Here is a 57407-nt window from a genome sequence, read left to right as displayed (position 1 = left end):
CAAGTTGGAAAAATGGGAGGGTGTTGGTAAAGAGAGAATGACTTTGCAGAATACCGACTGACTTTTGAGAAGCAAAATACTCACAAGATTCAATAAAAAACGGGCCTTTTGAGGCCCGTTTTGTTTTCGATTGATGATGTAGTTGTTTTTTGATTGGATGCGTAAACCCCTGTTCTAGTAGCTATTAATGTCTCCGGAACCAGAACTTTTTGTGTCTATTTTCTTGGGATTCCCCTTATAGCTAATATCTCCGGAACCAGAAACCCTTGCACTGATACTTTCATTGGCAGTCACCTCTACATCTGCAGAGCCAGATACCTGTACCTTAACGTAATCCGCCTCTAAGCCGTATGCGTTGATATCCCCAGAGCCTGAAACTTGAACCTCTAAGTCAGAAGCTTTTCCATTCAATTTCATATCTCCAGAACCAGACATTGATGCCTCCACACTATTGGCCTCAACATCCAAAACAATGTCACCAGAACCAGAAATCCTAGTTTCAAACGTGTCTGATTTAAGGGTGGTTCTACCGATAATATCTCCAGAACCGGATAGACTTACCGCATCTACGGATTCTACTGGGACTACAACCAAAATTCCAGATTTCCAGCTGGATGGTTTCAAATTGACACCTTTTTGGGCCTTTATCACCAACTTACCGTCTTTTACCTCGGTTTTGATATAATCAAGTAGATTTGATTCTCCTTTAAGGGTAATTTCCCCTTCGTTTCCTGCGATTAGTTCTAAATCGAACCAGCCTGCTAATGCTATGGCATCATAATCGCCAACCGATCTTTCAATGGTCACTACATTTCCGTTTCCTTTGATTCTTTTCCATTGCGCATTTGTTATTCCAACAAAGCTAAGGGCTAAACATAAGGTTATAAGCTTTTTCATGATAGTCTTTTGTTTTTTGAAATTGTATTTAGTTTTTATAAAAAGTTACTCCACCGTATTCGCTATTAATATAAACTACGTTGCCGGAATTGTCATCTCCATAGTATCCATTATAGTACTTCTCACTGGATTTCTCCTTTCTTACTTGCAGCTCAAAATCGCTTAGACCACTTACCCCAGCATATTCTGTGGAAATCTCGAAATCAAAGTAATATTCGGGATGATATCCAATTTTTATGCCTGTGTAGTCCGATCTGATATTGATATCTCCAGCTTCTGGCGCCATTTTGTTGATTTTGATGGAACCGTAGTCAGAAGTGATTGCAACATCACCGGAAACCGTACCCAGTTTTACCCCGATATAATCGCCATTTCCTTTTACACTTTTCACCTCATTCACTTCAATGGAACCATAATCACTGGTATATTCCAAGTTCCCCATTTCCTTGATTACCGCATTGGTGTAATCGGCATTTATTCTTAAGTCTCCCGCCTTTTCGATGGTAAAGCCTGAGTAGTCTGCTATAATTTCACCACTATTGATAAACTCAAAGGTAGAACGGGATGTATAATCAAATCGAAGTTCGTTGTTACGGCCTCTAAGCTCGCCAATATCCATTTTTCCGTAATCACAGCTTATCTTAGCATGACCATCAATTCTATCCAAGTAAATATTTCCATAATCATTGCTAAGGCCAACACTATTTTTTACAGGAAGCTTCACTGTATAGTTCACTTGAACATTTACGTTCCTTTTCTTGTTCCATTTCCAGCCCCAATTGTTATTTCTGTCCCCAAATCGTGTTCTGGCGGAAACTAGATTGGAACTACTGTCAAAATCGACATCTATTTCATCCAAACGTTCTTGTACGCGTTCTTCATTGTTTCCATTGGTTTTGATTTGAACCTCAATAACCACGCGATTTTCATTCCAAGAGGTAAGGCTGAGGTTACCGTAACTATTGGTAATCTTCAAGAGTGCATTTGCGTTTACCTCATACTCTTTTTTAATGGTCTTTTCCTTGGTGTATTTTCCACCCAGCTTACCCTTTTTAGCTGACGAAGTGAGTGGAACAAGTAGTAAGAGGCAAAAAATGCTTTTATATAGTAAAGTTTTCATCATTGTATGATTTTAAATTTTTAATATTTTCTATGCTATTAAGCACTTCTTTTAAAAGGTCTATTCTGGTTTGGAAGTTGGTAATCATGGCGTTCAATATAATTTTACTGTCACCGCCTTTGATGAGTTCTTGCTCAAGATTGGCATAGTCTCTTTCCAATTTATCCAGCTGTAAAAGTGTATCATCTACCAATCTGGCCGTTTCAGGAGACTTCGCATTTTTTAATTCCTGTACCTGTTGTTCTATTAGGCTCCCGAAGTAGAACTCGGTTTTTGAAACCTCGGGAGCAATCTCCACCACCTGTTCCTTAATGGAAGGTTCGGAAGTAAAGAGTTGCAATCCTAAAAGGCACAAAACTGTCACCGAGGCCGCTATGGAAAGAGGTTTCCAAAGCTTATTTTTTCTTCTGTGGAGTGAAACTACACCCTTCGATTGGTTCAATTTATCTAAAAAACGCTCTTGGTGACCGCTTCGGGGTTCTTCAACATCGAATTCTCCCTGAAGTCTTTCAAATAAATCGTCTAAATTCTCTTTCTTCATAACTAAGCATTTACCGTCAATTTCTTTCTCAGACTTTCCTTGGCTCTAGAAATAGTCGTTCTGCAATTCGCATAACTAATGTTCATAATCTCACTGATTTCTTCGTAATCATAGCCTTCGATTAAATGTAAGGTCAAAGAAACTCTGTAATTGTCTTTTAAACTTTTCATGGTCTCCATCACTTTTTGAGCCTTCAGTTCAGTATAACCATTGTCATTCAAAGCAACTTCATCATAATCTTCGACCTTGTACATTACCTCATCCAAATTTGTGGATCTTGCTTTCTGTTGTTTTTTGTAATGATAGATACTGTTGTTAATCACAATTCGCTTCAACCAAGCTCCGAAGGTGACATCCCCTTTAAAGGTGTGCAGTTTTGTAAATGCGTTTAAAAACGATTCCTGCATAACGTCTTCGGCTTCTGCGGTGTCCTTTACAATTCTAAAAGCTGTGTTGTACATGGCCTTGTAATATCTATTGTAAATTTCCATTTGTGCACTTTGCTTGCCTTTTAAGCATGCTTGAAGCAATGCATCAGTATGTTCATTTTGGTGGCTCAAAAAATGATTGATTTGTCTTAAAGAGTGGTGAAGGTATGGATTGTTACACTTTTTTAATTTTTTTTGAAATTCATGGCACAGGAATTGCCCTTTTGGTTGTGAAAAGGTACTTCGTAATGCCTATATATTTAGGAAAGCGAGGATTAACATGAAGAGAAGTACCTAATTATAGAGATACATTTTGTTTAAAATGACAAAATGTCCGAAAAAGAAACTATGGGAGAAATTAAAATATCAACTTTTGACAGTTTGGCCATGCAGGGATTGGATGATGAAGCAGAATTGATTCCCCTGCTCACTCCAGAGGATGAAGAGGAAATGAATAGGGAAGAGCTGCCAGAAACCCTACCTGTGCTACCGCTTAGGAACACAGTGCTGTTTCCTGGGGTCGTAATTCCTATAACCGCCGGAAGGGATAAATCCATAAACCTTATCAAAGATGCCAACAATGGAAGCAAGACGATTGGAGTGGTTTCCCAAAAGGATGAGCAAGTGGAGAATCCAGGCGTTCAGGACATCAATAGATTGGGGACTGTAGCTAGAATTTTACGCGTGCTACAGATGCCGGATGGAAATACTACGGTAATAATACAGGGAAAGAAGCGATTTGAGATAGACCAAGTAGTCAAGGAAACGCCCTATCTGACAGCAACGGTGAAAGAAGCGGTGGAAGTAAGACCCAACGAGAAGAGTGACGAATTTGGTGCTATCATCGATTCAATCAAAGAACTGGCTTTCAAAATAATCAAGGACAACCCAAATATCCCCACCGAGGCCACTTTTGCCATACGCAACATTCAGAGCAACTCATTCCTAATCAATTTTGTGTCATCCAATCTGAACCTTTCTGTTGAGGACAAGCAAAAATTGCTAGAGATTCCAAATCTTCAGGAAAGGGCCATGGCTACTTTGAAGTTCATGAATACTGAACTTCAAAAATTGGAGCTAAAGAATGACATCCAGTCCAAGGTAAGGACCGATATGGACCAACAGCAACGGGAATACTTCTTGCACCAACAGATGAAGACCATTCAAGAAGAGCTTGGAGGGATTTCCTATGAAGAAGAGGTGGATGAAATGCGTGCCAAGGCCAAAAAGAAAAAATGGGGCAAGAAAATTAAGGAGCATTTTGAGAAGGAATTGGCCAAGATGCAGCGGATGAACCCTCAAGTGGCGGAATACTCCATTCAAAGGAACTACTTGGACCTCTTTTTGGATTTGCCATGGGATGAGTTTTCAAAGGATAAGTTCGATTTGAAACGTGCTCAACAGATATTGGATAGAGATCATTACGGACTTGAGGATGTAAAGCGCAGAATTATTGAATATTTGGCGGTCTTAAAACTTAGAAACGACATGAAATCGCCCATACTTTGTTTGTATGGTCCTCCAGGGGTTGGTAAAACTTCTTTGGGGAAATCAGTTGCTGAAGCCCTGGGTAGGGAGTATGTACGTATTTCTTTGGGAGGCCTTCGCGATGAGGCTGAGATTCGAGGGCATAGAAAAACCTACATAGGTGCCATGCCAGGGCGAATTATTCAAAGCCTCAAGAAAGCGGGTACTTCAAATCCTGTATTTATTTTGGATGAAATTGACAAGCTCTCCAGCAGTCATCAAGGAGATCCTTCCTCTGCGATGTTGGAAGTATTGGATCCTGAACAGAACAGCGAATTCTACGACAATTTCTTGGAAATGGGGTACGACCTGTCCAAGGTAATGTTTATAGCAACAGCGAATAATTTGGCTACCATCCAACCTGCTTTGCGTGATAGAATGGAAATCATCAACGTAACGGGTTACACCATTGAAGAAAAGGTAGAAATTGCGAAACGCCACTTGTTGCCCAAACAGCTAAAAGAACACGGTCTTTCCACCAAGGATTTACGCATTGGTAAGCCACAATTGGAGAAAATAGTTGAAGGCTATACTCGAGAATCTGGGGTTCGTAGTTTGGAAAAGCAATTGGCCAAAATGGTTCGTTACGCCGCTAAGTCCATCGCTATTGAAGAGGAATATAGCGTAAAAGTGACCAATGAAGATGTAGAAAAGATTTTGGGTCCCGCGCGTTTGGAGCGTGATAAATACGAAAATAATGACGTAGCAGGAGTAGTCACAGGTTTGGCTTGGACTAGCGTGGGAGGAGATATACTTTTTATTGAATCCATACTTTCCAAAGGAAAAGGAAGTCTTAATATTACCGGAAATTTGGGTAAAGTGATGAAGGAGTCATCAACTATTGCTATGGAGTATATCAAATCTAATGCCGATACTTTTGGGATTGATTCAGAGGTTTTTGACAAATACAACGTGCATATCCACGTGCCAGAAGGAGCTACACCCAAAGATGGTCCTAGCGCGGGAATTACCATGTTGACCTCTTTGGTCTCTCTGTTTACACAGAAAAAGGTAAAAAAGAGCTTGGCTATGACTGGGGAAATCACACTGCGTGGCAAAGTATTACCTGTAGGGGGAATCAAAGAAAAGATTTTGGCCGCCAAACGGGCTCGCATCAAGGAAATCATCCTATCTGAGGAAAACCGAAAGGACATCAACGAAATCAAGGAGGATTATCTAAAAGGGCTTACCTTCCACTATGTGGCGGAAATGAGCGAAGTAATAGACATTGCCATTACCGATAAGAAAGTAAAGAATGCCAAGAAGCTCTAGGTTAAGAAGTTTCTTGTCTCTTTTGCGTTACCTGATTTCTTTCCATTATTTTTAGGCAATGAAAAAAATCATCATTGCAATTGATGGCTATTCCTCTACCGGAAAGAGCACCATAGCCAAACGCCTGGCAAAAGCTTTGGATTATGTGTACGTGGACACTGGGGCTATGTATAGGGCGGTTACCCTTTTTGCTTTGAAAGAGGGGTTTTTTGGCGAAAAAGTGGATGATGCATCATCACTGATTGAACATTTGCCCAATATTCAATTGAAATTCGTAAGGGATGCTAAACTAGGGACCTGTGATATGTACTTGAACGATGAAAATGTAGAAAAAGACATTCGTACGTTGACCGTTGCACGAAAAGTAAGTCAAGTTGCAGCTATAAAGGAAGTACGGGAAAAATTAGTGCATCTACAGCAACAAATGGGCATTGAAAAGGGTATTGTGATGGACGGTAGGGATATTGGTACCGTGGTCTTTCCAGATGCCGAATTGAAGATTTTTATGACCGCATCCCCTGAAACACGAGCTACGCGAAGGTATAAGGAATTGCTGGACAGAGGCGATAAGGTCACTTATGAAGAAGTGCTAAAGAACATAGAAAAACGCGATTTAATCGACTCTACCCGTTCAGTTTCTCCGCTACGAAGAGCTAATGACGCGATTGAATTTGACAATAGCGATATGGGATTGGAAGAGCAGTTTGAGCGGATTTTTAGTTTTGCCCAGCGGGTTATTGATAAAAGCAAATAAAAAAGCGCCCATGCAGAGCGCTTTTCTTCTAAATAAGAACTTTTTGCCTAGATATTTGGAATCACCAAAACCTGGTCTGGGTGAATCACATCTGGATTGCTCAAAATGTTAGTGTTGGCATCAAAGATTTTGGGATACTTCATGGCATCACCATAATAATGCTTAGCAATCAAGCTTAAAGATTCACCACTTTTTACAGTATGTCTGTGGTATACGGAATCGTCTGCAACAGTAATGTTCGCTTTAATGTCAGAAGGACTTTCTCCGCCTATTTCCTTTATTTTATCCCAGATGGCATTTTTCTCATAAGGGGTATTGGCTACTCCTTTTATTTTTAAAACTCCTCCATCTTCAGAAACGTCACCATCTTGTATACCTAATTCTTGTCCTAGGTCCAAAACAGCTTGATATTTTGCTTTTGCACTCATAATGTTTTGTGTTTAATTATAGTTGATAATATGAAACAAGATATGCATAAAAGTCACATTTTTCCTTAATTTTTCGTCAATTCTCCTGTAGATGGTCGAAGTCTTTAATAAGGGTTTGTAAAACAAGGAATTAATTGTATTTTTGCGCTCCTTTTTGTGACAGTTGACAAGAGACAAAAGGGGATGTAAAAAACAAAATCTATAACAACTTTCGCGACTACTGTCTAAACCCTTGTAAGCTTGCGGAATACAAATTTAAATCAGCAATATGGCTGAAGAAAAAACAAAAGCAGAAGCGGTAGAAACCGCAGAAGCAGTTCAAGAAGTAAAAAAAGCAGAGCCAAAACAAGACCCTCAAGAGTATTTGGACAATTTTGATTGGGATAAGTACGAAGAAGGTATTGAGCGTGTTGAAGATTCCAAACTAAAGGAATTTGAAACCTTGGTCGAAGAAAATTTTGTGGACACTGCAGATGAAGAAGTAGTGGAAGGAAAAGTGGTTCACATGACCGACCGCGAGGCTATTATCGATATCAACGCAAAATCTGAAGGGGTTATCTCTTTAAATGAGTTCCGCTACAACCCAGACCTTAAGGTTGGGGATAAAGTAGAGGTACTTATCGATATCCGTGAAGATAAAACGGGACAGTTGGTACTTTCTCACAGAAAGGCCAGAACTATCAAAGCTTGGGATAGAGTAAATGATGCCCACGATAAGGAAGAAATTGTAACCGGTTTTGTAAAGTGCAGAACCAAAGGAGGTATGATTGTTGACGTATTCGGAATTGAGGCTTTCTTACCTGGTTCACAGATTGATGTGAAGCCTATCCGTGACTACGACCAATATGTTGGTAAGACCATGGAATTCAAAGTGGTTAAAATTAACCACGAGTTCAAAAACGTCGTTGTTTCCCATAAAGCACTTATCGAAGCTGATATTGAAGAGCAGAAGAAAGAAATCATTGGCCAATTGGAAAAAGGTCAAGTATTGGAAGGTGTTGTCAAGAACGTTACTTCCTACGGGGTATTTATCGACCTTGGAGGTGTTGATGGACTTATCCACATTACCGACCTTTCTTGGAGCAGAATCAATCACCCGAATGAAGTGGTTGAACTAGACCAGAAATTGAATGTGGTTATCTTGGATTTTGATGACAACAAGTCTAGAATCCAATTAGGATTGAAGCAATTGGAGAAACATCCTTGGGATGCTCTTGGCGATGAAATCAAGATTGGTGACAAAGTAAAAGGAAAAGTAGTGGTTATTGCTGACTACGGTGCCTTTATAGAAGTTGCTGAAGGTGTTGAAGGATTGATTCACGTTTCTGAAATGTCTTGGTCTACACACTTAAGGTCTGCTCAAGACTTTGTAAGCGTAGGTGATGAGGTTGAAGCGGTTGTATTGACCTTGGATAGAGAAGAAAGAAAAATGTCACTAGGTATCAAGCAATTGACTCCAGACCCATGGACTGATATCACTACGAAATATCCTGTTGGTTCCAGACATGAAGGAATCGTTAGAAACTTCACCAACTTCGGTGTATTCGTTGAGATGGAAGAAGGAATTGACGGTTTGATTTACATCTCTGATTTGTCTTGGACTAGAAAAATCAAGCACCCATCTGAATTTGTTACTGTTGGTGACAAATTGGAAGTTGAGGTATTGGAATTGGATGTTGAAGGACGTAAGCTGAGCTTAGGTCACAAACAGACTACAGAAAATCCTTGGGACAAATATGCTACCGAGTTCGCTGAAGGTTCAGTGCACAAAGCAGCAGTTTCTGAAATCGTTGATAAAGGAGCTACCGTAACTTTCAATGACGATATTGTAGCCTTTATTCCTTCCCGTCATATGGAGAAAGAAGATGGTAAGAAATTGACCAAAGGAGAAGAAGTGGAATTCAAAATCATTGAGTTCAATAAAGATTTCAAACGAGTAGTGGCTAGCCACACTGCAATCTTTAGAGAGCAAGAGGAGCGTAATATGAGAACAGCCAGAAAGAAAATGGCTGCTTCGCAAGAAGACGCACCAACTCTTGGAGATGCCAATGCACAACTGCAAGCATTGAAAGAGAAAATGGAAGCAGATTCCAAAAAGAAGTAAATTGAATAACTTCAAATAAGAAAGCCCCGACCTCTGGTTGGGGCTTTTTGTTTCCCAAAACTTTTAAAGTTTTGTTTACTTTTGCATACAATTGAGCGGGGAAAACAGCAAATGAGTCAAAAAGTACTTCTTACTGCAAAGGAAATTAACATCATACTTCATCGTTTAGCCTGCCAACTTTTAGAAAACCACCTTGATTTTTCAGAAACCGTACTTATTGGCCTTCAGCCAAGAGGTATTTTTTTAGCTGAAAGATTGACCAAAATCTTGAAGGAAGATTACAAAGTGAAGGATATAAACCTGGGTTCATTGGACATCACCTTTTATCGAGATGATTTTAGAAGAGGTGAAAAAACACTTCAAGCCAATGCGACTAAAATCAATTTTTTGGTGGAGAACAAAAATGTGGTGTTTATTGATGATGTGCTGTACACTGGCCGTAGCATTCGAGCAGCTTTAACGGCCATCCAATCTTTTGGTCGCCCTTCAAATATTGAGTTGTTGACCTTAATAGACAGAAGGTTTAGTCGTCATCTCCCAATTCAGCCAAATTACCGAGGGAGACAAGTGGATGCGATTAACGAAGAGAAAGTAAAGGTAATGTGGGAAGAAAATGATGGAAAGGATATTGTGTATTTGATTAATAAGTAAAGAATAATGAGTGAATTAAGTGTCAATCACTTACTGGGCATAAAATATCTGAACAAAAAGGATATCGAACTCATTTTCGAAACAGCAGATCATTTTAAGGAAGTAATCAATAGGTCGATAAAGAAAGTCCCTACCCTTCGGGATACCACCATTGCGAATATATTCTTTGAAAACAGCACCCGAACCAAACTTTCATTTGAGTTGGCGGAGAAACGACTTTCTGCGGATGTTATCAATTTTTCGGCTTCCCAATCCTCCGTTAAAAAAGGGGAGACCTTAATTGATACCGTGAATAATATTCTGTCCATGAAAGTGGATATGGTCATTATGAGGCATCCCAATCCTGGAGCTGGAATCTTTCTGTCCAAACATGTCAATGCGTCTATTATTAATGCAGGGGATGGAGCCCATGAACACCCAACACAGGCTCTATTGGATTCCTATTCAATTCGGGAAAAATTAGAGGGTGTTGAAGGAAAAAATGTTGTGATTGTAGGTGATATTTTGCATTCAAGAGTAGCACTTTCCAATATTTTTGCACTTAAATTACAAGGTGCCAAAGTGAAAGTTTGCGGACCTAAAACATTGATTCCTAAGCATATTGAATCTCTGGGAGTGGAAGTAGAGACCGATTTGGTCAAAGCTCTGGAATGGTGCGATGTGGCCAATATGCTCAGGGTACAGAACGAGCGAATGGATATTAGCTATTTTCCATCCACTAGGGAATACACACAACAGTTTGGAATAAATCGTAAATTACTGGATAGTTTGAATAAGGAAATTGTTATCATGCACCCTGGACCTATCAACCGAGGTGTGGAAATAACAAGTGATGTGGCCGATTCTGACCAGTCCATTATCTTGGAGCAAGTAGAGAATGGAGTGGCGATTCGTATGGCGGTTATCTATTTACTGGCTTCAAAAATTAAGTAAAACCATGATTTTCGATAAAGAGGGTACAACAACCATCGTTTTTCAGGAAAAAATTACCATAACCACCTTTCTTGAAAACCTGAATAAAGCATATTCCAAATTGAAGCATGACAATATCATTGTCAATCTTTTTTCTTTTAAAAGTCTTACTTCCGGTGATATCCTTGAGTTTTTACAGCTTTCCCAGAAACATAAACAAGGAGGTAAATCTTTCGTTTTGGTGTCCAATAAAATCTCATTTGATGAATTGCCTGACAATATAACGGTAGTGCCCACCATTCAAGAGGCAAAGGATATTATTGAAATGGAAGAGATTGAACGGGATTTGGGTATATGAAGTTAACCATTTTAGGTTGCTACTCAGCCACCCCCAGGACCTTTACCAACCCAACGGCCCAAGCACTTGAAGTAAAAGGACATCTTTTTTTGATAGACTGTGGAGAAGGTACCCAAGTGCAATTAAGAAGATACAAGGTCAAGTTTTCGAGAATAAACCATATTTTCATTTCCCATCTTCATGGGGATCACTTTTTTGGCCTTCCTGGCCTCATTTCCACTTTTCGACTTTTAGGAAGGGAGAAACCATTGCATGTTTACGGTCCCAAAGGAATAAAGGAAGCTATAACCCTATTTCTAAAGCTTGGGGACTCATGGACCAATTATCCCCTGATTTTTCATGAATTGGATTCTAAAGATTCTGAATTGATTTTTGAAGACGATACGATAACAGTAAAAACAATTCCATTAAAGCACCGTATTTACACGAATGGATTTCTTTTTGAGGAAAAACCAGCTCCTCGGAAATTAAATATAGATGCTGTCGAAAAATGGAAAATAGACCGTTCGCAGTACAATGCTATAAAAAACGGCGCTGACGGTATTCAGGAAGATGGTACGATAATCCCAAATATTGATTTGACCCAAGACCCTCCCAAAACAAAAAGCTATGCTTTTTGTAGCGACACCAAATACAATGAAGACATCGTTCCCCTAATCCAAGATGTGGATACACTTTATCACGAATCCACCTTTTTGGAATCTGAAGCCCATTTGTGTGAGAAGACCAAGCATTCAACTGCCAAACAAGCTGCACAAATTGCAAAAATGGGCAATGTTGAAAAACTCATCTTGGGGCATTTTTCTACAAGATATCCCTCCATTGAATTATTTAAGGTGGAAGCCCAAACCGTTTTTCCCAATTCGGAGCTAGCGGACGATGGGAAATCATTTGAGCTATAAATGCCCAAATAGCCATTCCAATACTTTTTTCTCTCCCTAGTTTTGCGGAAATTTGAAAGAATAACGAGGCAAATTATGCAGCAAGATCTTAGTGATTATAGAAAGTCTTACCAAAAGAGTGAACTTTTGGAAGACGGTATCAAGGATAATCCTATGGAACAGTTCCAAAAATGGTTTTATGAGGTGGAAGCCACTGATGGTCTGGAAGAACCCAATGCCATGACCCTGGCAACTATTGGATTGGACGGTTTTCCAAAAAGCAGGGTGGTTTTAATGAAGAAATATACTTTTGAGGGGTTCATTTTCTATACCAATTACAACAGCGAAAAGGGAAAGGCCATGGAGAAAAACCCTGAAGTTTGCTTGTCTTTCTTTTGGCCTAATATGGAAAGACAAATCATAATCAAGGGAAGGGTGGAAAAAATTGCAGAAAACCTATCCGATGGCTACTTTGAATCCAGACCAATGGGAAGTCAATTGGGCGCAATAGTTTCTCCACAGAGTGACGTTATCCCTTCAAGAGAGGTTCTGGAATCTAAACTGGCCGAGCTCGAAAAAAAATACACGGGAAAAGAAGTGGAAAGACCATCCTACTGGGGCGGGTATATGGTTCGTCCTGTTTCTTTGGAATTTTGGCAAGGACGCCCCAATCGTCTTCACGACCGCATTCGGTACACACTTCAGGAAGATTTTGACTGGAAAATAGAGCGTTTGGCTCCCTAAAAGAAGAAATATGAAGCAGATTGTTCTAATGCGGCATGGAAAGTCTTCTTGGGACTATGAAGTATCCGATAAAGACCGTCCTTTAAAAGAAAGAGGAATACATGACGCTCATTTGGTGGCAGAGAAGTTATCCTCGAAGGGTTTCTCGATTGATTTTGCCTATTCCAGTCCGGCGAACAGGGCACTCCATACAAGCATGATTTTTTTACGGGGAATCGGTTTTGATTTGACAAGATTTCAAGTGACCAATGCGTTATATGACTTTTCTGGGGATAGTGTTGCGGCTTTCATTGAGAGTCTACCCGATACGTTGGACACGGTTATGATTTTTGGTCATAATTATGCCTTCACCACGCTTGCAAATACTTGGGGAGATACCTATATTGAAAATCTTCCGACAGCGGGATTGGTCCAAATTGAATTTGATGTGAATGGATGGTCCAAAATTTCAAAGGGAAGAACAAAACAAATAGTATTTCCAAAACACCTACGAAATAAATGATCAAAGTAAAGAACGAATACGTAAATAGAGAGATAAGCTGGTTACATTTCAATTCGAGGGTGTTGCAGGAAAGTGCCGATAAAAAGGTACCTCTGATTGACAGGCTTCGTTTCTTGGGTATTTTCAGCAATAATCTAGATGAGTTCTTTAAAGTGCGGTATGCCACCGTGAAACGTATTGTTGATGCCGGAAAAACAGGTAAAAGTGTTTTAGGTGGGGAAAAGGCCAAAGACTTGCTGGAAGAAATCACAAAAATTGTGATTCAACAACAAGCACAAAGCCAAATGATTCTCAATCAAATTGAAGAAGAGCTTAAAACCGAAAACATTTTTATCATAGACGAAGGAGAGATAAGCGAGAGTCAAGCTGAATTTGTTAGGGAGTACTTTTTCAAGAAGGTGAACCAAGAACTAATGACCATCATCTTGAATGACCTAACAGAATTTCCTTTGCTCAAGGATACGGCCGCATATCTAGCGGTCAAAATGGTCATGAAAAAGAATGAGCAAGGTCAATCTTTAGGTAAAAATAGATATGCACTAATCGAAATTCCGAAGGGTATAGACCGGTTTGTGGTACTTCCCAAAGAAGGCGATAAAGACTATATTATCATTCTTGACGATTTGATTAGGTACTGTTTGGATAGTGTGTTCACCATGTTTGAATATGAGTCCATTTCTGCCCATATGATTAAGATTACACGGGATGCAGAATTAGATATCGATAATGACTTGACCAAGAGTTTTATTGAGAAAATATCATCTAGCGTTGAAGGTAGAAAAATAAGTGACCCGGTACGTTTTGTCTATGACAAGAGTATTGATAAGGACACTCTTCAATTTCTGAAGGCTAAAATGAACATTATTGATACAGATAGTGTTATTCCTGGAGGGCGTTATCACAATAGACGGGATTACATGGGATTCCCGAGCCTCGGCCGAACAGATTTGATGTATAAAAAGATTGAGCCTTTACCTGTAAAGGGATTTAGCATGAATGGAAGCCTTTTGGAACTCATTGCACAAAAGGACTACTTGATTTATACGCCCTACCATACCTTTTCCTATTTAACGGTTTTTTTACGTGAAGCAGCTCTTGACCCTAAAGTTCGTAGCATTAAAATTACCATTTATCGTTTAGCCAACGATAGTCAGGTAGCTTCTGCTTTGATTAATGCGGTCAAAAATGGGAAACAAGTTACCGTTCAAATAGAACTACAGGCTCGGTTTGATGAACAAGCCAATATTAAGTATGCCAATCTACTCAAAGAAGAAGGGGTCAATCTAATCTTTGGAGTTCCTGGATTGAAGGTGCACAGTAAAATCTGTTTGGTGGAACGCGAAGAGCCCAAAGGATTAAAGCGATACGGATTTATAAGTACGGGTAATTTCAATGAGTCAACGGCCAAGATTTATACAGACTATACTTTGTTTACCGCTCATGAAGGTATTTTAAAGGAAATGTCAAAGGTTTTCGACTTCTTTGAAACAAACTACAAGGTCAATAAGTACAGACACTTGATTGTCTCTCCCCACTATACGAAGTCCACCTTTATGAAGCTGATAGACAACGAAATACAGAATGCCCAAGAAGGTAAGGAAGCTTTTATCAAAATAAAGATGAACAGTCTTACCTCATATAAAATGGTGGATAAATTGTACGAAGCAAGTAGGGCAGGGGTAAAAGTACAATTGATAATACGAGGGGTATGCTGTTTGATTCCAGGGGTCGAAGGAATGAGCGAAAACATTGAGGCCATTAGTGTTGTGGATAAGTTTTTGGAGCATCCAAGATTGTTCATCTTTGCTAATGACGGTGACCCTAAAATCTACATATCATCAGCGGATTGGATGACACGAAATCTTGACTTCAGGGTAGAGGTAGGCTGTCCTATTTATGACCCAGATATTCAGCAAGAGTTAATCGACACGTTCAACATCTCTTGGAAAGATAATCTAAAGGCTCGAATTTTTTCGGACAAACAAGACAATGCATACCGGGAAATTAATGTCGGAGAACCAGAACTAAGATCTCAGTTTGCCTTATACGATTATTATCAGGCTAAACTGGAATCTTAATTAACCGTGCATCGTTTCTTTTTTACCAAGATTTTGCATCAGGGTAGCCTCGTATTCCAGTAAATCTTGCCATTTCTGGTCAACTTCCTCGCGGTTACCATACATTCTGGCAAACTTTAGAAACATAGTATAGTGGTTGGCTTCACTGACCATAAGATTTTTATAGAATTCTGCCAGTTCTGCATCATTTACTTCTTCAGAAAGTAACCTAAAACGTTCGCAACTTCTAGCCTCTATCAAGGCTGCATAAAGCAACTTGTGGACCAAGTGGGTTTCCCTACTACCTCCTTTTGGAAAGAATTTCATCAACTCAATCACGTATTCATCCTTTCGCTCCCTTCCCAGGACCCAACCTCTTTTAAGAATCTTGTCGTGTACCATATTGAAGTGTCCCATCTCTTCACGTGCTAAAGAAGTCATTTCTTTCACTAGTTCTGATTTTTCTGGGAAGCCAATAATAAGTGAAATGGCCGTACTGGCTGCTTTTTGTTCACAGTACGCATGATCTGTCAAAATCTCTTCAATGTTCTTTTCAACAATGTTTACCCACCTCGGGTCAGTAGGGAGTTTAAGGCCTAGCATGTCTTATTCAATTTAAATTTCAAAGATAACGGAAATGGAAATCAGAATGATTGGTAGTTAATGGATTCAGAGCTAAAAATCTAAATCAAACTCTTTTCTCAATAATTCAATGGCTGGATTTTTTTCTTTTAACTTCTGATATTTCTCTTCAGGCGTGAAGGCATACTTTTTGGCGGCTTCCTCATTCACGGTAATGTGCAAGGTGATGGAGTAATTGGCCAATTTTTGTTTTAAATGGTTCATCAAAGGACCTTGTTCCCGTTCCACTTCCTTTTTCATGGTATGATTGGGAAGTTCTATCCAAATAGTATGGGCATCTTTTAATTTGGGAACATCGGTTTGGAGGTTACTTGCCAATATTTTTCTACCGTCGTTTTCCAGCCGTTTCACATAAGCCTCCCATTGCTCTTGCATCTCACTTTCAGTAAATGGACTTTGTGGCAAATCCTCTTCTGGAATATTTGGATTCTTAGTGTTAGTATGCTCTTTTTTGGTTTTGATGCTGGAGAGTGACAGTCCGGAAACACGATTCGCGCTATTCTTTAAATCTATTTTCTTGACGGGTGGAGGCGCTGGAACAGGAATAGACTCCTCTTTTTCCTGTTGCGGAGTTGGTTCTGTGTCAACCCTTTTATTTTCAGTTTGTTGAATAGTAGCTTTTGAAAGCTCGCTTGTTGGAACATGCTTGAAATGTGAAGCCGGAATTAGAAAATCAGCGTTTTTTTTTTCACCATCAAAAGTGATGGAGGCCAATTTCATTAAGGTCAACTCTACCAACAGACGCTGATTTTTACTGGTCTTATATTTTAAGTCACATTCGTTGGCCAAATCAAGAGCTTGGAGCAAAAATTCTCGTGTAGCAGTAGCCGATTGATTTTTGTATTGTTCTTTAACATCCTCTCCAACTTCTAAAAGCGCTATAGTTTCAGGATGTTGGCATACCATAAGGTCTCTAAAATGAGACGCCAGACCGGTAATAAAATGATGCCCGTCGAACCCTAGGGAAAGCGTTTTATTGAACAAGACCAGTAATTCAGGAATGTTATTCTCAAGAATTAGTTGGGTGGTGGTGAAATAAGTGTCGTAATCAAGAACGTTCAAGTTTTCCGTTACCGCTTTTCTGGTCAGTTTTTTTCCTGAAAAACTAACCACCCTGTCAAAAATGGATAATGCATCGCGCATGGCACCATCGGCTTTTTGCGCAATGATGTGCAGGGCACTCTCTTCGGCCTCAACACCTTGTTGCTCAGCAATATATTTTAGGTATTCTGCTGCATCTTTAACAGTTATCCTCTTGAAATCAAAGATTTGGCAACGTGAAAGAATAGTTGGAATAATCTTATGTTTTTCCGTAGTGGCCAAAATAAAAATAGCATGCTTTGGTGGTTCTTCCAAGGTCTTCAAAAAAGCATTGAAAGCAGATTGCGACAGCATATGAACCTCGTCAATAATATATACTTTGTATTTACCGACTTGTGGAGGAATCCGAACCTGATCAATTAGACTCCTGATATCATCTACCGAATTATTGGAGGCGGCATCCAGTTCAAAAATATTGAAGGCAAAATCTTCATCTTCCCGTTCTGTCCCATCTTGATTTATTTTTTTTGCAAGAATACGAGCACAGGTAGTTTTACCAACACCACGAGGTCCACAGAACAAAAGAGCCTGGGCCAAATGATTATTCTCAATGGCGTTGAGCAAGGTATTGGTAATAGCCTGTTGCCCCACAACATCCTTGAATGTCTGCGGGCGGTATTTTCTAGCTGATACTACAAAAGGCTCCAATTCCAAAAGATTAACTGATTCACAAATATAAAAATAGCGAATGGCAAAGCGCTTTGCGAACGCTCCCACAAATTATTTTTTATTAACAATTGAGTTATCTTTGCAACGCAGGCCTCCTTATCGCCGTGTTTTGAATTCAATTCAGGACAAGGAGGAAAGTCCGGACACCATAGTGCAACATAGCGGATAACATCCGTCCGTTGAAAGACGAGGACCAGTGCAACAGAAAGCAAGTACAGTTCGGCTGTAGTGAAATCAGGTAAACTCTATGCGGTGCAACGCCATGTAAACCAGTGTTTGAGGGTAGCACGCCCAAATTGGAGGGTAGGCGGTTGGAACTTTGGAGCAATCCAAAGTCTAGATAAATGATAAGGCTCGACAGAATCCGGCTTATGGCCTGCTTTTTCTATAATGACCTTTCCTTGTCGGTCATTTTAATTAGAAAGGGAAGCTGAAACAGGAATAATCCCAATAAGCAAATGCCCATCATCATGGTTTTGGATATCTCAAGTCCTTGAAACAGCTTTTCCACAAAACCTGCTCGATATGAAAAAACCATATCAAAAACAACCGAACCTTCTTCAGGATAAAAAACGAGTAAGCTCAAGGACAAGGCGAAAACGAAGGTAATAAGCAACCAACCTTTTTTGGATATAAGGGGAGTAGTCACTTTTTCCTGCATTTCTATGGCATCCATTACGTTGCTTAGGAAGTCTTCGGATGGTTTCTCCAAACCAATTTGGGCCAATGCCGTTTTCAAAACTTTTTCCTGTTCTTTGGATAGCTTTTCCATAATTTCTATTCCTTTTCGTTAACGACAGGATGAGGTTGCAAAAATTCATACAACTTTTTCCTGCTTCTATGTAATTTCACTTTTACATTATCCTCCGTTAAACGGGTAACTTTTCCAATTTCCTTGATGCTCAATTCTTCAAAATAAAAAAGGGTCACGATGGCTGCTTCACTTTCAGAAAGTCTGGCTATAGACCTTTTGATAAAATCTTTACGTTCCTGATCTTCCAACTGTTCCAAGGGATTTTCAATGAAAGTTAAGTTGCTTTCAGTGATTTCTTCTAACAAAGTATTTGTTTTTTGTCTTTTCTTATTTTTTCTGATATGGTCTAAAGCGGCCCTGTACGAAATCCGATATAGCCAAGTAGTGAATTTGGAGTCCCCTTTAAAATCCTTCAAAGACTTATATGCTTTAATGAAAACATCTTGAGTCACTTCTTCTGCCTCCTCCTTGGTTTTTATCATTCGTATCACTAAGGTGTAAACATAGTTTTGATGCTTTGTAACCAAACTGGCAAAAGCTTTCGTATCACCCTTTAAGGTGGATTTTATTAAATATTGGTCGGTGTTATCAGTCATTGTTCAACCATAAGACGTAGGGGAAAAGAAATTGGTTACATAAAAACTTTTTTTTCTTGGAAGTGTAACCTATTTATAAAAGGTCACGTCCTAGAATCAAATACAATTTTAAAACCATTTAAACTTTATACTATGGATAATTCAGAGATTATTATCATTCCCGTTATGTTTGGGGTTGTTTTTGGGATATTCTACCTCTACATTTCTGCAAGGAACAAAGAAAGATTGGCATTAATAGATAAAGGGGCAGATGCCTCAATATTTTATGGAAAGAGTTCCCGTGTCACTCCTATATGGAAAGTAATAGTGATTAATTTGGCTACTTTGTTGATGGGTATTGGCCTAGGTATTTTTACTGCGGGAATCCTGATGTCTTTGGGCATGGATGAAGATATAGTAGGACCGGGGTCGGGATTCTTTATGGCCGGACTTGGTTTATTGACCGGATTTTTTATCACAAAAAAGATGACAGAGGCCTCTTGAAAATGATAAAACAAAAAAACCTTCCCTCTGTTAAACCAAGGGAAGGTTTTCTTTTTTATTCTAGGCCTACTGACGTCTCCAAACGGAAACGGCATTAATATCAACAGTAAATGTAATACCTTCTACGGTCAAGGTTTGCTCTCCACGCTCCGTTAAAACCATATCTCCATCCGAATTAAAGGAAACCTCAGCAGTTTGTTCTGAGGAAGCCTCACTTAAGCTAACTCCATTTGCTTCAAAATCAAAAACATTACCATTGATGGTAATGGTATTTCCGTCCAATGAATAGGTGCCGGTCTCATCGATTCCGGTTATGGATGTTGGCTCAGCTTCTAATGGCTCTCCATTTACGGTTCCTGTAGTTACCAAATCATACCCGCCGTTTACGGTATACTCGGTCTCGGTTAAGGTTAAAATGTAATCAAAGTTCTCTCCAACGGTATTTGTTGAGCTTTCAATGGGGATGCCTCCAAAATCGCCGTTAAGGTCAATGTCTGCATCCAGCGATATAGCGGACCAAGTCCCGATTAAAGAAGTTGGATCTATAGGTTCGGTACTGTCATCGTCACTACATGATGCCAATAAGGCAACAAAAGCAAACAGTAAAAGGGGCTTTAGTATTTTCATAATGGAATTAAGGTTTTTATTATTTGGTAATAACGGAATAAAACAGACAAAAGTATCCATTTGTATGAGCTTTTTCAGAAGAAACCGAGGGCTTGTTTAAATGGTGCCAAAAAAGCTGAAAACGCTGTTTCCATACTTTCTTAGTTCAATAAAACCAGAAATTGAGCTTAGGTCTGTTTGGTCGCTATGTTCTATTATCAACAGCCCATCTTCCAAAAGTAGTTGTCGCTCAAAAACCAATTGGACAATCTTAGCAAAGTGTTCAAAAGAAAGATTATAAGGAGGGTCGGCAAATACAATATCTACCCTCTCGGAGGTTCTTTCCAGAAACTTAAAAACATCGGATTTTATAGCTTGAATAGGAAACCCCAGTTCTTTAGAGATTTTAGAAATAAACTGAACACAGCCTGCGTAGGAGTCAACAGCTATTATAGACTTGCTGCCGCGTGAGGCAAATTCAAAAGAAATGTTGCCTGTTCCCGAAAACAAGTCCAGTACTTTCAAATCTTCCAAATAGTAGCGGTTGTTGAGTATGTTGAACAAACTTTCTTTGGCCATATCAGTAGTAGGCCTTACGGGAAGTTTTTTGGGAGCGATAAGTCTTTTCCCTTTATAAGTCCCAGCTATAATACGCATTATAAAGAGCTTAGAATAGTAAAGTCTATAGTCTCCCAATCCACGGGTTGAATATTGAAAGAATGTGGAGGAACAAATACAGAAGTGTTTTTAACGTAGGTATGACAAAGTTGATAGCGTTCATCACCCTCCTCAATTTGCCCAAAAAGACGTAATTGGATATTTTCTGTCCCAAGCTCCAGTTGTTCTAGCGTAAACAATAGGTAATACAGAAAATCCTCTTTTGTTTTATGTTCAAAGTAATTGTAGAACAGTAGCTTTTTTTCGGATATTACCACAATTTCCATTTCACGTTCCGCCACTTGAACATAACAATAGGGTTCAATTGATTGACTTGAATTATTCAAAAGTGAAGATACCAATATGGACCCACTATGCTTAAAAGTGAATTCACCAAATAGGTCAAAAACATAGTTGTTCACATTGGCAAACGGAATGTATACATTGACCAATTCATGATTGACCAATTCATCGAAGACGACAAAATCGTTGGCCATCATTTTTGCATTGAATTTTAAATAATTGGGCAACTCTTCTTTATTAAAAAGAGGTTTGGGCACCATGCTAAAAAAACCATTCTTATGCACTACCATTACCTCTTTGAAAGAGGTGTTGGATAGATTATTTTCATTAAGTATGGTCTTTAATTCTTTAAGAAGGAGATAGGGGGTAGAAGTAGTTTTGAATGGGATACTTTCATGAGCCAGAATTTTTTGGGAAATTGTATCCAGAGCACAAAAAGAAAGTCCATTCAAACCAACTTGAATGGACAGTTTCTTAAAATTGTTGTCTATGGATTTATTCTCCTTTTCTGTCATAAATTGGTGGCCAATTTCCATTCGTACTTACATCGGTAAGTGAACCAACCTTAATCTCAGTACCGTTTACCTCTTCAACACTTTGGTGGGCATTTTCTCTTTCCAACAAGTCTTTAGGTTGGTCATATAATACAACGTCCTTTTTTATTTTTGCTTCAAAAACCGGAGCCTTGTATCCACTCTTATCAATAATATCAGCTTTCAGCTCAAACTTCTCATTGTTCTGGGCATAAGGTACATCCATCATGCTTTTGTAGCGACTATCATTTTTAAAGAGAGAATCCTTAACTTTTACAAAACCTAAAGTATCTACAATCACAGTATCAACTTGTAAATCAATTTGATACACTTTATTGAAACGCATAAAGGAAGAATCCTTTTGCTGGGTAATGGTATAACTTCCAGTATCCACAAATTTGATAAGGCTGTTAAAGTCGTTGGCAAATTTACCATTTACTGTTTTGTAGGCCTCTTGGGCGTCCCTTATGTCCTTAAGTTTAGATATAACTTGAGAGAACCTTTCTTTTCTTACTTTCTTGAATTCAATAGGAGCATTGATGGACCCGTAGATTTTATAGCCAAGAAAAATACTGAGAAGACCAAAAACTATAACCAACACGGGTTTTATCTTCTGCGGTAAGAACCTATCAATTAGGAAAACTAAGCCTACGGTCACTAGGCATATTAAAACAATGATAAGAATTAAGTTTAACATACTATTATTGTCTTTCTGAGTTAATTTAGCGGTTAAAGACAAATCTACAATTTTTTTTTAATCACGAAACTTTTTGCTTTAAAATTCAGGAGTATCTTTAGCCTGCATGAATAAGCTTACACCTAACGATTTTCTTAAGATACTCAAGGAAAAATTCCCGTTCAACTTGACGTTAAAACAAGCAGTTGCCCTTGAAAAAATGGCCCATTTTGTTTTGAATAGAACTGATGATGGAATGTTCCTTCTTAAAGGGTTTGCAGGTACCGGCAAGACCACGATTATCAGCACTTTGGTTCCAAGTCTGTGGAAGGTGAACATGAGCGCGGTATTGATGGCTCCAACTGGAAGGGCGGCCAAAGTGATGACCTCATACTCAGGGAACAAGGCATTCACCATCCATAAAAAAATCTATTTTCCAAAGAAGCAGAGTTCAGGAGGAGTCCAGTTTATTCTTGCCCCGAACAAGCATAGAAATACTATTTTCATTGTGGATGAGGCTTCAATGATATCTGACACCCCCGCAGATACCAAACTCTTTGAGAATGGGTCGCTATTGGATGATTTGGTGCAGTTTGTATATTCTGGCCATAATTGCAAATTGATGCTCATTGGGGATACAGCGCAACTTCCACCGGTCAAATTGGATGTAAGCCCGGCGCTTGAAGAAAACCGACTTACATTAAACTATAACAAGGAGGTTGAAGGTCTAGAGTTGGATGAAGTGATGAGACAGACACAAGATTCAGGTATTCTTTTTAATGCAACCAATCTAAGGGAACAACTGCAATCCTCTTTTTATGAGGATTTCAAATTTGATTTGGGCAGTTTTACCGATATCATCCGTCTTGTGGATGGCCATGAGATTCAGGAAGCAATAGATGCGTCCTATAGCAATAATGGAAAGGAAGAAACTGCTATAGTGGTTCGCTCCAACAAGAGAGCTAATCTTTATAATAAAAACATAAGGGAACGTATTCTTTTTTTGGAAAATCAGTTGGCGGTTGGCGATTATATGATGGTGGTCAAGAACAATTATTTTTGGTTGCGGCCTAATTCCGAAGCAGGGTTTATAGCCAATGGCGATATCATTGAAATTTTAGAGCTTTTCGCTATTAGGGAGATATATGGATTTTCCTTTGCTGAAGTAAAGGTAAAAATGGTGGATTATCCCAATCAAAAACCTTTTGAAACTGTTTTGCTCTTGGATACTATTGATGCCGAGACCCCTTCACTTTCCTATGAAGAAGGGAACCGACTGTATCAAGAAGTACTCAAGGATTATTCCCACGAAAAATCGAAATACAAGAAATTTTTAGGGGTTAAGAACAACAAATACTTCAACGCGCTTCAAGTAAAATTTTCCTATGCCATGACCTGTCATAAATCGCAAGGTGGGCAATGGAACACGGTTTTTGTGGAGCAACCGTATTTGCCCAACGGCGTTGATAAAGACTTTCTCCGTTGGCTCTATACTGCGGTCACACGAGCTAAAGAAAAACTCTATCTCATCGGATTTAAGGACAATTTTTTTCTTGGGTAGGAATACGCTATTTTAGTCCATAATGAGTATAACACCAGACACGATAATCAGTATTTTTTTGGGTGTGGGATTGGCGGCATCCGTAGGATTCCGGGTTTTCTTGCCCCTATTTGCATTGAGTTTTGCGGCATATTTGGGAGTTTGGGAACTGAATGAAAGTTGGCAATGGATCGGTGGTTTGCCAGCATTAATTGTCTTTGGAGTAGCTACCTTGGTGGAGATTTTTGGATACTTCATTCCATGGGTAGATAATGCCTTGGATAGCTTGGCCATACCTTTGGCAGGTGTGGCTGGGACTGCGGTAATGGTATCCACAGTGGTCGACCTTGACCCCGTGGTGACATGGTCTCTTGCCATAATTGCGGGTGGAGGAACAGCTACCGCTATAAAAGGAGCCAATGCCACGGGCCGATTGGCATCTTCTTCAACTACTGGAGGTTTGGCGAATCCTGTGGTGTCTACAATAGAAACAGGAACCGCTGTTGCGGTCTCTACGGCGTCCATTTTAGCACCGCCCATAGCAGCGATTCTGGTAATTATCATTTTGATTATCATTTTTAGGATTTACCGTAAAATCAGACCGAGACAAAAAAAGAAGCCCCAGTGAAAATAATTTCCATGATTCCTGCTAGATATCAAGCTTCCCGCTTCCCGGCAAAGCTGATGCAAGACCTAGGTGGAAAACCAGTTATTGTTAGGACGTATGAAGCTGCTTTGGACACCCATCTTTTTGATGAAGTTTATGTAGTAACTGATAGCGATGTTATTGATGATGCCATTTCAGAAGCTGGAGGAAAGGTTATCCGAAGTAAACAAGAACACGAAAGCGGAAGCGATAGGATTGCTGAAGCCGTTCAAGATATGGATGTGGATATCGTGGTAAATGTTCAAGGCGATGAGCCTTTTATCGAAAAGGAGAGTCTGGCCAAAGTAATAGAGGTGTTTCATAAAGACCCTCAAATGGAAATTGATTTAGCTTCTATAATGACTCCAATTTCTGATTGGGAACAAATATCCAATCCAAATGTGGTCAAGGTAATTGTGGACAGTGCCAACTTTGCTTTGTATTTTTCCCGTTCACCTATCCCTTACCCTAGAGACAAAAATGTGAATGCTGTTTATTACAAGCATAAAGGAATATATGCTTTTCGTAAGCGGGCCCTAATCGATTTTCAAAAACTTCCTATGCTTTCACTGGAGGCCAAGGAAAAGATAGAGGCCATCCGTTTTTTGGAATATGGAAAAAAAATAAAAATGGTGGAAACTGATGTCAGCGGAATTGGGATAGATACACCAGAGGATTTAGTAAAAGCTAGAAAAGCATGGAGCTAGATTTTAAAGGAATACAGGTCATTGGGTTTGATGCCGATGACACCCTTTGGGTAAACGAAACCTATTTTAGGGATACTGAGGAACGCTTTGCAGAGCTTTTGGAAGGATATGAGACCAAGAACAAAATCGACCAAGAGCTCTTTAAAATGGAAATGGAAAACCTGGAACTTTACGGTTACGGGGTAAAGGGTTTTATGCTTTCTATGATAGAATCTGCCTTGGATTTATCCAATAAATCCATTTCACAACAGACCATTTCCGAAATTATCGATTTAGGGAAGCAAATGATTTCGCATCCGGTTGAATTGTTGGATGGAGTAGAGGAGGTGCTCGAGAAACTTAAGGGTAAGTACCGACTAATCGTATTGACCAAGGGCGATTTATTGGACCAAGAACGAAAACTTGAAAAATCAGGTTTGTCACAATACTTTCATCATGTTGAAGTGTTGAGTGATAAAAAAGAACTTAATTACAAGAACCTATTGGACCATCTGAATATCGATGTAAGCGAATTTTTGATGATTGGCAATTCACTGAAGTCAGACGTACTACCCATCTTAAATTTAGGAGCTAGGGCTATTCATATCCCCTTTCACACAACATGGGCCCATGAAATGGTCAATGAAGAAGAACAGGTGAACAACCATTTAAAGCTAAATAGTTTGCGGGATGTCTTAAAATATCTGGAACATTAAATCCCATGCAGGCCTTCTCACGATTTCTATACTTTAAAGTTTTCCGATGGACTATGGAAGGCAGTTTCCCAGATGTGGACAAATGCGTGGTTGCCGTGGTTCCCCATACCCATTGGATGGATTTTTTTTTGGGTCTTGTCGTGCGCAGCATTCTTGGTAAGGAAATCAATTATATAGCAAAAAAAAGTTTGTTCAAACCGCCATTTGGCTGGTTTTTTCGTTGGACGGGAGGTGCTCCTATAGACCGTTCAAAAACGTCCAATACCGTGGATAGCGTTGCTGCTATCTTCAAAGATCGAAAGGTATTTCGCTTTGCTTTGGCCCCAGAAGGTACTAGAAAGAAAGTAACTGAGCTGAAAACCGGATTTTATCACATCGCAAAAAAGGCAGAAGTTCCTATTGTTTTGGTAGCGTTTGATTTTGGAAAAAAGCAGGTGAAGTTTTCGCAACTGCTTTATCCATCAAACGATATGAAGGCTGATTTTGACACAATACATACCTTTTTTAAAGGTGTAGTAGGGAAAGTTCCTGCGTACAGCTTTTAAATTTTGTTCAAAGGTTTAGGTTTGGGTTTTTCCACTTTCTTTGTGTTTCCTGGAAATACCATGGTGGTACTTGAATAGGTTGTCCCAAAAGTAAGAGCTGCTGCATAAACTTGTTGTATGGCGTCCACTACTTGTTCCTCGGAAAGCTGTTGTAAGGGATGTGCGTAAACCGACCATAAAATCTCATCACTTAAAGCATATTTCACATCAAGGGCCGAATGAAAATTGGCAACAAGTGCATTCAGTAATTCTTCCTCATCTATTTCTTCACGTTTTACTATAGGAGTTATGATACGCATACGATTGGCATTTTCATCATAGATGCAAATCAACATGGCTTCGTTGTACAAAAACTGATAAGAATTCCCGCTCACTTTTACGGTATCGGCCTCTTGCTTAATAACGTCGTAAAGCAAGTCTGGGTCCATATTTTGGGCTGAAAGTGATAATAATGAGCCAGAAAGCAAAAAGAGAAGCAGAAAATTACGCATGATAAGAAGTTTTAAGTTGAGTCGGCATTTGTTCCATGAATTTACAGAAAAACCATGGAGTTCTTTTAAAAACAATACTTAAGGAAGTATGTGCGGTTAGAATTTTGCAATATCCAATTGAAAAGGAAAAGCAACTTTGAGAATGGCCATTACATTTCTTGAATCAAAACAATCCTAAATAAAAATGCTAAATTCATAATAACTCACCAAACTAAGTAACTGGTAATAAATGCTTGGTTCTAGCGAAGGTTAACGAAAGAATCACCTATCGTTTAATATCCCTAAAATAGAATTATTAAAAACCGCCCAAGTTAAAAACTTAGGCGGTTAAAATTGATAGATGTCGTTTTCAAAAGCACTATCTAATTGTCGGTACTATAAGGCAATGATGATTGATGCGTTACAATCCTCAATTTTCCTGATTTATCCTTGACATATGCGAATGTGTATTCCACCTTGGTTACGCTGCCATCGGTGGCGGTAAAGAAATAGTTCCCCATTGCGACCGCCATCCTACAGCTGTTGTTTATAATGCCAGTGTTGTCAAAAGTAACCTTTGTGTACGGCCTTATTGCAAAGCCTTTATCCTCAGGATATGCGTCGTTGCCTGCCACAAAGTAGGAAAGAGCTGCGTCAAAACTTGATCTAAACTGATCTTCAGAGGCCAGTGTTGGCTTAAAGAGAACGCTACTCAGATCATAACCGTACATATCTTGGATAAAATCCGCCGCCTCTTTGGAATAATCACCTTTGTCAGTGAATACTTGACCAATTCTTACAATACCTGCTCCCCATTGTTTTTGGGCCTCTACTACCTCTCGTTCGGTAATACATTCGTCCGAGTATAAGAGTTCCGACTCACTTGCATTTTCGACTGCTCCTTTGGTTTTGACCGCCGTATCATTGGACGGAGTATTCTGGTTTGGATTGCAAGACAATAGTGTGAAGGTGACCATTGCCAATATTGAAATTGAAATTGTTTTCATTTTTGTTTTGATTATTAAATTTTTGTTTAAAATGTGTGATGCATACTGAACTGTAACTGTCCTTTCTGCCAGTCCACTGTGGTCTGTCTCATCCAGCCCAACTGAAACCGTATGGTATCACTGACCGCATAACCGAGTCCAAAATAGGTCCGGTTTCGGTCAAAAAACTGTACCCTGCGCCCATTCCCAATGTCCCGCTCACCATTTATGAACAGCTCATTGTAAAAGGCAAAATAAGGTGTTCCCTTGTCCAAGGTTTTACCTTCAAAAGGGATGTTTACAAATATGTTGTAGCGGAATCTAGTCCTAAAGTCTTGGTCCTCAACCCAGCGTTGCTCATAGCGAAAACGGTGGGTAAGAAGGACACGTTTCAAGACTGTGTTCGAGAACATGGCTTCTTGATAGATACGGTTCTCTACCACAGGGTTATCGATTTCATCACCAAATTGTCCTGTGGAGATATTGGCATAGCCCAAAGTGAACATGATATTGCCATCTTTTGGCCGATAGGTCAGTCCGGTTCTGAGCAAAAGTTGCTCTCTGTCTCCCAGACCACGCCAATCACGATATTGGAAGTCGCCCTGAATACCCCAATTAGATTCCTTGAAAGGAGCATTGTAAAAGTACATGTACCATGCTCCCAACTGATTCTCATCAGGGCCTTGGGCAAATCCAATAAGCGAACAAAGGATACCCGCTAAAAGCGAACTAATTTTTTTCATTTTTCTTTTTGATTAATACTATCCATAAAGGGCTTAGGCACGTCTTGCATAAGTACCCTAAAGGTTTTCTTAACACAATTACTTTCTCAGCTATGTCAATGACATTGGCAGATTGTGGAGATACAGGTCCTTATTGTTCTCAGGAATTCTTTAAAGAACAAGCTTCCGTTCAAGCCCTTTTTTGAGTAATGGACGGTGCGTCCATTTTTGGGCATACCTGTAAAATTGTAATTTAAAAGATAAATTCTGGTGGGATATCCGGTACTCCCCGGATTATAGCTAAGTTGAAAGGAATATTATAGAAGACCGGGGTAAAATCAATGTGCAAATAATTTTCCTCTGGGTCAGAAATAGCATCATCTGAAATTTCGTCCCAAACCTCAAATGCTCCAAGTTCCATGAAGGGGTCAATGTCGTCAGGTGCGGCACTCAAAGTCTCTATAACACTTTTTGAAGATGTTTCTATGAAATCAAAAAAGTCATTTTCATACGTTTTAGGAAATGGAAGGTCCAAAGTAGGCCTACTTAATTCAGTTACATACAGTGCAGGTAACGATTTTTCAAAAGCGCTATAGTGGTTACGGCTAAAAGAACACTTAATGACAAGGACATTTGAAACATCTTCCACAATCGGTTTGCTACAATCCTGTAAGTAATTGGTTGCAAAAGAGTGAATAATCCAGAGAGAAGCTATGAAAAGATATTTCAAGTGTTCAGTTTTTCAATGAATATTGGTCACAATAACAATGCCATAGGCTTCTTAAAATGAGTTTTAACCCTTTGTTAATGTTGGTTATAAATTCAGGTCTTTTTAACTAAATGATGTGTTCTTCTGCTCACAAATAGGTAGTTCGAATAACTTCAAAGTTTCGTACAGAAAAGTAATCATCAATCCCAAAATCTGTATTGATTACAATACCACCCAAGAGTGCTATTTTGTCTACCTTGAACTCATTTTTTACTTCCCTTAAGGATTCGTGCAACATCTTGTCGATAAGTTCAAAGGTACATTCGGTGATTTTTCTTTGGGGCAATTTATCATTTAATATTTCATCCTTCCTCGGAAACAATAAACTTTCCAAATATGTTTGTTGATAGTCTTCCCGTTTTAATTCTGGAGTATAGGTATCATCTTTAAACCGTTCAAGTGCCAACATAAGTGCTCCGCAGCAAGCTCCTGCATTTCCTTGACCAGGGCGATACATTTTTCCAACTTCATTTTCAAGAGTGACTCCAATATGTGGGCCATAAAAAATAAAGGCAGTTCCATGGTCAGGAATATGATGCGCAAAAGCGGTCAGACCTGTTAATCCTGCATAGGGCAGTCCTCCTAACCCTCCCAAGAAAAAAGGTCCCCATACTACACTGAAGAATGAAGTTGAAGGAATATTGATGTCATCAGAACATAGACTGGTCGCCATGAGCATTTTGGAAATATCTATATCGTGGCCATTTTGTAGGAGACCTAGATATCTTATTGAGGTGTCCCGGGTATCCAGTGCATCCGGGTAATTTTCGAGCACTACTTTTTCAAATTTTTTCTGTAGCATTTCTTTTGGGTTTTAATTGTAGATATAATTGTGTTGTTAATTATGAACGGTATTGAGCCTGTCCGGTAACCAACGATTCAATAGCTTTTCGGATAGTCCGACCAGAGGAAGGAAAAGGACAACCCCAATGATGTTAAATAGCATATGGGCATTTGCGATTTGATTTTCCAACGCTTGGTTTTGAGAGATTAGCAACACCAGTCTGTGGAAATAATCAAAACTCAATAATCCCATTACTATAGTGGTAAAGTTGAACAACAAATGAAATAGTCCTGCCTTTATAGCTTGTCTACTCCCTTTTATCGTGGCGATAAGAGTATCAGAACAGGTTCCCAATTCAGAACCCAACATGATTACAAGACCTCCAATCAAGGTGATTAAATTTTGCTTTCCGAGAACAATGGCCATCCCTACGGTAGCGCTTGAAGATTGTACAATTAGGGTTATAAAGCCACCTATTAAGGTTCCCTGTATTAGGTTCTCATCAATACGTGTTATCCATTTCTCAAACAATGGACTTTCCCTTAGAGGCAATACTGATTGTTCAATAATAAAAAGACCAAAAAACAACATCCCAAAATAGAAAAGTGCACTGCCATACCTTCTAAAGTTTTCTTTTTTGGCAAAAAACTCAATCATCATACCAATAATCAGTGGAGCTATTGCATATTTACCAATATCCAATGCTATCAATTGACTGGAAAAAGTGGTACCTATATTGGCACCCATAATAATACCGATAGCTTGTCTAAATTTAAGTGTACCAGCATTGATGAAAACAATGGCAATTATGATTAGAGCCGATGATGAACCTAGAAGTACCGTAAGCAAAGTACCGACTAGGATAGAAAGGAAAAGATTATTGGTGTATTTGGAAATAATTCTTTTAGCCTTTTCGGTCGATATTTCCTGCATTGTTCTTGAAAGCATGGAAATGGAGTAAACAAATAAAGCTAGACCGCCCATTAAAAGAGGGAGAATTTCCTTCATTTTGTATATATGAATATTGGAGCAATCAAGTGCATTTTCTTGGCTGATGGTAAAACCCTCCGTATAGTTTGATTCCCTTTTAATTCCATTGGAAAACTCTTTTGAAAATTATGGGTTAGCCTATCCATTTGGCTTTTGTTCTTCTTGCATTCATTTCCGCGATATTGATGATGGATATCCCTTCGGGACATTCAACTTCACAAGCGCCGGTAAAAGTGCAACTGCCAAACCCCTCAAGTTCCATTTGCTTAGTCATTTCAAGTACCCTTTTGGACGCCTCTTGTTTTCCCTGGGGCAAACTGTTGAGGTGATTGATTTTTGCCGAAGTGAAAAGCGCTGCCGAGGAATTTTTACAGGTCGCCACACAGGCACCGCAACCAATGCATGCCGCAGCATCCATGGCTTTATCCACTATTTCTTTACGAACAAGGATTGAATTGGCCTCCGGAGCTGTTCCTGTTTTTGCAGAGATATAGGCACCTTGTTCAATAATATTATCGAAGGATGAACGGTCTACCACTAGGTCTTTAACAATGGGGAAAGCAGAAGCACGCCATGGTTCAACTACTATGGTTTCGCCATCCCTGAAACTTCGCATATGCAATTGACAAGTGGTCATATTGTCATGGGGTCCATGGGCTCTCCCATTGATGAACACTCCACATTGCCCGCAAATACCTTCCCTACAATCGTATTCATACGCTATGGTTTTTTCATTTTTGGTTACCAAGACTTCGTTGAGATGGTCCAGGGCCTCTAGAAAGGACATGTCTTCTGTAAGTTCGTCTACCTCATACGATTGAAAATTTCCTTTTGTATTGGTATTTTCCTGTCTCCATATTTTAAAAATGACCTTCATAGTGTAGTTTAACTTGTATCTTCTATTTATAACTGCGAACGGTAGGTTGCACATTTTCGAATTCCAGAGCTTCTTTGTGAAGTTTGAATTTACCTTGGTCATATTCCCAAGCGGATACATAGGAGTATCCCTCATCGTTGCGAAGGGCTTCGCCCTCATTGGTTTGATATTCTTCCCTGAAATGAGCACCACAAGATTCTTCACGTTCTAGGGCATCGGTACACATTAAAAGCCCCAATTCAATAAAATCGGCAAGGCGCAGTGCCTTTTCCAGTTCTGTGTTCATCTCATGGTAGCCACCCGTAATATTTACTTCTTTCCAGAAGGCCTCCTTAATCTTTTGAATTTGAGAAATGGCTTTGACAAGTCCTTCTTTGTTTCGACTCATGGCACATTCTTGCCACATCACCTTCCCCAGTTCACGATGAAAATGGTCTACAGTTTTGTTGCCTTTTACCAACATCAACTTGTTGATGTGTTCCGCAACTTCATTTTCTGCCTTTTCAAATTCGAGATGTTCCGTTGAGACAGGGTCCTCCCTTAAAGCATCTGCCAAATAATTATTGATGGTATTGGGGAGGACAAAATATCCGTCGATGCTCGCCTGCAGAAGCGAATTGGCCCCCAAGCGATTGGCCCCATGGTCAGAAAAATTACATTCCCCAATGGCATAAAGACCCGGTATCGTGGTCATGAGTTCATAATCCACCCAAAGACCACCCATGGAAAAATGAGCTGCTGGAGAGATTTGCATAGGCTCCCGATAGGCATCCACACCGGTAATCTTTTTGTACATTTTAAAAAGGTTGCCGTAACGATCCTTTATGGTTTCAATACCAAAATTTTCAATGGCGTGTTTAAAGTCCAGGTATACCGCATTTTTTAATCGGCCTACACCGTACCCGGCATCTATACATTCCTTAGCTGCCCTAGAGGCAATGTCTCGAGGAGCGAGATTCCCAAAACTTGGGTACCGTCGTTCCAGATAATAATCGCGCTCTTCTTCCGGAATATCGTTGGCCTTTCGACTATCTCCTTTCTTTTTAGGCACCCAAATTCGTCCATCGTTACGAAGGGATTCCGACATTAGTGTCAGTTTGGACTGAGCATCGCTAGTTTGAGGCAACGCTGTTGGATGGATTTGCGTAAAACTGGGAGCCGCAAAGAAGGCACCACGTTTATGGGCTTTCCAAATGGCACTTCCATTACATCCAATAGCTAAGGTTGAAAGTCTAAATACCCTGGAATACCCGCCTGTGGCCAATACGACGGCATCGGCAGCAAAGCGTTTCAACTGACCCGTAACCAAATCCCGAACAATAATGCCCTTTACTTTCCCATTGATAACTACCAAGTCCAGCATTTCATGTCTAGGGAACAATTCCACCTTTTTCGCCCGTTTCATTTTGTACAATTGGGAATAGGCTGCCAACAAAAGTTGCTGTCCGGTTTGTCCACGGGCATAAAAGGTGCGTTGTACTTGAACACCACCGAAACTTCTATTTACCAAAACGCCACCATACTCGCGGGCAAAGGGAACACCTTGCTGTACATAATGGTCAATCAAAGGAGCTGAGAGTTCGGCCAATCGATATACGTTGGCTTCCCGAGAACGAAAATCCCCGCCCTTTAGGGTATCATAAAACATGCGCCATACGCTATCGCCATCGTGCTGATAATTTTTTGCTGCATTAATGCCTCCTTGTGCAGCGACAGAATGTGCTCTTCGGGCGGAATCTTGGTAGCAAAAGCACTTAACATCATACCCAAGTTCGGCCAGTGTAGCAGCAGCACCTGCTCCCGCTAATCCGGAACCCACCACAATGACATTTAGTTTTTTCTTGTTGGCCGGATTTATCAGCTGGGATTTTAGTTGATAGTTACGCCATTTATTTTCTAAGGGGCCCTCTGGAATCTTTGATTGTAGCATCTTTTGTTTATTTAAAAAAGACAATGATTGGAATGATACCAAAACCCAAAGCCATAATGCCAGCATAAATCAGGGAAACCTTGGCTAAAATTCGTAAACCCTTTTTATGATAGAACCCTAGTGTCATGAACGCGCTTTTCAATCCATGATAGAGGTGTAATCCCAAGGGAATCATCAATAAAGAATAGAAAAGTACATAATAACTATTTTGAAAAAGACTATAGGTAACTTTATAAACGTCAACGTGACCTTCGGAATCCAAGCCCACACCTTCTCCCAATCCAAGTTTAATTCGTGCCCAAAAATTGGCAAGATGCACCACTATGAACAACAATACCGTAATCCCCAAGAGTCCCATGTTCTGAGAGGTCCAGCTACTATTTTCCCTAAACCTGTTGACTGCATATCCCTTCCTTTTGGCTTTTCGGTTATTGACGGTGACCACGAGAGCATAAATAACATGTAGCACAATGGAGAGATACAATATGTAAGCGACAATTTTTATAAACGGACTCTCGCGGAGGGTAGTGGAATAAGAATTATACAAACCTCTGGCTACTTCTTGTGGTAAAACCAAAATACTGTTCGCGGATAGGTGCACGATTAAAAACAGGCAAAGGAATAAACCTGTAATTGCTATGATGGATTTTCTGAAATACATCTAAAACTTAATCATGAAGAATGAGCAAAGGTATTGGGCTGTTAAAAGTCTGTTTTAAGGTAACACTTTCGTTTAATAATCGCTCTATAAATCCTTTTTTAGTTCGGATAAGGCAAAGAAGTCCTGCAAAATCGCGTAGCAAGTAATCATTAAGGTCAGTATGGGTGTCACCTGTACCAAAAGCGTAATCAACGGATGGGTTCAAATCTTCAATAGCCTGTAGAGCCTTTTCAATTTGTGGTGTCTTTTCTTCAGCAATGTGTAGAACTTTAACCTTACTCTGATGTTCGACGGCAATCCTTCGAAGAGGTTCTATTACTTGGTCGTCAGAAAATGGGTCATCACTAACCGCAAACACAATTTCTTTAAGTGGGCGAAAAGTGTGGCCATCCGGCACTACAATTACTGGAGCCGAAGTTTTGGAAATCACGCCTCCGGCTACACTGCCCATAAAAACCTCTTTAAGTCCGCTTGCACCTTTTGTTCCCATCACAATGAAATCAAAATTTCCAGTATCCCCTAATGCCACGATGGTAGATATGGGGGAGTTTTTGGTAATCTTTGAGGAAAAGACTACATCAGGAAAGTCTTTTTGAAATTTATTTAAAAGCTTATCCATTTCCAGTTTAGCATCCTTTTCCAGCACACCATCAATATTCTTCATGAGTAGAGCAGCGGTGGATTGTACACCATAGGTATGTAGTACGGTTATTTCAAGATCGGATTCCCCAAACAGTTGAATAGCATATAACAATGCATTAGAAGAGGTATCTGAAAAATCTACAGGAACCAGGATTTTGTTCATTTTGTTGGTATTTAAGAGGACATCTAATTGTTTATCAGATATCCGTGTCTTTTTACACTAACAAGGTATAAACAGATTCTTTAGCAAAACTTTAGACAGAATAAAGTGAAGTAGTTTCTTGAAAACATTAATTACCCCCTTTTATAATGCACTATATATAGATTTTTTAAACAAATCTTAAATACGCTTTCCAAGCACCTATTCTTAAGTTTCTCTAAAGAATTGAGTGATAGTTTTAATAAACAAAAAGAGTTTCAAAATCGGAGTGGAAAGAAAACTCATATTTCCCTCCACTGAACCTAAAGGCCATTTAAAACAAATACTATGAAACTTTTAAAAAAGATATTGGTAGCCCATGATTTTGGAAAGTCTTCCCAAAATGTAATTTCCAGTGCTATTGAACTGGCTAAAATATTTCAATCCACAATCGTACCTATACATGTACTCCCAGATGATATTGAGAACCAAAAGGCAATGGCGCTATTGAATGAAACAGCGCTGACAAAATTGAATGAAACCGCTAAAATGATTGCGTGTGAAGGACTGGAAACGGGAGAACCCATTTTGGTGGAGGGCGTTCCTCATGAAGCAATTGTTAGGGCTGCGGTAAAAGTAAGTGCCAATCTCATTCTAGTGGGATGTGGAGAAACCCAAAAAGCAGATACTTTTCGGTTGGGCACCACCGCCGAACGCATTATCCAAAAGAGCGAAAAACCTGTTTTTGTAATTAAAGAGGAGATTTTGCTCAATGTCCATCATATTTTGTGTCCCGTTGATTTTTCCGAAGCTTCAAAACGGGCATTACAAAATGCGATTACAATGGCCCGTAAATTTAAATCTGAGCTGACTATCCTTAACGTTTGTGAACAGGCCAAGGCATCATGGTTAACTTCCGATAATCTTTTACAAACGGTAAATGAAGAGAAATGCAAAGAGGAAAAAGAAAAGTTTGAAACCTTTTTGGAGGAATTCAATTTGGCCGATGTGAACTGGACCAAAGAAGCCCCTATAGGAAATCCAGCTGAAGAAATATTGAGTACTGTCTCAAAAAAGATGATTGATTTGTTGATTATGGGAACATCGGGAAGAACAGGACTCAACCGCATGTTTATGGGTAGTGTCACTGAAAAGGTTGTGCGCGAAGTCCCTTGTTCCTTTCTGACTCTAAAATCAGAGGATGTTATCTCATTGGATCTAAAAACGCACATAAGGGATATTGAAGAGTTGTACGAAACTGCCATGGAGTTGGTTGATAATGGTTTTTTCTATGAGGCTATCGGACATTTAAAAGCGTGTTTGAACATAAACGATATGTATGTACCGGCCTACAAGGGAATTGCGAAGGCATATGACAAACTGGACCAACCTGAAAAGGCGAGATTCTATAGAATGCATGCGAGCGATATCATGGAAAAGATTTGGTACCAAAAGATAGAGGATGAGGTCCGTAAACTGAGAGGAAGTTCAGAACGATAAGGATACTATGCAACAAGCAACGGGAAAAGTTCATAGTGTCAACGAGTCACTTGTTGGTGTTCATATCAACGAAGGGGCCATAATGAATGGTGAGGTAGCTTACATTATTCTTGAGGATGGGAAACGACTCAAGGCTGAAGTTATAGACGTAAAGAAAGGTAAAAAAGTCTACCTGCAGGTTTTTGAGGATACGAGTTGGATGAAAGTGGGTGACCCAGTTGAATTCTCGGGACTTCCCTTATCGGTAAAACTTGGCCCGGGCATACTTGGTTCTGTTACTGATGGCCTTCAGAACCCTCTTTATGAACTTGGAAAAATTGAATGGTTTTTGGAACGGGGCCTCGAGGTAGAACCCTTGGATAACACCAAAAAATGGCACTTTACTCCTTTCGTCAAAAAAGGAGATATAGTAACTGGTGGCTCCGTGTTGGGCTCTGTGCCCGAAAAACTATTTGAACACAAAATTTTTGTACCCTTTTCGATCCAAGGAAATTATATTGTCGAGCAAATTGCATCTGAAGGAGAATATACCATTGACGAAACCATAGCTATTGTTAATGACATTGTGGGTAAAACAATAAGGTTGACAATGGCTTTTGAATGGCCGGTAAAAAAGCCTATGCCATTTTATGAACGTTCTGTACCTACTGACCCAATGCCTACGGGAATACGTATTTTGGATGCCCTTTTTCCCATTGCGCAAGGCGGTACGGCTTGTTCTCCAGGTCCTTTTGGAGCAGGCAAAACCGTTTTGCAACATAGTCTGGCCAAGCATTCCCAAGCTGACGTAGTCATTATCGCGGCATGTGGTGAGCGCGCCGGGGAGGCTGTAGAGGTTTTTAAGGATTTTCCTGAATTGATTGACCCCCGTACAGGTAAATCATTGATGGACCGTACCTATATTGTTGGCAATACCTCTTCAATGCCGGTGGCTGCTCGGGAAGCGTCCGTTTATCTCGCGACCACTGTTGGGGAATACTACCGAAAACAAGGATTGAACGTGCTAATTTTAGCTGATTCCACATCCCGATGGGCACAGGCACTTCGAGAAACTTCTGGTCGTAAAGAAGAAATTCCCGGCCCAGAGGCTTTCCCGATGTATATCTCTACTTTGATTTCTGCTTTTTATGATAGAGCAGGAGTTGAAGTCCTAAGTGATGGAAAAACAGGTTCACTAAGTATTATTGGGACGGTTTCCCCAGCCGGTGGAAATTTTGATGAGCCAGTAACACAAGCTACTCTTTTGAGCACAGGTGCCTTTTGGGGCCTGTCAAGAGCTTTATCGGATGCTAGAAAATATCCTGCTATTGACCGCATAGATAGTAATTCCAAATATCCGTCATTATTGGAAAAAGATGAAGTTTCCTATCTGTTAGAGTTGCTTCGGGAAGGTAAGGCCATTGCCTCCAATATTATCTTAATGGGGGAAAAAGGCATTACTGATGAATCCTACATCCGCTACCAAAAAGCTGAATTGGTAGATGCCGTATTTCTACAACAAAACAGTTTTCATGAAGTAGACGGCGTAACCAACCCAGAACGGTTAAGATTTATGTTCAACATGGTCAAGAAAATCTTGGATTCACCAGTACACTTAAAGGGAAAAGGGGAAATCCGTTCACATTTCAATTTTATTCGACAGGCTTTTCAGGATTGGAATTATACGCCGGAAGGTGAAGATGGATTTGATAAACAAAAAACGAGACTATTGAATTTGGTTAAACAAATGGGGCATGTTGCAGAAAACGTATGAGAACATAGATAGTATTGGTCGTGCGATTCTCAGCATCAACGCTCAAGGAGTGCACAACAAAGAATTGGCAGAAGTCATTTATCCAAGTGGGGAAAAGGCTTTTGCCCAAGTAATTGCGCTGGATGGAGACCAAGTAACCCTGCAGTTGTATGGTGGTGGTTTTGGCGTTTCCACCAATTGTAAAATCCGTTTCTTGGGGAAACCCATAGAGGTCGGGTTTTCTGATGATATGCTAGGTAGGGTATATTCTGGAAATGGACAACCTATTGATGGGGGACCGGAATTATTGTCGGATATGGTTAGAGTTGCAGGACCATCCATTAACCCAGTTAAGCGATTGATTCCGAAGGACATGATTCGCACCGGTGTGCCCATGATTGATGTGTTCAATACTCTGGTACGTTCGCAAAAGATTCCAATTTTCGCCAAGGCCGGTGAACCGTATAATCGGTTGCTGGCGAACATAGCTACCCAAACCGATGCAGATATTATTATAATTGGTGGTGTTGGTCTCAAATATGATGAATACCATTACTTCAGGGAACGTATTGAGCAGGCCGGCAGTAAAAACAAGACCATCATGTTCATACACACTCATAGGGATTCCATTGTGGAAGGACTAATGGTGCCAGATTTGACTTTGGCAGTAGCTGAACAATTTGCATTACAGGGCAAGAACGTGTTTGTCCTTTTGTCAGATATGACACAATGGTCTGATTATTTACGCCAAGTGGCCAATGCGCAGGACCAAATCCCGGCTAACCAAGGGTATCCAGGGGACCTCTATTCCCAACTTGCCAGTCGCTACGAAAAGGCAGCAGACATTGAGGGTGCGGGAAGCCTAACCGTTCTAGGGGTAACAACAATGGATGATGTTACCCATCCCGTACCCGATAATACGGGCTACATTACAGAGGGTCAGTTTTATATGAAGGATGGCTATCTAGAGCTGTTTGGTTCTTTGAGTCGTTTGAAACAACAAGTTAATGATCGAACACGCACTGACCATCGTAGCATAATGAATGCCATGGCACGACTGCTTTCAGAAGCTGAAGAGCGGGTCAAGGCACAGAAATTTGGCTCGGTTAAGGATGACTATTCTCTACGATTATTAGAGTACCGAAAAACCTTTCAGAAAGAATTGATGGACCCATTCCGTTATTTGGAATTGGAAGATGCCTTGGACATCTGCTGGGATATTTTAGCACAACATTTTAAGAAGGAAGAGGTTGGACTTTCTTCCAAGTTGATTGAGGACTATTGGCCGGAACAAGAAGAGCAGAATAATTAAAAGGACGGGATCCATGAGTGAAAAGAGTCTTGATGAACTGATAACTACTCTAAAATCGGAAGCTATAGAAGCTGCTGACAAAGAGGCCAATCAGATTTTGGAAAATGCACAGAACCAAGCCCAAAGAATTATCACGGAAGCCGAGGCAAAAAAGGTGGAATTGCTAAAGCAGGCCCAAAAAGAGGCTCAGGCTACCCTCAATAAGGGAGATGCAGCATTAAAACAGGCAGCCAGAGACCTTAAGGTCTCCGTTCGAAATGACTTGCTCAGGTTGCTAAAGGTTGTGCTGCAGCAGGAAGTGGAAAGCAGTTTTACTCCAGAACTTATAGAAAATGCAGTGCTTAAGGTTATTGAAAATGTAGGTAGCGGCTCAGCATTGCAACTTGCCGAAAGTATGGAAACAAAACTGGCCGAAAACATTTGCAAACGCTTACAGTCCAATAGCAATATCAGTGAGATAACGAAGGATTCGAATCTTCTAATTGGTTTTGTGGTCACAAAAACCAAAGAAGGGTGGAGCTATGAAATCACACCTGAGGAAGTGACCGAATTGTTGAACAAACACCTCGGCCCGCGATGGGCGCTTATGCTTAAAAATACTTCAGAAGGATGATTGCAGGAAATCTAGAGTACCTCATGGCTAGCCTACCTCACCTATCTTTTCAAGATACGGTAGAGGAACGTTCCAAGGTTCTTTCCTTATTTCGGAAATATGCAGGTAGTTTAGAAGATAAAGAAGATATGGCAATCGTCTTGGAGGAAGAAGCGCAACGGTTTCTGGGTACCATGGATTATGAAATCTTTCAAAAAGTAGATTTGAATACTATCCATCAGGAAACCTTTCAAAAAAGTAAAAACAAGGTTTTGTCCACATTTTCAAAGTATATGAATGCCCTAAAGATTGACCTCGAAAGACTCCGTATCTCACGAAAAAATGCAAAGGAGCCATCCGACTTAAACAAGCAATTCTTGCCTCTTATACAAGGAACGCCTTTGGAAGAAGAACAACAAATCCTTAAATGGCAATGGAATACCCTGGAAGAACTGTCCATAGGGCATTATACCGATTTTGAAGCCTTATGCCTTTATAAATTGAAACTGTTGTTGCTACTGCGGTGGTGGAGTTTTGACGAAAAAATTGGGTTTGACAACTTTTTGAACCTTACAAAAAAGGACTGATTATGGCGGACAAGATTTTGATGAACAAAAATACTCTAGCTGCATTCAAAATAGAACTCAAAGAGTACCATACGGCCCTACCTGTCTTTGAAATGAAAGAGCAACAATTGAAAGAGGTTGTACTAAGAACTGAAAATAATATTTCCCGTTTAAATGCAGCAATTTCTGCTGTCAATGAGCAAACAAAAGAGTGGGTGGCAGTTATGGCAGAAGATACCGTTGACCTTTCGGTAATGGCAAAAGTTGACCGCATTATTACCAAAAAGCAGGAAATCGCAGGAGTAACGATTGAAGTCTTTGAAAACATAGTCTTCGAAGATTTGGAGATGGACTTTTTCAATACGCCTCTATGGGTTGATGCCGCATTGGATGCAATACGTGAACAGAAAACCAATAGCACGCTGGTGGAAATTGAAGAACGCAACTTAGCACTACTACAGGAGGAATTGGCGGAAGCGCGAAGAATGAAAAATGCCCTCAAGGAGGTATTCATTCCGGAGACTAAGGAAAATATCCGAAAGATTGAAATCTACTTGGGTGATGTAGAGCGTTTGGCGATAGGATGTGCCAAGCTTGTAAAAAAGAAAAAAGAAGAGAAGAAAGTGCTGCTATGATTGTAAAGATGAAGGAAATAGTACTTTTTACCACGGCACGTTCTGCGGATGAAGCTATCTTGAAATTAGGGGAACTTGGCGTTGTCGACATCCAAGAAATCAATCTACCAATGAACGGTATTTTGGAAAGGAGGACAAAGGCCTTTAATCGTTCTGAAATGGCACTTAGGATATTAAAGGAGCATATAAAAAAGAAAAAAGGAGCTCGAAAGCGCATAAAATATGTAGTTAGAGACCCCAAGCAATTGGTAGATCGCATACTAAAGACAGCAGAAATACGGCAAAAATGCCAAGAAAGGCTGGACGACCTTAACCATCAGTTAGATTGGTACAACACATGGGGTGAAAAAGTGAATGTCAAAGACATTTATCATTTACAAAAAAAAGGATTGTACCTAAGATTGTATTTGTTGGAAAAGTCCATGGCAAACTCCTTGGGGCAGAAATATACCTTGGTGAAACTTCAAGAAGTTGACGGCAAAATTCTAACCGTATTAATCACCCAGGACGAAACGGAGAAGTTAGACCATAGAGAGGAGCCTTTACCAAAATTACCCTTTGAAGACGTCAAACAGCAGTTACTGAGAAAAAACCGGCAGTTGGCTGAGGTAGAACATTTTTTAAAAGACCAAACCGAAAATATTAAATGGCTTGAAGAATACCAATTGCTATTAAAGGACCAAGCGGGAATACAACAAGCATTGGAAGCTATGGGTGATGTGGAAGGAAAACTAAAGTACCTCAAAGGATACATTCCCAAAAACACAGTGGTGGATTTTGTTGCTACAGCGAAAGAGAATCATTGGGGGTATCATATTGTTGACCCGGAAAAACCAGAGGAAGTCCCGGTATATATTAAGAACCCGAAATGGATAAGCATCATTAATCCAATTATGAAGTTTATCGACATCATTCCAGGTTATAAAGAAGTAGATGTCTCCATTTATTTTTTGGTAACCTTTGCTCTATTTTTTGCCATGTTGGTGGGCGATGCGGGTTATGGATTTATCTTTCTGTTGTTCACTTTCCTACTTCGCAAAAAGCTTTCCGGTCAGATGCGAGTGTTGATTTATGTTTTAAGTGGAGCTACGATTATTTGGGGGGTGCTCAGTGGCACCTATTTTGGCTCCGAACAGATAGCCGCATTACCCATTCTTAACAATTTAATCATTCCTCAAATAGCAAGTTTTGGTGTGGATAATATTTCCTTTATGATGCATCTTTCGTTTTTGATTGGGGCCATTCACCTTACCGTTGCCCATGGCATTCGGGTAGTTCAGTACATCAATTCCATAAAAGCATTGAGTGAAGTGGGGTGGATTGCATTGGTTTGGGGACTATTCTTGATTACCGAACAACTGGTGCTCGGTCAAGCTATGCCGGAATGGGGTCCATGGCTATTTATTGGAGGTGGGGTATTGGTGGCATTGTTTTCGATGGAAAGCAAGAACATTTTTAAAAGCATGGGGGTCTCATTAGCCAATTTGCCCCTTAGTCTTATCAGTGGATTTTCGGACATTGTTTCCTATGTCCGGCTCTTCGCAGTGGGAATGGCCACAGCTGCAGTCGCAGCCAGTTTTAACAATATGATATTACCGGAAGGAATATCAGGTATGGGGATTGTTAACCTGCTCATGGCGGCCATTGCCCTCCTCCTTGGACACGGTCTAAATATTGCCTTAGCGCTTATGGCCGTAATGGTACACGGTATTCGATTAAATATGCTGGAGTTTGCTGGGCATTTGGGTGTTCAGTTTTCAGGTGAGGCCTACAAACCTTTTCGACTGATTTCTTCAAAACACTTGTACAATGACGGGAAACCATTTGTCCCCAACAAATACGACAATCAATAAAATATAGATAATGCTAGATATAACTTTTTTGACAACAACAGTTACCGGATTGGGCGACATGGGTATGTCCCTGGGCATTGCTTCCATAGGGTCCGCAATTGGGACCGGTATAGCGGGCATGGCCGCGATTGGTTCTTGGAAAAAGATGATACTGAACGGGCAAAAAGCGGCAACCGCCCTGCTCATTTTTGTGGGAGCACCCCTATCACAAGTCATATACGGAATGATTCTTAAAAATGCTATTGCCGATGCCGATTTGGCTCCCGACTCCTATTTATGGCAGATTATTATCGGTCTTATAGCTGGGTCAGCCATGGCAGGTTCCGCCATTTTTCAGGGAAAGACCGGAGCACGTGCCTGTGATGCCATTGCCTCAGGGGCAAATGACACTGCCAAATACATCATGATTATTGGGATAGTGGAAACCGTTGCACTTTTTGTGATGATATTCACGATGACTGGATTACCTACTCAATAAACGTGGGACATGGTGTTTCGTCATATTTTATCCCAAATCCGGGCACTATTTTTAGCTCAAAAGTGAACATAACATACTTAGCCGGTTATGAAGATTTTGGTCATTGAAGATAATGTTGAACTGCTTCAGGATATTCAGAACTTTCTTGAAGAGGAAGGCAATATCTGTGAAATTGCCCCTAACTACAAATCGGCCTATGACAAAATTGGATTTTTTCCTTACGATATCTTAATTGTCGATATTTCCTTAACTGATGGTAACGGTTTAGACATCATCAGGGCTGTAAAAAGAGAGAACATTGATGCTGGAATTATTATCATCTCAGCAAAGAATGCGTTGGAAGATAAAATCCATGGATTGGAGATTGGCGCCGATGATTATCTGACCAAACCTTTTTATATGACCGAACTCAATGCCCGAATCAAAGCTCTTTATAGAAGAAAAGTGTATAGAGGTAATCGAGAGATTTTTTTTAATGAAATAAAAATAAAACCGGAAAGCTATGAGGTTTTTGTACAGGACCAACTTTTGAACCTTACCAAAAAGGAATTTGACATTATTCATTTTTTTGTTGTCAACAAGCATCGGTTATTGACCAAAGAGGCGATTGCTGAGCATCTTTGGGGCGACCATATAGAAATGGCCGACTCTTATAAATTCATCTATACCCATTTGGCCAACCTTCGAAAGAAAATAGCAAAACTGGGAGGTAACAACTACGTGCAAACCATTTATAGTGTCGGATATAAATTCACAGATCGCGAATGAAGCTTATTAAGAAGACTAACACGTACTATTTGTTTTTTTTGGCTCTTTTGTTTCCCATTATGCTTGGTGTGGATTATTACGTAATTCAATATACCGTCAATTATGAGGTTGAAGACATTCTTCTTCACGAGCAACAACGTATCAATTACCATCTTGCAGAAAACAAAGAGTTGCCTTCCTCCAATTACCTCATGGAGACCAAAGCACTCCATAGCAATAAAAATTTGTTAGGAGTATTCAGGGATACTGTTATTTATGAAGCCTATGCAGATAAAAACGTTCCCTATCGATTATATTCCTTTACTGCCACGAAAGGGGAACTACCGCTTAGGGTTACACTCAAACATGTATTATTGGAAATCAATGAATTGATTTGGTGGCTTTTTATGGGGACCAGTTTCATCTTATTGCTTTTAGGCATTGGGTTTTATTTTATAAACAAGAAGATTTACACATGGGCTTGGAACCCTTTTTTTGAAAACCTATCCAAGCTCAAAAGCTATGGTGTAACCCAAGAAAAGCCCATTCACTTAAAAAGCTCTAAAATAAGCGAGTTTGAGGAGCTGAACGAAGTGGTAACCACTCTTATGGAACAAGTACGAAAAGATTTTCAAAATCTTAAGGAGTTCAATGAAAACATTTCCCATGAAATTCAGACTCCTCTTACAATAATCCGAAATAAGGTCGTGCTCTTGTTGGGGAGTGGAAATTTGGATAAAAAGGAACTTAAATTGATGCAGACAATTCATCAAGAAACCAATAAGCTATCAAAAATTGGAAAGGCGTTAACTTTAATCTCAAGGATAGAAAACCAGGAGTTTAAACGATTGGATAGTGTTGACTTATGTGCTATGGTAACAAACATTGTCAGCAACATGGAAGAAATCATCCAATTTAAAAAACTACAAATAGATGCCAAGCTGGATACGGTAGTGATAGAATGCGATCATGTATTGGCCGACATTCTTTTCACCAACCTCGTTAAGAATGCTGTACAGCATAACACGCAAGGAGGATTCTTGAACCTTCAGTTGAATCAAGAAAAGTTTACCATAAGCAATAGCGGTGAGATGCCGGAAGTGGAAATGGAAAGATTGTTTATGAGATTTCAAAAGGGAAACCCTGCAAAAGATTCTGTTGGCCTTGGACTGGCCATTAGCCAAAAAATCTGTGAAATCTATGGTTTTCGGTTGGTTTATGAGAGAAATGCCAAAACGCACTCGTTTTCGGTATTCTTCCAATAACAATCCTCTGATTTTCCTGCATTATAAATGATGAAATAAATTGAAATACACCGAATGGAAAAGAAAAAATCCTTGGAGCTGAAAGGGCTAGAGAAGATAAGACGAGATTATGCATATCTGATTAAAATTTTTCAAGAAATGCTTCGGTCTTTAGGTGAAACTGAACTAGCCCATATAATTGCATATGAAAAAGATGGTCATGAAAAAAAACCAAAACACGTAGCTGACGAAAAATTAGCACAGGCGTTGGGTATATCATTTGAGTTGCTCAATCTTGTAGAGGAAAATGCAGCTACACAATTTCGTAGGCAAGCCGAAACCCAGTTAGGATTGGAGTCTACAAGAGGGTCTTGGGCGGAAACTTTTTCGCTATGGAAAAAAGCTGGAATCAAAGCAGAGGAGATAGCAGAGCTATTGCCAACAATTAATGTAATGCCCGTATTAACGGCCCATCCAACGGAGGCCAAAAGGCTTACCGTTTTGGATATTCACCGAGAACTCTACGTATTGTTAGCAAAGAATGAGAACCCGATTTGGTCCGATTCTGAGCGGGATGCTATTGAACAGGAAATAAAAAGTGTATTGGAGCGATGGTGGCGAACGGGCGAAATCTATCTGGAAAAACCAAGACTAGAAGATGAGCGTAGCAATGTGATGCATTATTTTGTCAATGTATTCCCCAAGGTACTGCCTCTCACCGACCAACGACTGCTGGATGCGTGGAAGCATGCAGGGTTCTCTTCAAGCTTATTGGAACAACCGGAACAGTATCCCAGTTTGCAATTTGGAAGTTGGGTAGGAGGGGACCGCGATGGACATCCGTTTGTGACCCCGGAATTTACGGCGTCCACCTTGTTAATGCATCGAAGGGCCGCATTAAAAATCCTTAAAAGAGAATTGGAAGCTTTGGCACAAAAACTCAGTTTTTCCAAGTTTTTGAGCGAAGTACCAAAAGGTTTTCTGTCTGAAATCCAATCACAGGCGAAAGTTTTGGGAATAAACGGGCAGAAAGCACTAGAACGCAATCCTTCCGAACCTTTACGTCAATTTCTCAATGTATTGTTGGTGCGTATGGAGAATACCATGGAAGGTCATTTTGATTCTGAAGGGCTAGTGTATTTTAGGCGAGCAACTGATTTGGCGACCGAACTTAAGAAACTCCGAAAGGTACTGTTGGATTTAAAGGCCCATTACATTGCTAAACAATATCTTTTTCCCGTAGAGCGATTGTTGAACTGCATTGGTTTCCATTTGGCAAAATTGGATATCCGTCAAAATAGCGCGTATCACGAAATTGCCATGAGTCAAGTATTAGCCGCTTCAGGATTTGAGGATAATAATTATGAGGATTGGGATGAGGAAAAAAGGCTTTCTTTCCTTAACCTGGAACTTAAAAGCAATCGTCCTTTTCTGGTAACTGGAACCCAATGCGGGCCTGAAGCTGACAACGTCTTAGGATATTTCAGGGAAGTAAAAAAACATACCGAATTATATGGCACCGACGGTATTGGTTCAGTTATCGTGAGTATGACACGCAGTTTGAGTGACCTTCTTGTTGTGTTCTTGTTTCTTAGGGAGGTTGGTCTTCAAAATGCTCATCTACCGGTAGTTCCCCTTTTGGAGACCATTGATGATCTTATTGCTGGACCCAATATTCTCGAAGCCTTTTTGAACCATCCAATGATGAAAGAACAGCGTGAACAGAAAGCGGATTTTGTTCAGGAAGTAATGCTGGGGTACAGTGATAGTAACAAAGATGGTGGGATATTAACCAGTCGATGGAACATTTATAAAGCTGAGGAAAATCTTACCAAAGTAGGGAATACATATGGAGTTCGACTACGATTTTTCCATGGTCGTGGTGGCACAATTAGTCGAGGTGGTGGAAAAATCCATCGCTTTTTGGAAAGTATGCCTCCAGGTGCCATGAGCGGCGATATAAAAATGACTGTACAGGGCGAGACCATTGCCAATCAGTTTGCCAATCGCTTGAACGCTTCTTACAATCTAGAGATGTTCCTTTCGGGCACGGCCAGACAAACTAAGAGGACTTTGGATGAAAGAAAGGATAAAAAATTATATGCTGCCATGGACCGTCTTGTAGTATTGGCAAGAAGCCAATACAGGCAACTATTGGACGATCCAAGATTCATTGAATTCTATAGCTATGCTACCCCCATAGATGTGTTGGAGCAAAGTAAAATTGGTTCCAGACCTGCTCGTAGAACAGGTCAAAGGTCATTGAGTGATTTGCGTTCCATACCCTGGGTGTTCAGTTGGAATCAATCACGGTTCAACTTGACAGGATGGTTTGGTACGGGTACTGCCCTAGGCGCTTTTAAAGAGAATTATCCAGATGATTTTGAGTATTTGAAAAAAGTGACCCAAGAATGGCCGTTGTTGAAATATAGTTTGATTCAAATTGAAACGAATCTTTTGAATTCCAATACGGAAATCATGCGGGTTTTTGCCGACATGGTACCCAATCCTTCTACTAAAAATGACCTGTTAAAACTCATTATGGAGGATTATAATACTTGTTTAAATCAAATAGAGATTCTTATGGGAGCGTCTGTTGAAGAACGCAGGATTTCAAGACTTGAAAATAATAAGCTTAGAAATGAATCATTGCAGCTATTGCATGAAATGCAAGTAAGACTATTGAAAAAATGGAGAAAAATAAGGGAAAGTGACCCAGATGAATCAGAAAAACTTCTCCTAACACTTTTGTTGTTGGTCAATGTTTTATCCGGGGGACTAAAAGGTACGGGCTAAAATGGCCTTATTCAAATTTTGAGGGTGATAGTGGCGAAATCGAGAAGTTAAAGATTCAAAGAATGCATTGCATTTAGTCTTAATTAGAAACCCTATTTTCCATTGCAGGGTTTTCTTTGAAGTGGAATAAAAACAAACAATTATAGATGATTTAAGGAACTCGATACGAAATGAAAATGATCGAGTCGCCTAGTAGTCATAACTAAAAGGGAATGACGTGAATTATTCTTTCATTGTATGATATACGTTCTGTACATCATCATCCTCTTCGATTTTTTCCAGGAGTTTTTCAATATCTTCCACTTGTTCTTCCGAAAGTTCCTTGGTCACTTGTGGAATACGCTCAAAGCCAGAAGATAAAATCTCTATACCACGACTTTCCAATTCTTTTTGGATAGCGCCAAAACTTTCAAAAGAGGCGTAAATCAGAATACCATCATCATCTACAAAGACCTCTTCGGCCCCAAAATCTATCATTTCCAATTCCAGTTCTTCCGCGTCAAGACCTTCCGCGGCAACTCTAAAATTGCAAGTATGATCAAACATAAATTCCACTGAGCCGGAAGTTCCCAAGCTCCCATTACATTTATTAAAATAGCTCCGAATATTTGCTACGGTTCTGGTATTATTGTCCGTGGCTGTTTCTATGAGTATTGCTATTCCATGAGGTCCGTAACCTTCAAAAAGAATTTCCTTAAAATCACCCAAACTTTTGTCAGAAGCTCTTTTAATGGCTCGTTCAATATTATCCTTGGGCATATTCACGGACTTGGCGTTCTGTATTACTGCCCTTAATTTGGAATTGGAGTCTGGGTCTGGTCCGCCTTCTTTTACCGCAATTACGATTTCCTTACCAATTCTTGTGAATGCTTTGGACATTGCTGACCAGCGCTTCATCTTTCTAGCCTTTCTAAACTCAAACGCTCTTCCCATAGGTGATTTTTAATCTGAACAAGGGCAAATTTAGAAAAAAAAGACCCTGTGTCAAGTAGGAAAGAATTTTGAAATCTAAGAGTTAATTATGGACTCAATCGTCTTGGCCAAATCAAAATCGTAGGAGGTTATTCCTCCTGCATCGTGGGTATTAAGCTTAATGGTAAGTCGATTATAAACATTTTCCCATTCGGGATGGTGGTTGGCTTTTTCGGCCTCAAAGGCAATATGGGTCATTACTGAGAAAGCTTCTTTAAAATCAGCGAACTGAAACGTCTTCACTATGCTGCCGTTTTCATACTTCCAGCCTTCCAAATTGTTCAGTTCATTTTTTATTTGAGTTTCATTCAATTTCTCCATTTTCACGTTATTTTTTAGCTTGGTACTTATCCAATTCGGATTCACACAATGCTAGTATTTCCTGAATATAAATTAGCAATTTTTGTTGATAGTTTACTCTCAAAGTTTCGAGCCAAGTCTTTGAAATCAAAAGGCCTAAATAGGCCTCATTTTGAATCAATTTCTTAACAGGTAAATTGTTTTTTTCTCAGAGATATCCAAACCCAATGCTCTACGTTGAACATCATGAATTAGGAATGGTGCAATATCTGCTGATAGCTTGTTCATCTCCACCAAATAACTCATTGATTCATCATGATCTTCAAACCCGGAATCAATGTCTGCCATAAACTGGGAGAGAATACTTTTTAAATCATCATTTTCTAGAATTTCGATTTTACTGGAACTCACCATAGCATCATAGGTTCCAGTGACGAATTGAGTATTCCACCATGATTTGGCCCAGAGGTTACCCAAAATTGAATGGAGTCTTGACTTACCGTCCCTTGTTCAGATTGCATGACTTGAATAAGCGATTTGCTCATTCTTATCATGTCCTCTTCCTTGTCAATGGCTTCTTCAATCCTAAGCTTATTTTCGTTGAAGTCCTCAACTAAGGAAATCAATATTTTTTCTTCCTCTATTTTCAGTTTTCGGGTTTCACTCCAATTATTAATTTGTAGGGCAATTAAAATTCCAATGACCACTAGAATAATTTCTCCAATAGCATATATGAGGTAATTTCGAAATTTGTTTTCTGAAAGGAGTTTCATCCTAATTTTGCGGAAAAGCTTTATCATCTATTATTTAAATGTTTTGACCATTTAATTTAATGATTCCTTTTAGGAAAAATTGTTTATAATCCTTAGAATGAAATCTAAGGTCGTAGCCAGAAAGATAATAAAATACTAAGTAATGTAGTAAGTCTTGTTTGTTATCCAATAACCCAGAATTCAAAGAGCCTCTGAATTCTATTTCGACCAAAAACTTATTGGTTGCGTTGTAGATAGGGAAAGAGTGAACGTTTATTTTAAAGCCCTAATCTACCTAGAAAACTCTCTTTAAAACTCTCTCCAATTGGTATCCTGATATCATCAATTACAATCTTACTTCGTTGTATTGATTTTATTTTGCTGATGTTCACTACAAAGGACTTATGAACCCTCATGAACTGTTCACTGGGCAGCTTCGTTTGAATTTCCTTAAAGCTCAATAAAGTCAAAATGGGTTTAGGCTGATGGGTATGTATTTTCAGATAATCCTTTAGCCCTTGAATGTATTTTATGTCTTCCATATTAATCTTCACACTTTCATATTCAGATTTCACAAATAGAAAATTGCTGGAACTTCCCGGATTACCTGAAGATGGACTTACATTTTCGTTTCCTTTTATAGAAAGATTATCAAATTCCATAAGTTTTTTGACTCTATTGATGGCCTTGATAAAGCGAACAAAAGGGATAGGTTTTACCAAGTAATCCACAGCATTCAAATCAAATCCTTGGGCAGCATACTGGGAGTAGGCGGTGGTAAAAATAAAGTGGGGTTTATTATCTATGGATTTTATGAAATCTATCCCATTGATTTGTGGCATTTCAATATCCAAAAAAACCAAATCAATCTTTTCCTTTGACAAAAGGGTTATGGCCTCAAAAGGATTTGTGAAAGAGGCAATTACATTTAGTTCACCCAAATCCTCACAATAGGAATTCAGAACCCCTATGGCCAATGGTTCATCGTCGATTATAATACACTTTATCATGCTAACTGAAGTTCAAGATTAACCATATAATTCCCATTTTCTTTGGTAATAAGCATACTATGTTCCTCTGGGAATAAAATCTGCAATCTGTTTTTGATGTTTTCTAAACCTATTCCAGAGCTTTCCAAGTCTTTTTTATAAGGTCCAATTTTATTTGTCACCCTAAAGAATAAGGTTTCAGAAACTATTTTTAAGTTTATGTCCACATAGGTGTCTCCCTTAAAATCTGTTCCGTATTTAAAAGCGTTTTCAACAAATGGAACCAGCAGCAAAGGGGCGATTAATTTATCTTCATATTCTCCAGAAACTCTTAGTTTTACGTTTTTGCTATCGGATAAGCGTAGTATTTGCAATTGGACAAAATTCTTGATGTAATCAATTTCCTTGGTCAATGGAACAAGCTCCTTTTTGGCTTCGTAGAGCATATAGCGCATAAGCTCAGATAGGGTAATAACGGCTTGAGGTGCCTCTGAACTCTTTTCCCGCACCAAGCTATAAATACTGTTCAATGAATTGAACAAAAAATGAGGATTCAATTGGGCCCTTAAAAATTGAAGTTCCGTCTCTTTCCGACTCATCTCTTTGATGCGGCTGCGTTTTTCCCTTTTGTAAATGTCCTTAGTGAGTCCCATAACGCCACCTAAAAGAAAAAAGGAAAAAGATGCTATGGCAAGCATGGCTTCAGACATGCGCTTCAAAGGCATCACATTGGTCACGCCCGTAAATTCGGAAATCCGGTTTAACGGGCCTGTGGCAAAGTATGTATTCACTACCATGTTGAATACTATTAACAGGAGAACAGAAACCAGAATATATTGCCAAAGCCTCTTCTTAAGCAAGAGCACGGGTACCAGAATGAGATAATTTACATAGGTCAAAAAGGGTGTGATGACAATTCGTGGCAAGAAATCAAAATGAACTTCCCCAAACTGGGAGAAGCTCAAGGCTAATGGAAAGGAAATAAAACATATCCAAACAATGATATGTATGTAAACCTCTTTAATTTTCAACATTCCCATCTTAGTTTGATTTCTTAAAATATGGAATCTTTTTTTGAATGAGAGGCAATTACCTCGATAAGTTCCCTTTTTTGAATGACTGGCGGTTCGTGATTTCTCAGTTTTCGCAGGACCATTTCTCCCAGCTCTGTAGCCATTTGCTCTGTAGCAATCCTATTTTTTCCTTGTAGCAGGGGCAGGTTTTCTTGATGAATCAAAAGTCGTTCTTTATGGTATATGGAGTACACCCACCCTTCTTTATCCCGGGACTCACTTACAATCAGTTCGAGACCGTCCTTCTTCACGGAGGTTTGAAAACTGAATCCAAGCCTGACGAACCAAAAGAAAAGCAGGCCTATAAAAATAAAGATTAAGGCATACAAATAGCTGTCCTTTTTTTTCATAAGAACAGGACTATATCAATGTTATCAGTCGTCCTCATCCTCTTCTTCAAACGGGAAAAATTCACGATTGTCATCCAAATAGAGGTTTCCACTTCTTCCAAGCGCCAAAAACGCACGGGTACCATCATAGAAACCAACAGCCCCCTCTCTTGCCACGCCTTCATAATTTGTTTTTTCTTCCCACAAGTCAGTAGATGGATTGTATTCCCATACACTAGTCAAAGACCCTGTACCCCCATTTCCGCAAGCAATATAGCCTCTGTCTCCAATGGAAAAGCCCACAGCATTACTACGAACAATGGTGTAGTCATCATCGTCGTCAATATCCAAAAGTGAGGTCCACGAATCTGAAGTTAGGTCAAACGCCCAAAAATCGGTTTGGTTCCTGCCGTTGGAAACCCCGGTACCCACGTAAACTGTGTTCCCTATTTTAAAAGTTGTGGCGTCCCGTCGTTTTGTTCCTCCAAAACCAACAATTTCGTTCCAAGTATCGGTGGTTGGATCATATTTCCAAAAATCCTTTCGGTCGTTATCACCGTCAAACCCGGTTCCTACATATCCACTGGTATCCGACCCAAAAGCTATTGCTCCTCTTCTTGGATTACCTTGAAAATCCGAAATGGGAGTCCATGTATTGGATGATGGGTTGTATTTATAAAAATCGCCCAATTCATTATCCCCATCAAAACCAAGCCCAACATATCCTTCATCACCAATGGTGAAGGCACTTGCAGAACTTCTTGCAACGCCTGGAAAAGAGGCGCCTTGGGACCAAAAGTTCCCATCCATATCGTAAATCCAAAAGTCTGATAGATAATCATCACCATCATATCCTGTGCCCATATAGCCTTTATTTCCTATGCTAAATGCAGCTGAACTGCTTCTTGGTGTTCCGTCCAAAACCGAACGGTCTACCCAATTCCCTAAATCATCAGTATCCTCATCATCCGAACAGCTCAAAAAGCAAAATAAGCATATCATTGAGGTAAGAAGCTTCACTTCCATCCTTGTCATTAACCAAATTGTTCTTTTCATTGTTTTTATTTAAAGTTGTACATAATTCCCATCGAAAAAAAAATAGAGGAGCCCTGTCCAAAATCATAAAATGGGTTGTCGTTGTTGTCCTGAATTTCAAAATCTTCAACCAACTGATATCCTATCTGTGAGATTGTGGTAAGGTTGGGTTGAAGCCTGTACTGGTAATCCAAGGAAATCTGTGACCCGTTCAATACGAGTTTTCCGTCCACCAGCTCCCCAAAATTTTGAATTTGCAAAGGGCTGGCAACATTGGCGTACATTCCAGAAAAAGAATGCTCCAGAAGCAAACGGTTTCTTTCATTAAATTGAAATGAAATAGCGCTTTCTGGAAAACCTAATTTTAAGAAAAGCTTATCGCTGATATAGGTACTGTATTCAAGTAGTGGTATCAGCCTTGGAGAGCCAAAAAGAACATCGTTGAATATTCCAACCCTTACCCAGTTGTTCCTTTGTTTTTTGCCAGACCATTTTTTTGATATCCAAGCTGAAAAAATCCATAAAAAATCCTCTTGGGAAAGTGAGCTGGTCCAAGAAGATGAAATGGTAGGTTTAAATGCGGCCTCAATTGTATAGGCTTTTCCAATCTCAATTTCATAATCTAAGGACAATTGGAGTTGGTGAAAACGATTTATGTCCTCTAAAGGTGATACTTCAGTTCTATCAAAGAAATCAAAATCACGTTTTAAGTACTCTGAGGATATGGTCAGGTTTTTTTGAATTTTTTGACTAAACCTAAAAGTAAGGTCGGAAACAGTGGTGTTTTCCATATCTGCCCAAATTCCATAGTCCATCCTGACTATTTCTTCTTGGGATTTGATATCAGTATAAATAAGGACCAAAACCATTGTACAAAAGACTCTACTCAAATTGACTTTTCTCCCAAAACTATTCTGGAGATGTTCCGACCTAAAATATTTTATACATGTAGGACGCTTTTGTATACCAACTCAACGTATTCATCGACCAATCCGGAGATTTGGGTTTAGTGGGAGAAACAAAAGTTTGGTAGACAAAAATTCAACCTAGGTATAATTAACTCCCATATTACATGGGGTTTCAATTCTTTTGCTCCAAACAACATTCATTATCCAATGAAGAAAATCATATTGTTTTTAGGAATTTTTGCTCTGATATTGGCCTGTAGTCTGGATACATCTGAAATTCCATCTTTGGAGGTCGGGCAGGATTTTGCAGATTCCGATGTAAGAGTCATATCATTGGATACGTTTACTGTGGCGGTTTCAACCATGCGGTTTGATAGCATAGTCACTTCAGGTACCGACCGTATTCTTGTTGGTCAGTATGTTGATAGTTTTTTTGGGGAAGTGAAGGCGACCAATTTCATGGAGTTATCCCCACCCGTGTATGAGCTTCCCTCAGATGCCGAATTGGACAGTGTAGGGCTCGTACTGGGTTATGACGGATACTTCTACAACGATACCATCATCCAGTCTACGCTCAATGTACACCTCCTTACTGATGACTTAAGGGATGAAGATGGGTTTTTTTATAACACCTCCGAAATTTCATTTGATTCAGTTCCATTGGCTACATATACTTATCTCCCTGAACCAAAGGACGAAGATTCACTCTTTATTAAACTTCCGCAGGACTTTGGATTATCTCTTTTTGAGGGGATACGGGACAATGACATAAACAACCTGGATGAACTTCTTGAAACGTTTCAAGGTATTAGTATAAGGCCGGGAGTTATGGATAACTCTAGTATTATAGGGTTTTCATCGAATGGTAGTCGAAGTTATATCCGATTCTTTTATCGGATACCCCAGGAATTTGATGATGAAGAAGGCTCTTTGGATTTTGTTGTTCAAGAAAATCTTTCAGAGCCAAAAATATTCAACAATATCCAAAACACCCTTTCAAATTCAGTTTTGGATACACTCATTGATCAAGAAATCAATCTCCCTTCGCCCCGATCAAATAACCGAAGTTTTATTCAGGCAGGAACGGGATACGCTGCGAGAATTCAATTTCCTACTATTAAACAATTGTTCGATATTCCTGGACAAGGCACTATTCTAAGTGCTACCCTTCAGTTAAAACCCCCTCCGAGCACCTACAACGATAATCTTCCTATTAGGGATTCATTGACCATTCTATTGGTGAACCAGAATAACAGGATAACTGAACAGCTTTTTTTTGGGGGCGAACCTGTATTTGGAGTGGTAAACGAACAACTGAAAGAGTTTGATGAACTAATTTATGAAATACCAATTGGGGTCTATGTGGATAGGGAACTCAATGAAACGAACCTGGTTGATGACGCATTCATAGTGTATCCTCCTGAATTTGGGCAAAGCGTTGATCGAGTCATTTTGGAAGGGGAAGAAAGTCAGGATTTTAAGGCAACCTTGATTATCACCTATGCGATTTATGATGAAGATGAATAAAGTTCTTACCACCATAACAGTTGTGGTTACCGCCTTGAATTCCTATTCCCAGACGAATAGATTAACAGGCTCTCCATATTCTCTTTTCGGGTTAGGTGTTGAAACCAGCTCTAATGTCGGAAAGAACGCTTCACTAGGTGGAGGAGGTTTTGCCATCAACGACCCAAGCTTCATAAATATCAGGAATCCTGCATCCTTTGGAACAGAGAGTACAAATTCCTTTGTTTTTGATATTGGTTTTCTTGGCGAATTGAGCACCATAGAAAACAATACCACTGAAGAGAATAGATTGGCTAGCAACTTTTCCAGTCTGGCTTTTTCCGCCAATATTGATGAAAAATCCACCTTAGGTCTTGCGGTATTGCCCTATTCGGATGTAGGGTATTCACTTTTGGGAATTGAAAGTAATATTGAAGGAACATTTGACCAGTTCAATAGTAACATCTTTGGAACAGGTGCATTGAACACTCTAAATCTACAGTATGGGAGAACTATGTTCAAGGGTTTTAGACTTGGAGCCAAGATTTCGTATTTATTTGGAAGTATAGAAGAAACCGAGATTGTACAAACAGGTTTGAGTGGACTAACCGTAGAGGAAACAAGTAATTATAGTGGTGTTCAATTTGGTGTTGGGCTTCAGACGGATATAGGCAAACTATTTTCTTATGGAGGTACGATTCTCTTTCCGACGCAGCTTTCGGGCACTCAAGATAGAACAGTAAACAAAGTCTTGGATTTGATTCAAAGCCCGGTTGAATCTGAGTTGGA

At 39.7% G+C, this 57407-nt stretch carries 62 protein-coding genes and 1 other RNA gene (2 of these 63 cut by a window edge); 31 read left to right on the top strand and 32 right to left on the bottom strand.

What is annotated here, in order from left to right:
- Positions 1-61 carry the end of an ATP-binding protein gene (locus tag CLV81_RS19000; RefSeq protein WP_106147330.1) on the top strand. 1382 nt of this gene lie to the left of the window's left edge, so only the last 61 of its 1443 coding nucleotides appear in the window; the start codon falls outside the window, past its left edge; its stop codon occupies positions 59-61.
- 113 nt (positions 62-174) lie between these two features.
- Here CLV81_RS19000 and CLV81_RS18995 read toward each other — a convergent pair whose 3' ends face one another.
- From CLV81_RS18995 to CLV81_RS18980, 4 genes are read right to left on the bottom strand one after another with little or no spacing between them, the layout of a single operon-like run.
- Positions 175-897 (bottom strand): head GIN domain-containing protein, encoded by a 723-nt coding sequence (locus CLV81_RS18995; protein WP_106147328.1) that lies wholly within the window; start codon positions 895-897, stop codon positions 175-177.
- Positions 898-925: 28 nt separating this feature from the next.
- Complete coding sequence (locus CLV81_RS18990; protein WP_106147327.1) at positions 926-2017, bottom strand: DUF4097 family beta strand repeat-containing protein; 1092 nt, start codon at positions 2015-2017, stop codon at positions 926-928.
- The gene (locus CLV81_RS18985; RefSeq protein WP_106147325.1) at positions 1998-2558 is read right to left on the bottom strand and encodes a hypothetical protein; all 561 of its coding nucleotides are present in this window, start codon (positions 2556-2558) and stop codon (positions 1998-2000) included. The genes CLV81_RS18990 and CLV81_RS18985 overlap by 20 nt, the downstream gene beginning before the upstream one ends.
- A gap of 2 nt (positions 2559-2560) precedes the next feature.
- Complete coding sequence (locus CLV81_RS18980; RefSeq protein ID WP_106147324.1) at positions 2561-3118, bottom strand: RNA polymerase sigma factor; 558 nt, start codon at positions 3116-3118, stop codon at positions 2561-2563.
- Between the two features lie 216 nt (positions 3119-3334).
- Between CLV81_RS18980 and lon the strand changes: the two genes are divergently transcribed.
- Entirely contained in the window at positions 3335-5785 is a 2451-nt protein-coding gene (gene lon, locus CLV81_RS18975) for an endopeptidase La (RefSeq protein ID WP_106147732.1), read from the top strand.
- A gap of 58 nt (positions 5786-5843) precedes the next feature.
- Positions 5844-6539, top strand: a complete 696-nt coding sequence (gene cmk, locus CLV81_RS18970) for a (d)CMP kinase (RefSeq protein WP_106147322.1) — start codon at positions 5844-5846, stop codon at positions 6537-6539.
- A gap of 47 nt (positions 6540-6586) precedes the next feature.
- On the opposite strand, the gene CLV81_RS18965 is transcribed toward cmk, so the two are convergent.
- Positions 6587-6967, bottom strand: coding sequence for a LysM peptidoglycan-binding domain-containing protein (locus CLV81_RS18965; RefSeq protein ID WP_106147320.1), 381 nt, complete (start codon positions 6965-6967; stop codon positions 6587-6589).
- Positions 6968-7235: 268 nt separating this feature from the next.
- Between CLV81_RS18965 and rpsA the strand changes: the two genes are divergently transcribed.
- The 8 genes from rpsA (at position 7236) to ppk1 (ending at position 15197) form a co-directional block, all read left to right on the top strand.
- Complete coding sequence (gene rpsA, locus CLV81_RS18960; RefSeq protein ID WP_106147319.1) at positions 7236-9071, top strand: 30S ribosomal protein S1; 1836 nt, start codon at positions 7236-7238, stop codon at positions 9069-9071.
- Positions 9072-9182: 111 nt separating this feature from the next.
- Positions 9183-9722, top strand: a complete 540-nt coding sequence (pyrR, locus tag CLV81_RS18955; protein WP_106147317.1) for a bifunctional pyr operon transcriptional regulator/uracil phosphoribosyltransferase PyrR — start codon at positions 9183-9185, stop codon at positions 9720-9722.
- 6 nt (positions 9723-9728) lie between these two features.
- Positions 9729-10655, top strand: coding sequence for an aspartate carbamoyltransferase catalytic subunit (locus CLV81_RS18950; protein ID WP_106147315.1), 927 nt, complete (start codon positions 9729-9731; stop codon positions 10653-10655).
- Positions 10656-10659: 4 nt separating this feature from the next.
- Positions 10660-10992, top strand: coding sequence for a ribonuclease Z (locus CLV81_RS18945; protein WP_106147313.1), 333 nt, complete (start codon positions 10660-10662; stop codon positions 10990-10992).
- Positions 10989-11894 (top strand): ribonuclease Z, encoded by a 906-nt coding sequence (locus tag CLV81_RS18940; protein ID WP_106147311.1) that lies wholly within the window; start codon positions 10989-10991, stop codon positions 11892-11894. The genes CLV81_RS18945 and CLV81_RS18940 overlap by 4 nt, the downstream gene beginning before the upstream one ends.
- A 75-nt stretch (positions 11895-11969) precedes the next feature.
- On the top strand, positions 11970-12617 hold the full coding sequence (gene pdxH, locus CLV81_RS18935; protein WP_106147309.1) for a pyridoxamine 5'-phosphate oxidase: 648 nt from the start codon (positions 11970-11972) through the stop codon (positions 12615-12617).
- A gap of 10 nt (positions 12618-12627) precedes the next feature.
- Positions 12628-13119, top strand: a complete 492-nt coding sequence (locus tag CLV81_RS18930; RefSeq protein ID WP_106147307.1) for a SixA phosphatase family protein — start codon at positions 12628-12630, stop codon at positions 13117-13119.
- Positions 13116-15197: a polyphosphate kinase 1 gene (gene ppk1, locus CLV81_RS18925; protein ID WP_106147305.1), complete on the top strand. Its 2082-nt coding sequence runs from the start codon at positions 13116-13118 to the stop codon at positions 15195-15197. Before CLV81_RS18930 ends, ppk1 begins: the two co-directional genes overlap by 4 nt.
- Here ppk1 and CLV81_RS18920 read toward each other — a convergent pair whose 3' ends face one another.
- Both CLV81_RS18920 and CLV81_RS18915 read right to left on the bottom strand, forming a co-directional pair.
- Complete coding sequence (locus CLV81_RS18920; protein ID WP_106147303.1) at positions 15198-15779, bottom strand: MiaE family protein; 582 nt, start codon at positions 15777-15779, stop codon at positions 15198-15200.
- A 72-nt stretch (positions 15780-15851) separates the two neighbouring features.
- Positions 15852-17567 carry a DNA polymerase III subunit gamma/tau gene (locus tag CLV81_RS18915; protein ID WP_106147730.1) on the bottom strand — a complete coding sequence of 572 codons (1716 nt, stop codon included), beginning with the start codon at positions 17565-17567 and terminating at the stop codon, positions 15852-15854.
- A 104-nt stretch (positions 17568-17671) separates the two neighbouring features.
- Between CLV81_RS18915 and rnpB the strand changes: the two genes are divergently transcribed.
- Positions 17672-17975: RNase P RNA component class A (gene rnpB / locus CLV81_RS18910), an RNA gene on the top strand.
- Here rnpB and CLV81_RS18905 read toward each other — a convergent pair.
- Positions 17974-18360 carry a hypothetical protein gene (locus CLV81_RS18905; RefSeq protein ID WP_106147301.1) on the bottom strand — a complete coding sequence of 129 codons (387 nt, stop codon included), beginning with the start codon at positions 18358-18360 and terminating at the stop codon, positions 17974-17976. The genes rnpB and CLV81_RS18905 overlap by 2 nt on opposite strands.
- A 5-nt stretch (positions 18361-18365) precedes the next feature.
- Complete coding sequence (locus tag CLV81_RS18900; protein ID WP_106147299.1) at positions 18366-18938, bottom strand: RNA polymerase sigma factor; 573 nt, start codon at positions 18936-18938, stop codon at positions 18366-18368.
- Positions 18939-19070: 132 nt separating this feature from the next.
- Between CLV81_RS18900 and CLV81_RS18895 the strand changes: the two genes are divergently transcribed.
- The gene (locus CLV81_RS18895; protein ID WP_106147297.1) at positions 19071-19421 is read left to right on the top strand and encodes a DUF6249 domain-containing protein; all 351 of its coding nucleotides are present in this window, start codon (positions 19071-19073) and stop codon (positions 19419-19421) included.
- A 66-nt stretch (positions 19422-19487) separates the two neighbouring features.
- On the opposite strand, the gene CLV81_RS18890 is transcribed toward CLV81_RS18895, so the two are convergent.
- The 4 genes from CLV81_RS18890 to CLV81_RS18875 form a co-directional block, all read right to left on the bottom strand.
- Positions 19488-20048 (bottom strand): hypothetical protein, encoded by a 561-nt coding sequence (locus CLV81_RS18890; RefSeq protein ID WP_106147295.1) that lies wholly within the window; start codon positions 20046-20048, stop codon positions 19488-19490.
- Between the two features lie 96 nt (positions 20049-20144).
- A complete protein-coding gene (locus CLV81_RS18885; protein ID WP_106147293.1) occupies positions 20145-20684 on the bottom strand; it encodes an RsmD family RNA methyltransferase in 540 nt (179 codons plus the stop codon).
- Positions 20684-21502, bottom strand: a complete 819-nt coding sequence (locus CLV81_RS18880; RefSeq protein ID WP_245912093.1) for a DUF3822 family protein — start codon at positions 21500-21502, stop codon at positions 20684-20686. The genes CLV81_RS18885 and CLV81_RS18880 overlap by 1 nt, the downstream gene beginning before the upstream one ends.
- On the bottom strand, positions 21483-22130 hold the full coding sequence (locus tag CLV81_RS18875; protein ID WP_106147728.1) for a hypothetical protein: 648 nt from the start codon (positions 22128-22130) through the stop codon (positions 21483-21485). The genes CLV81_RS18880 and CLV81_RS18875 overlap by 20 nt, the downstream gene beginning before the upstream one ends.
- 193 nt (positions 22131-22323) lie before the next feature.
- On the opposite strand from CLV81_RS18875, the gene CLV81_RS18870 reads away from it, so the two are divergent.
- From CLV81_RS18870 to CLV81_RS18850, 5 genes are read left to right on the top strand one after another with little or no spacing between them, the layout of a single operon-like run.
- Positions 22324-23757: an ATP-dependent DNA helicase gene (locus CLV81_RS18870; RefSeq protein ID WP_106147289.1), complete on the top strand. Its 1434-nt coding sequence runs from the start codon at positions 22324-22326 to the stop codon at positions 23755-23757.
- A 28-nt stretch (positions 23758-23785) separates the two neighbouring features.
- Positions 23786-24364, top strand: coding sequence for a DUF4126 domain-containing protein (locus CLV81_RS18865; protein ID WP_106147726.1), 579 nt, complete (start codon positions 23786-23788; stop codon positions 24362-24364).
- Positions 24365-24375: 11 nt separating this feature from the next.
- Positions 24376-25089 carry a 3-deoxy-manno-octulosonate cytidylyltransferase gene (gene kdsB / locus CLV81_RS18860; RefSeq protein ID WP_211298024.1) on the top strand — a complete coding sequence of 238 codons (714 nt, stop codon included), beginning with the start codon at positions 24376-24378 and terminating at the stop codon, positions 25087-25089.
- Positions 25080-25784, top strand: coding sequence for an HAD family hydrolase (locus tag CLV81_RS18855; protein ID WP_106147285.1), 705 nt, complete (start codon positions 25080-25082; stop codon positions 25782-25784). The genes kdsB and CLV81_RS18855 overlap by 10 nt, the downstream gene beginning before the upstream one ends.
- A gap of 5 nt (positions 25785-25789) precedes the next feature.
- Positions 25790-26329: a 1-acyl-sn-glycerol-3-phosphate acyltransferase gene (locus tag CLV81_RS18850; protein WP_106147283.1), complete on the top strand. Its 540-nt coding sequence runs from the start codon at positions 25790-25792 to the stop codon at positions 26327-26329.
- Here the strand turns inward: CLV81_RS18850 and CLV81_RS18845 are convergent.
- From CLV81_RS18845 to CLV81_RS18800, 10 genes are all read right to left on the bottom strand, one after another.
- Positions 26326-26820, bottom strand: coding sequence for a hypothetical protein (locus CLV81_RS18845; protein ID WP_146129946.1), 495 nt, complete (start codon positions 26818-26820; stop codon positions 26326-26328). The two genes, CLV81_RS18850 and CLV81_RS18845, sit on opposite strands and share 4 nt — an antisense overlap.
- A gap of 362 nt (positions 26821-27182) precedes the next feature.
- A complete protein-coding gene (locus tag CLV81_RS18840; protein WP_245912091.1) occupies positions 27183-27806 on the bottom strand; it encodes a phosphoribosyl-AMP cyclohydrolase in 624 nt (207 codons plus the stop codon).
- Positions 27807-27832: 26 nt separating this feature from the next.
- The gene (locus CLV81_RS18835; protein WP_106147276.1) at positions 27833-28528 is read right to left on the bottom strand and encodes a DUF2490 domain-containing protein; all 696 of its coding nucleotides are present in this window, start codon (positions 28526-28528) and stop codon (positions 27833-27835) included.
- 232 nt (positions 28529-28760) lie between these two features.
- Positions 28761-29237, bottom strand: a complete 477-nt coding sequence (locus CLV81_RS18830; RefSeq protein WP_106147274.1) for a hypothetical protein — start codon at positions 29235-29237, stop codon at positions 28761-28763.
- 127 nt (positions 29238-29364) lie between these two features.
- Positions 29365-30078 carry a hypothetical protein gene (locus CLV81_RS18825; protein ID WP_106147272.1) on the bottom strand — a complete coding sequence of 238 codons (714 nt, stop codon included), beginning with the start codon at positions 30076-30078 and terminating at the stop codon, positions 29365-29367.
- 36 nt (positions 30079-30114) lie between these two features.
- Positions 30115-31068 carry a Na/Pi cotransporter family protein gene (locus tag CLV81_RS18820; protein WP_106147270.1) on the bottom strand — a complete coding sequence of 318 codons (954 nt, stop codon included), beginning with the start codon at positions 31066-31068 and terminating at the stop codon, positions 30115-30117.
- 115 nt (positions 31069-31183) lie between these two features.
- Entirely contained in the window at positions 31184-31927 is a 744-nt protein-coding gene (locus CLV81_RS18815) for a succinate dehydrogenase/fumarate reductase iron-sulfur subunit (protein WP_106147268.1), read from the bottom strand.
- Between the two features lie 22 nt (positions 31928-31949).
- Positions 31950-33857 carry a fumarate reductase/succinate dehydrogenase flavoprotein subunit gene (locus CLV81_RS18810; protein ID WP_106147724.1) on the bottom strand — a complete coding sequence of 636 codons (1908 nt, stop codon included), beginning with the start codon at positions 33855-33857 and terminating at the stop codon, positions 31950-31952.
- Between the two features lie 7 nt (positions 33858-33864).
- Positions 33865-34518, bottom strand: a complete 654-nt coding sequence (locus tag CLV81_RS18805; protein WP_106147267.1) for a succinate dehydrogenase cytochrome b subunit — start codon at positions 34516-34518, stop codon at positions 33865-33867.
- 7 nt (positions 34519-34525) lie between these two features.
- Positions 34526-35323: a universal stress protein gene (locus tag CLV81_RS18800; protein WP_106147265.1), complete on the bottom strand. Its 798-nt coding sequence runs from the start codon at positions 35321-35323 to the stop codon at positions 34526-34528.
- A 324-nt stretch (positions 35324-35647) separates the two neighbouring features.
- Here CLV81_RS18800 and CLV81_RS18795 point away from each other — a divergent pair, with 324 nt between their 5' ends.
- From CLV81_RS18795 to CLV81_RS18745, 11 genes are all read left to right on the top strand, one after another.
- Positions 35648-36799, top strand: a complete 1152-nt coding sequence (locus CLV81_RS18795) for a universal stress protein (RefSeq protein ID WP_106147263.1) — start codon at positions 35648-35650, stop codon at positions 36797-36799.
- 7 nt (positions 36800-36806) lie between these two features.
- Complete coding sequence (locus CLV81_RS18790) at positions 36807-38552, top strand: V-type ATP synthase subunit A (RefSeq protein ID WP_106147261.1); 1746 nt, start codon at positions 36807-36809, stop codon at positions 38550-38552.
- On the top strand, positions 38533-39843 hold the full coding sequence (locus tag CLV81_RS18785) for a V-type ATP synthase subunit B (RefSeq protein WP_106147259.1): 1311 nt from the start codon (positions 38533-38535) through the stop codon (positions 39841-39843). Before CLV81_RS18790 ends, CLV81_RS18785 begins: the two co-directional genes overlap by 20 nt.
- A gap of 13 nt (positions 39844-39856) precedes the next feature.
- The gene (locus tag CLV81_RS18780) at positions 39857-40456 is read left to right on the top strand and encodes a hypothetical protein (RefSeq protein WP_106147257.1); all 600 of its coding nucleotides are present in this window, start codon (positions 39857-39859) and stop codon (positions 40454-40456) included.
- Positions 40453-41022, top strand: coding sequence for a DUF2764 family protein (locus tag CLV81_RS18775; RefSeq protein WP_106147255.1), 570 nt, complete (start codon positions 40453-40455; stop codon positions 41020-41022). The genes CLV81_RS18780 and CLV81_RS18775 overlap by 4 nt, the downstream gene beginning before the upstream one ends.
- 2 nt (positions 41023-41024) lie before the next feature.
- Positions 41025-41636 (top strand): V-type ATP synthase subunit D, encoded by a 612-nt coding sequence (locus CLV81_RS18770; protein ID WP_106147253.1) that lies wholly within the window; start codon positions 41025-41027, stop codon positions 41634-41636.
- Complete coding sequence (locus tag CLV81_RS18765; protein ID WP_158259159.1) at positions 41633-43489, top strand: V-type ATP synthase subunit I; 1857 nt, start codon at positions 41633-41635, stop codon at positions 43487-43489. The genes CLV81_RS18770 and CLV81_RS18765 overlap by 4 nt, the downstream gene beginning before the upstream one ends.
- 10 nt (positions 43490-43499) lie before the next feature.
- Positions 43500-43967 carry a V-type ATP synthase subunit K gene (locus CLV81_RS18760; RefSeq protein ID WP_106147249.1) on the top strand — a complete coding sequence of 156 codons (468 nt, stop codon included), beginning with the start codon at positions 43500-43502 and terminating at the stop codon, positions 43965-43967.
- An 87-nt stretch (positions 43968-44054) separates the two neighbouring features.
- A complete protein-coding gene (locus tag CLV81_RS18755; protein ID WP_106147247.1) occupies positions 44055-44735 on the top strand; it encodes a response regulator transcription factor in 681 nt (226 codons plus the stop codon).
- A complete protein-coding gene (locus CLV81_RS18750) occupies positions 44732-45979 on the top strand; it encodes a sensor histidine kinase (protein WP_106147245.1) in 1248 nt (415 codons plus the stop codon). Before CLV81_RS18755 ends, CLV81_RS18750 begins: the two co-directional genes overlap by 4 nt.
- A gap of 54 nt (positions 45980-46033) precedes the next feature.
- On the top strand, positions 46034-48754 hold the full coding sequence (locus CLV81_RS18745; protein ID WP_106147243.1) for a phosphoenolpyruvate carboxylase: 2721 nt from the start codon (positions 46034-46036) through the stop codon (positions 48752-48754).
- 222 nt (positions 48755-48976) lie between these two features.
- Here the strand turns inward: CLV81_RS18745 and CLV81_RS18740 are convergent, their stop codons facing one another.
- The 9 genes from CLV81_RS18740 to CLV81_RS18700 form a co-directional block, all read right to left on the bottom strand.
- Complete coding sequence (locus tag CLV81_RS18740; protein WP_106147241.1) at positions 48977-49687, bottom strand: YebC/PmpR family DNA-binding transcriptional regulator; 711 nt, start codon at positions 49685-49687, stop codon at positions 48977-48979.
- Positions 49688-49762: 75 nt separating this feature from the next.
- The gene (locus tag CLV81_RS18735; protein ID WP_106147239.1) at positions 49763-50047 is read right to left on the bottom strand and encodes a 4a-hydroxytetrahydrobiopterin dehydratase; all 285 of its coding nucleotides are present in this window, start codon (positions 50045-50047) and stop codon (positions 49763-49765) included.
- 156 nt (positions 50048-50203) lie between these two features.
- Positions 50204-50440 carry a hypothetical protein gene (locus CLV81_RS18730; protein ID WP_106147237.1) on the bottom strand — a complete coding sequence of 79 codons (237 nt, stop codon included), beginning with the start codon at positions 50438-50440 and terminating at the stop codon, positions 50204-50206.
- The gene (locus CLV81_RS18725) at positions 50434-50799 is read right to left on the bottom strand and encodes a DUF6090 family protein (RefSeq protein WP_170068335.1); all 366 of its coding nucleotides are present in this window, start codon (positions 50797-50799) and stop codon (positions 50434-50436) included. The genes CLV81_RS18730 and CLV81_RS18725 overlap by 7 nt, the downstream gene beginning before the upstream one ends.
- Positions 50800-51056: 257 nt before the next feature.
- The gene (locus CLV81_RS18720) at positions 51057-51788 is read right to left on the bottom strand and encodes a LytR/AlgR family response regulator transcription factor (RefSeq protein ID WP_245912089.1); all 732 of its coding nucleotides are present in this window, start codon (positions 51786-51788) and stop codon (positions 51057-51059) included.
- Positions 51785-52801 (bottom strand): sensor histidine kinase, encoded by a 1017-nt coding sequence (locus CLV81_RS18715; protein ID WP_158259158.1) that lies wholly within the window; start codon positions 52799-52801, stop codon positions 51785-51787. The genes CLV81_RS18720 and CLV81_RS18715 overlap by 4 nt, the downstream gene beginning before the upstream one ends.
- A gap of 20 nt (positions 52802-52821) precedes the next feature.
- Positions 52822-53190: a DUF4907 domain-containing protein gene (locus CLV81_RS18710; protein WP_106147231.1), complete on the bottom strand. Its 369-nt coding sequence runs from the start codon at positions 53188-53190 to the stop codon at positions 52822-52824.
- A gap of 24 nt (positions 53191-53214) precedes the next feature.
- A complete protein-coding gene (locus tag CLV81_RS18705; protein ID WP_245912088.1) occupies positions 53215-54225 on the bottom strand; it encodes a Kelch repeat-containing protein in 1011 nt (336 codons plus the stop codon).
- Positions 54226-54230: 5 nt separating this feature from the next.
- Complete coding sequence (locus CLV81_RS18700) at positions 54231-55094, bottom strand: hypothetical protein (RefSeq protein ID WP_146129945.1); 864 nt, start codon at positions 55092-55094, stop codon at positions 54231-54233.
- Positions 55095-55319: 225 nt separating this feature from the next.
- On the opposite strand from CLV81_RS18700, the gene CLV81_RS18695 reads away from it, so the two are divergent.
- Both CLV81_RS18695 and CLV81_RS18690 read left to right on the top strand, forming a co-directional pair.
- Positions 55320-56639, top strand: a complete 1320-nt coding sequence (locus CLV81_RS18695; RefSeq protein ID WP_106147227.1) for a DUF4270 family protein — start codon at positions 55320-55322, stop codon at positions 56637-56639.
- Positions 56632-57407: the 5' portion of a BamG family beta-barrel-assembly machinery protein gene (locus CLV81_RS18690; RefSeq protein ID WP_146129944.1), read on the top strand. It continues 466 nt past the right edge of the window; the window shows 776 of its 1242 coding nt (coding positions 1-776); its start codon is at positions 56632-56634; the stop codon falls past the right edge of the window. The genes CLV81_RS18695 and CLV81_RS18690 overlap by 8 nt, the downstream gene beginning before the upstream one ends.

The sequence above is a fragment of the Flagellimonas meridianipacifica genome, from assembly GCF_003001695.1.
Lineage (GTDB): Bacteria > Bacteroidota > Bacteroidia > Flavobacteriales > Flavobacteriaceae > Flagellimonas > Flagellimonas meridianipacifica.
Note: the sequence above shows the minus strand (reverse complement) of the source record. Positions and strands in the feature narration are given on the sequence as shown.

Bases quoted from the DNA above. Each gene is read 5' to 3' on its own strand.
- CLV81_RS18750 (WP_106147245.1), top strand. From the start codon at position 44,732: ATGAAGCTTATTAAGAAGACTAACACGTACTATTTGTTTTTTTTGGCT.
- CLV81_RS18715 (WP_158259158.1), bottom strand. From the start codon at position 52,801: ATGTTGAAAATTAAAGAGGTTTACATACATATCATTGTTTGGATATGT.
- CLV81_RS18930 (WP_106147307.1), top strand. From the start codon at position 12,628: ATGAAGCAGATTGTTCTAATGCGGCATGGAAAGTCTTCTTGGGACTAT.
- CLV81_RS18705 (WP_245912088.1), bottom strand. From the start codon at position 54,225: ATGAAAAGAACAATTTGGTTAATGACAAGGATGGAAGTGAAGCTTCTT.
- CLV81_RS18905 (WP_106147301.1), bottom strand. From the start codon at position 18,360: ATGGAAAAGCTATCCAAAGAACAGGAAAAAGTTTTGAAAACGGCATTG.
- CLV81_RS18745 (WP_106147243.1), top strand. From the start codon at position 46,034: ATGGAAAAGAAAAAATCCTTGGAGCTGAAAGGGCTAGAGAAGATAAGA.
- CLV81_RS18850 (WP_106147283.1), top strand. From the start codon at position 25,790: ATGCAGGCCTTCTCACGATTTCTATACTTTAAAGTTTTCCGATGGACT.
- ppk1 (WP_106147305.1), top strand. From the start codon at position 13,116: ATGATCAAAGTAAAGAACGAATACGTAAATAGAGAGATAAGCTGGTTA.
- pyrR (WP_106147317.1), top strand. From the start codon at position 9,183: ATGAGTCAAAAAGTACTTCTTACTGCAAAGGAAATTAACATCATACTT.
- CLV81_RS18845 (WP_146129946.1), bottom strand. From the start codon at position 26,820: ATGCGTAATTTTCTGCTTCTCTTTTTGCTTTCTGGCTCATTATTATCA.
- CLV81_RS18765 (WP_158259159.1), top strand. From the start codon at position 41,633: ATGATTGTAAAGATGAAGGAAATAGTACTTTTTACCACGGCACGTTCT.
- CLV81_RS18720 (WP_245912089.1), bottom strand. From the start codon at position 51,788: ATGATAAAGTGTATTATAATCGACGATGAACCATTGGCCATAGGGGTT.
- CLV81_RS18990 (WP_106147327.1), bottom strand. From the start codon at position 2,017: ATGAAAACTTTACTATATAAAAGCATTTTTTGCCTCTTACTACTTGTT.
- CLV81_RS18985 (WP_106147325.1), bottom strand. From the start codon at position 2,558: ATGAAGAAAGAGAATTTAGACGATTTATTTGAAAGACTTCAGGGAGAA.
- CLV81_RS18780 (WP_106147257.1), top strand. From the start codon at position 39,857: ATGAGTGAAAAGAGTCTTGATGAACTGATAACTACTCTAAAATCGGAA.
- CLV81_RS18840 (WP_245912091.1), bottom strand. From the start codon at position 27,806: ATGAAAACAATTTCAATTTCAATATTGGCAATGGTCACCTTCACACTA.
- cmk (WP_106147322.1), top strand. From the start codon at position 5,844: ATGAAAAAAATCATCATTGCAATTGATGGCTATTCCTCTACCGGAAAG.
- pdxH (WP_106147309.1), top strand. From the start codon at position 11,970: ATGCAGCAAGATCTTAGTGATTATAGAAAGTCTTACCAAAAGAGTGAA.
- CLV81_RS18920 (WP_106147303.1), bottom strand. From the start codon at position 15,779: ATGCTAGGCCTTAAACTCCCTACTGACCCGAGGTGGGTAAACATTGTT.
- CLV81_RS18945 (WP_106147313.1), top strand. From the start codon at position 10,660: ATGATTTTCGATAAAGAGGGTACAACAACCATCGTTTTTCAGGAAAAA.
- CLV81_RS18940 (WP_106147311.1), top strand. From the start codon at position 10,989: ATGAAGTTAACCATTTTAGGTTGCTACTCAGCCACCCCCAGGACCTTT.
- CLV81_RS18805 (WP_106147267.1), bottom strand. From the start codon at position 34,518: ATGTATTTCAGAAAATCCATCATAGCAATTACAGGTTTATTCCTTTGC.
- CLV81_RS18885 (WP_106147293.1), bottom strand. From the start codon at position 20,684: ATGCGTATTATAGCTGGGACTTATAAAGGGAAAAGACTTATCGCTCCC.
- CLV81_RS18950 (WP_106147315.1), top strand. From the start codon at position 9,729: ATGAGTGAATTAAGTGTCAATCACTTACTGGGCATAAAATATCTGAAC.
- CLV81_RS18795 (WP_106147263.1), top strand. From the start codon at position 35,648: ATGAAACTTTTAAAAAAGATATTGGTAGCCCATGATTTTGGAAAGTCT.
- rpsA (WP_106147319.1), top strand. From the start codon at position 7,236: ATGGCTGAAGAAAAAACAAAAGCAGAAGCGGTAGAAACCGCAGAAGCA.
- CLV81_RS18890 (WP_106147295.1), bottom strand. From the start codon at position 20,048: ATGAAAATACTAAAGCCCCTTTTACTGTTTGCTTTTGTTGCCTTATTG.
- CLV81_RS18740 (WP_106147241.1), bottom strand. From the start codon at position 49,687: ATGGGAAGAGCGTTTGAGTTTAGAAAGGCTAGAAAGATGAAGCGCTGG.
- CLV81_RS18770 (WP_106147253.1), top strand. From the start codon at position 41,025: ATGGCGGACAAGATTTTGATGAACAAAAATACTCTAGCTGCATTCAAA.
- CLV81_RS18810 (WP_106147724.1), bottom strand. From the start codon at position 33,857: ATGCTACAATCAAAGATTCCAGAGGGCCCCTTAGAAAATAAATGGCGT.
- CLV81_RS18735 (WP_106147239.1), bottom strand. From the start codon at position 50,047: ATGGAGAAATTGAATGAAACTCAAATAAAAAATGAACTGAACAATTTG.
- CLV81_RS18900 (WP_106147299.1), bottom strand. From the start codon at position 18,938: ATGACTGATAACACCGACCAATATTTAATAAAATCCACCTTAAAGGGT.
- CLV81_RS18880 (WP_245912093.1), bottom strand. From the start codon at position 21,502: ATGACAGAAAAGGAGAATAAATCCATAGACAACAATTTTAAGAAACTG.
- CLV81_RS18790 (WP_106147261.1), top strand. From the start codon at position 36,807: ATGCAACAAGCAACGGGAAAAGTTCATAGTGTCAACGAGTCACTTGTT.
- CLV81_RS18785 (WP_106147259.1), top strand. From the start codon at position 38,533: ATGTTGCAGAAAACGTATGAGAACATAGATAGTATTGGTCGTGCGATT.
- CLV81_RS18815 (WP_106147268.1), bottom strand. From the start codon at position 31,927: ATGAAGGTCATTTTTAAAATATGGAGACAGGAAAATACCAATACAAAA.
- CLV81_RS18995 (WP_106147328.1), bottom strand. From the start codon at position 897: ATGAAAAAGCTTATAACCTTATGTTTAGCCCTTAGCTTTGTTGGAATA.
- CLV81_RS18825 (WP_106147272.1), bottom strand. From the start codon at position 30,078: ATGCTACAGAAAAAATTTGAAAAAGTAGTGCTCGAAAATTACCCGGAT.
- lon (WP_106147732.1), top strand. From the start codon at position 3,335: ATGGGAGAAATTAAAATATCAACTTTTGACAGTTTGGCCATGCAGGGA.
- CLV81_RS18800 (WP_106147265.1), bottom strand. From the start codon at position 35,323: ATGAACAAAATCCTGGTTCCTGTAGATTTTTCAGATACCTCTTCTAAT.
- CLV81_RS18895 (WP_106147297.1), top strand. From the start codon at position 19,071: ATGGATAATTCAGAGATTATTATCATTCCCGTTATGTTTGGGGTTGTT.
- CLV81_RS18710 (WP_106147231.1), bottom strand. From the start codon at position 53,190: ATGAAAAAAAAGGACAGCTATTTGTATGCCTTAATCTTTATTTTTATA.
- CLV81_RS18730 (WP_106147237.1), bottom strand. From the start codon at position 50,440: ATGGTGAGTTCCAGTAAAATCGAAATTCTAGAAAATGATGATTTAAAA.
- CLV81_RS18820 (WP_106147270.1), bottom strand. From the start codon at position 31,068: ATGAAGGAAATTCTCCCTCTTTTAATGGGCGGTCTAGCTTTATTTGTT.
- CLV81_RS18855 (WP_106147285.1), top strand. From the start codon at position 25,080: ATGGAGCTAGATTTTAAAGGAATACAGGTCATTGGGTTTGATGCCGAT.
- CLV81_RS18725 (WP_170068335.1), bottom strand. From the start codon at position 50,799: ATGAAACTCCTTTCAGAAAACAAATTTCGAAATTACCTCATATATGCT.
- CLV81_RS18965 (WP_106147320.1), bottom strand. From the start codon at position 6,967: ATGAGTGCAAAAGCAAAATATCAAGCTGTTTTGGACCTAGGACAAGAA.
- CLV81_RS18760 (WP_106147249.1), top strand. From the start codon at position 43,500: ATGCTAGATATAACTTTTTTGACAACAACAGTTACCGGATTGGGCGAC.
- kdsB (WP_211298024.1), top strand. From the start codon at position 24,376: ATGATTCCTGCTAGATATCAAGCTTCCCGCTTCCCGGCAAAGCTGATG.
- CLV81_RS18775 (WP_106147255.1), top strand. From the start codon at position 40,453: ATGATTGCAGGAAATCTAGAGTACCTCATGGCTAGCCTACCTCACCTA.
- CLV81_RS18835 (WP_106147276.1), bottom strand. From the start codon at position 28,528: ATGAAAAAAATTAGTTCGCTTTTAGCGGGTATCCTTTGTTCGCTTATT.
- CLV81_RS18755 (WP_106147247.1), top strand. From the start codon at position 44,055: ATGAAGATTTTGGTCATTGAAGATAATGTTGAACTGCTTCAGGATATT.
- CLV81_RS18870 (WP_106147289.1), top strand. From the start codon at position 22,324: ATGAATAAGCTTACACCTAACGATTTTCTTAAGATACTCAAGGAAAAA.
- CLV81_RS18695 (WP_106147227.1), top strand. From the start codon at position 55,320: ATGAAGAAAATCATATTGTTTTTAGGAATTTTTGCTCTGATATTGGCC.